Source organism: Ligilactobacillus sp. WC1T17 (genome assembly GCA_900110005.1).
Lineage (GTDB): Bacteria > Bacillota > Bacilli > Lactobacillales > Lactobacillaceae > Ligilactobacillus > Ligilactobacillus ruminis_A.
The window spans coordinates 1-56783 of the sequence record FOCC01000002.1 but is presented as its reverse complement, the minus strand read 5'-3'; the positions used below and the strand labels follow the sequence as shown (position 1 = coordinate 56783).

The following is a 56783-nucleotide window of genomic DNA, read 5'->3' as shown; positions in this document are numbered from 1 at the left end:
AGCGGTCGTCTGGAAGTTTGTCGAATGAATCAACTAAGGTGTGGCTGGGGCAGTAGTAAAACCTGCTTTTTAGGTAGTCTTTGTCTTCACTTTTCAGCATATAGGCGCTCTTGATGCCGTTTAGTGCCAGGTGACTGTCCTTGATGTTTTTTTGAAATTGGACGATTTTTTCGACCGTTTTTGGATTTAAAGTTTGGGCCAGCATTTCCTTGCCCTTGCCTAAAAGGTAGGCGCCGTTTTCTGCGACAAAATCGATTTCTTGAAAGCATTCTCTGAAATCATCCTGCAGGCGGGCATATTGGTTGCCGCTGGCTACGATAAGGTGGACGCCCTGGTCTTTCATCTTGGCTAAAAGTTTGCCAAACAAGGCGCGGTCATAGTTTTTGGGGTTATCTAGAAAGGTGCCGTCCATTGAAAGTATCGATGCACCTGTTGAAGGTGAAGTTATCCAATTATCAGAAGTTAAAGATGAAGTATTCTCATCCGGCACAATGGGAGAGGGCTTTGCTGTTAAGCCTGCAAACGGTAAGATTGTCGCACCATGCGATGCAGAAGTTATCGCAGTCTTTGAAACAGGCCACGCCATTGGTTTAACAACTATGGCAGGGGCAGAAGTCTTAATCCACGTCGGAATTGACACTGTTATGCTTAAGGTCCAAGGCTTTGACACTAAGGTTAAAGCCGGAGACCTGGTCAAGAAGGGCGACCTTTTAATGGATGTTGACATGGATGCGGTCCAAAAGGCCGGCTATGACACAACTGTTATGGTAATCGTAACGGATCCGCATAATGTTGACGTAAGCATGCCTGTTTTAGCTTAAAATCGAAGCATATCTCCGACATAAGAAGACGAGAACAATCAGCTAAACTTTAGCAGGCATTGTCAGTGTTATTGTTTTAGGCAGTTTTGCAGTATTCTGTTAAATTGAGATTGTTGCTGGTAAAAGCCTTTTCACATATGTGGGAAGGCTTTTTTAATAGACTTGCCTATAACCGCTTTGAAATCTTTGTTTTGGCAAGAAAGCTTTATTACCATTTCTAAGCGTCAACATCCGAAGAAGTAAATTAAAAGCCAACTAAAAAATTAAGAAATGTTTAAGTTTTGACCTTCTTTGACCAAATGAATACAAAAAAACTGAAATCAGCTGTTAAAGGGTATAAAATATACTTGTAAGTTACGAATGGAGGTTTTTTAAATGAATGAAGGGCCAAAAATGACTGAAGCAGTTCAAAGTGCGCTTGCTGAAGCACAAAAAATTGCTCAAACGAGACACCACCAAGAAATTGATATTTTTCATCTTTTTAAATTTCTGGTGCAACCCGGTGAAATATTAAGAGATTTATATCAAAAAGCCGGAATTAACGTTAATGAATTTGAAACCAAAATTGATCAAGCTTTAGATAAACTGCCGGTTGTTGAAGGCAGTCAGGCTTATGGTCAAAATATGTCACAAACGCTCTATCAATTGATGCAGGATGCTGATCAAGTCAGACAGCAATTAGGTGATGAATATATTGCCGTTGATACTTTGGCTTTGGCTTTGGCTAAACAAAAGTATAATCCTTTAAGCGAATATCTGGCTGCTAAGGGCGTTAATTATAAAAAATTAAAGCAAGTTATTTCAGAGATGCGAAAGGGTGAAAAGGTTACGTCTAAAAACCAGGAAGAACAATATAAAGTCCTTGAAAAATACGGGGTAGACCTTGTTAAGCAGGTTAGATCAGGCAAGCAAGACCCAATTATTGGACGTGATGAAGAAATTCGCGATGTAATCAGAATCCTGTCCCGCAAGACCAAAAACAACCCTGTTTTAATTGGCGAACCCGGTGTCGGCAAAACGGCTATTGTTGAAGGGTTAGCTCAGCGGATTGTTAATCAAGATGTTCCTGATAATCTAAAAGATAAGACTATCTTTTCTTTGGATATGGGAGCTTTAATTGCCGGGGCTAAATACCGTGGTGAATTTGAGGAACGTTTAAAGGCTGTTTTAAAAGAAATCACTAAGAGCCAAGGCCAAATTATTCTTTTTATCGATGAAATCCATACGATTGTCGGTGCTGGCAAAACAGAAGGCTCGATGGATGCCGGAAACCTCTTAAAGCCGATGCTGGCTCGCGGCGAACTGCATTTAATCGGGGCAACAACCTTGGATGAATATCGCGAATATATGGAAAAAGACAAGGCCCTAGAGCGCAGGTTCCAAAAAGTTTTGGTTAAAGAACCAACCGTTGCAGATACCATCACTATTTTGCGTGGCTTAAAGGAACGTTACGAAATCCACCATGGTGTCAAAATTCATGATAATGCCTTAGTTGCTGCAGCTACTTTGTCAAATCGCTATATTACAGATCGGTTCTTGCCGGATAAGGCTATTGATTTAATTGATGAAGCCTGTGCTGAAATCCGGGTAGAAATGAATTCAGTGCCAACGGAGTTAGATCAAGTTAAGCGGCAATTAATGCGCCAGGAAGTTGAAGAAGCAGCTTTGAAAAAAGAAACGGATTTAGCTTCGAAAAAGCGGTTGGAAGAATTACAAAAGGATTTAGCCGATTCGAGGGAAAAAGCTAATAAGTTAACTATGCGGTGGGAAAATGAAAAAGCTTCTATTAAACAGGTTTCTGATAAAAAAGAAGCTTTAGACAAAGCCAAGCATGAATTTGAAGACGCCAAGAACCGCTACGATTTAGAAGAAGCTTCCCGCCTGCAATACGAAGTTATTCCTAAGTTGGAAAAAGAAGTTAACGAACTGGAAAATCAAAAGAAGCCGGCTGATTTTCTGGTCGAAGAATCAGTTACTGAAAATGAAATCGCTGAAGTTGTCAGTCGTATGACCGGGATTCCAGTTGCCAAATTAGTCCAGGGAGAACGGCAAAAATTGCTCCATTTAGCTGATAATTTGCACGAAAGAGTTATTGGCCAAGACGAAGCAGTAACAGCTGTTTCTGATGCAGTGCTCCGGTCACGTGCCGGTTTGCAAGATCCATCCAAACCTTTAGGCTCATTTATGTTTTTAGGCCCAACCGGTGTTGGTAAGACTGAGTTGGCTAAAGCATTAGCAGAGGCTTTGTTTGATTCTGAAAAGCATATGGTCAGAATTGATATGTCTGAATATATGGAAAAAGCGTCAGTTTCAAGACTGGTCGGTGCAGCTCCGGGCTATATCGGTTACGAAGAAGGCGGCCAACTGACAGAGGCGGTTAGAAGAAATCCATATACCATTGTTTTGTTTGATGAAATTGAAAAAGCTCATCCTGATGTCTTTAATATTTTACTGCAGGTCTTAGATGATGGCCGTTTGACTGATGGCCAGGGTCGTACGGTTGATTTTAAGAATACCATTTTGATTATGACCTCAAACCTCGGCTCTGATATTTTACTTGATAAAGTCAAAGATACAGGTGTTGTTGATGAAGAAACGCGCAGGCAGGTCTTGGATTTGGCTAAGATGCATTTTAAACCGGAATTTTTGAACCGGATTGACGATATAATCATGTTTACACCGCTCAATCAGGCTGCTATTCAAAAAATTGTGGAAAAATTCATTAAACTCTTATCTAACCGGTTGGAAAATCAAGAAATTACACTCAAGATTACGCCGCAAGCTGAAAGCTGGTTAGCCGAAGAAGGTTATAATCCTGCCTTTGGTGCCCGTCCTTTACAACGGTTTATTACCAATAAAGTCGAAACACCTCTGGCCAAAGAAATTATTGCCGGGCATATTTTGCCTCATTCTGAAGTAACCATTGAGCTTGAAAACGATAAACTTGTTTTTCATGCCCGTCAATTGATTGAAGCCTAATTAATTGTACCGCTTGGAATTTCCAAGCGGTTTTTTGTATCCTTTTCTTAGAATTTGCCGGTAAACATGTTATAATATGCTTAATTTAAGATAAATGGGGTGGGTAAATGCTTTTTGTAACAGATGAAATGTCAAAAAGACGTGTCGCAAACCTGCGGCAAAAAATGCAAAAAATGAGTGTGGACGCTTATTTAGTCACTGATCCCTCTAATCGCTACTATCTAAGCGGTTTTACCGGTGATGACGGTGTTTTGCTCATCACGGAAAATCACCGCTATTTGATTACGGATTCACGCTTTGAAGAACAAATTGCACATGATCAACCGGCATGGGAAAGTTTTATTACGCGTGATTATTTAAAGACAGCTTGCGAATTGTGTACGAAAGAACATTTAGCGGCGATGGCTTTTGAAGCAAGTCTTTCCTATAGTGCATATGATATTATTGATGAATTGTCAACGGCTGATATTGTACCTTTAAGCGGAGTTATTGAAGCTTTGCGTTCCGTTAAAGAACCCGAAGAAATTGCAGCGATTAAAGAAGCCTGCCTCTTGTCAGGCAAAGGCTACCAATATATCTTAGATACGCTTGAGCCGGGGATGACTGAACTGGAAGTTTCAAATGAACTTGATTATTTCATGAAAAAGCAGGGGGCTTTTGGCTGGTCATTTGAAAGTATTGTGGCTTCAGGTGAAAGAACGACGTGGCCACATGGTACAGCTACCGCTAAAAAAATTGCCCCTAATGATTTGGTAACAGTTGATTTTGGCTACTTCAAAGACGGCTATACTTCTGATGTAACGCGGACCTTTGCTTTAGGAAAGCAAAGCGATGCGGTTAAAAAAATTTATGCGACCGTTTTAAAAGCTAATGAGCTGACCGTAGCAGCGGTCAAGGCCGGAGTTAACGGCCAAGAATTAGATAGAATTGGACGCGACTTCATTACGCAGCAGGGTTATGGCAAATATTTCAACCATGGCATGGGACATGGCATTGGCTTAGATATTCATGAATTGCCTAATGTAGGTCGGACCTATGAAGAATATATGCAGCCTGGGCAAATTATTACGATTGAACCAGGTATTTATGTACCCGGTGTTGGCGGGGTTCGGATTGAAGATGATATCTTAGTAACAGAAGATGGTTATGAAATTTTAACCGACTTTTCAAGAAATTACATTGAAGTCTAATTTTAAAATTATTCATTATCCTTGCATACAGATATGTTTTTTTGTTATTATGAAATGTATGAGTTATATTTGGATGAGTAGTTATTAATCCATTCAATAAGGTCAAGGAGGATCATTAAATGATTTCTGTAAACGAATTTAAAAATGGTTTAACCATTACAGTTGATGGCGAATTATGGCGCGTGGTTGAATTTCAACATGTTAAGCCTGGTAAGGGCTCTGCTTTCGTACGTTCTAAGCTTAAGAACTTGCGTACAGGTGCTGTTCAAGAAAAGACTTTCCGCGCTGGTGAAAAAGTTGAACAAGCACAAATCGACCGTCGTAAGATGCAATACTTGTATGCTGACGGCAACAACTATGTTTTCATGGATACTGAAACATATGAACAACTTGAACTTCCAGGTGAAGAATTAACTGAAGAATTGAAGTTTTTGAAGGAGAACATGGTTGTCAGTGTTATCATGTATGGTGCTGAAACATTAGGGATTGAATTGCCAAATACAGTTGATTTGGTTGTTAAGGAAACTGAACCTGGCATCAAAGGCGATACAGCTTCCGGCGGTTCTAAGCCTGCTACGATGGAAACTGGTTTGGTTGTTCAAGTACCATTCTTCGTTAATGAAGGCGATGTTTTGACCATCAACACAGTTGATGGTTCATACATTTCTCGTGCTAACTAATTGTCTTTAACAAGGACATAAGGAGGTCTTACAATGGCTGAGGATAATAATATTGTCTTAGCAACAAGAGAACAAGGCCTAGGCGACGTTTCAATTGCTCCTGAAGTGATTGAAGTTATCATTGGAATTGCTACTAGCCAAGTTGAAGGCGTATATTCTATGCGTGGTTCATTGAAAAACAGTTTATCTGAATTATTGGGCAAGAAGAATCGCGGCCGTGGCGTTAAGCTTGAAAATGGTGATAACGGTTTAAATGTCGACGTTTACGTCTTTTTAAATTATGGCGTGGCTGTTCCTCAAGTTGCTCGTGAAATTCAAGATAAGGTGCGTCAACAAGTCTTATTTATGACAGGCTTGGAGATCAGCGGGGTTGATGTGCATATTTGCGGTGTTATTCCAGAAAAAGAACAACCGGCAATTGATCCTAACAATCCCTTTGGCGTAGAAGATGGTGAACAAAATTGAGTATGTCTAGACACGAAGTACGTAAGGTAGCCTTTCAAACCCTTTTTGCTTTAAATAGCAATCCTGATGCTAATCCGACGGATGTTTATGAAGCATTATTGGGCGAAGAAACAGCAGCACCTGCTTATTTAATCCAATTAGTGGATGGTGTTAGATCTAAGCAAACTGAAATCGATGAATTGATTTCAGCTCATTTGAAAAAGGGTTGGCCTATTTCACGGCTTAACAAAACGGATTTAATTTTAATGCGGCTTGCAGTTTATGAAATGAAATTTGTTGATGATTTGCCAGCCAAGGTTGCTTTGAATGAAGCATTAGAATTATCCAAAGAATTTAGTGATGAAACTTCCCGCCGTTTTATTAATGGGGTTTTATCTAACTTGCTGTAAGCAAATTCAGACAGTCTTAGTTAATAGCTAAGACTGTTTTTTTTTGATTTCTAATGATAGAATGGTAATTAAGTATACTTAGATGAGGTGGGTTAAAGTGACGATTTTAATGAATGGACGCGACTTGGCGCAAAAAGTTAGAGAATCGCTGAAGGAACGGGTCAACAAGTTAAAAAAAAGAGGGGTTACGCCAACTTTAGCGGTAATTTTAGTTGGGGACGATGAAGCCAGCAAGGTGTATGTGCGCAATAAACACCGCGCAGCTGAAAAAATCGGTATTAAAACGATTGATAAGAAATTGCCGCAAAATGCCGGCCAAGAAGAGGTCATTAAAGTTGTTAAAAGCTATAATAATGATCCTAATGTGCACGGCGTTTTAGTGCAAATGCCTTTGCCAAAGCAGATTGATGAAAAAGCCGTCATTGATGCTATCAGTCCTAAAAAAGATGTTGATGGGTCACACCCGGAAAATATGGGGCGTTTATTCATGAATGAAGCTAGAGCTTTGCCATGTACTCCTAGGGGCATTATGGAACTTCTCGATGAATATGATATTGATGTTCGTGGACAAGAAGTGGTCATTGTCGGTCGAAGCAACTTAGTGGGCCGTCCTTTAGCTGCTTTGATGATTAATGCCAGTGCAACGGTTACCGTAGCACATAGTGTAACGCATAAGCTGCAGGAAGTTACCAAAAAAGCTGATATTTTAGTGGTAGCTGTAGGACAAGCAGGGATGATTGATGAAAGCTACATTAAACCAGGCGCAGTTGTGATTGATGTTGGCATTAACCGGACCGCCGAGGGCAAATTAAGCGGCGATGTTAACGAAGCCAGTGTGATGGGAAAAGCTTCCTTCCTTACGCCTGTACCTGGTGGTGTCGGACCGATGACTGTTTCAATGCTGATGAAGCAAACAGTAGAATTTGCTGAAAGAAGTGTTGTGGATGACTGAAAATAACTATTTAACAGTCACTGCTTTGACTAAATATTTAAAGCGCAAATTTACAGCTGATCCATATCTGAAAAAGGTTTGGCTTGTGGGCGAAATTTCCAATTTTCGTTTACGCCGTGGCCACCAGTATTTTTCTTTAAAAGATGAAAAAGCAGTGATTAACGCGGTGATGTTTGCCAGCAATTTCAATAAAATTAAATTTACGCCTGAATCAGGCATGAAGGTGATTGTTTCAGGGCGGATTGATATTTATGAGGCCAGCGGCAATTATCAATTTTATATTGAAACGATGGAACCAGAAGGCGTGGGAGCTTTATATCAAGCTTTGGAAGAATTGAAGGCGAAATTAGCCAAAGAAGGACTTTTTTCAGGACCCAAACGAAAAATCACGCCATTTCCTAGGCGCATTGCGGTTATTACGAGCCGGTCAGGGGCCGTTATTCGCGATATTATTACCACAGTAACCCGCCGGTATCCGATTGCTCAATTGGTGCTTTTTCCTGCTGAAGTGCAGGGTGAAAGAGCCGCTGATGCTTTGGTCGGCCGTTTAAAAGAAGTTAACGAACGGGGCGATTTTGACACAATTATTATTGGCCGCGGTGGCGGTTCAATTGAAGACTTATGGCCTTTTAACGAGGAAAAAGTGGTCAGAGCTATTTATGCCAGCCAAATTCCGATTATTTCTTCGGTTGGGCATGAAACAGATACCACTTTGGCTGATTTAGCTGCTGATGTCAGAGCAGCAACGCCAACAGCAGCGGCCGAATTAGCTACCTCGGTTTTAAGTGAAGATTTGGTTAAAATTGATCAATTAAAAAATCGGCTTTTGCAGGCCATGCAGGCTAGATTGGCTTACTTGAAGCAGCGTCTGCAAAAAAACAGGAATTCATATATTTTTGCGACACCGGAACGCTTATATGACAGTTATGTGCAAAAATTAGACCAGCTTAACTATCAGCTGCAGGTTAATTTTAACCGCAGACTTAAGGATCGGCAAAATAGACTGCAGCTTTTACAACAGCACTTATACAGCCGCACTTTAAGTGATCGCTTAAAGCTGTTGGAAAGCGACGTTAAACAACAAGATTATCGCTTGGAAAAGGCAGGCCGCTATTTATTGGAGCAAAAAAAAGAACAACTGGCTAAAGCAGCTAATGCCTTAGATATGCTCAGTCCGCTGAAGGTGATGGGACGCGGCTTTTCATATGTAACTAAAGAAGAGCAGGTTGTAAAACAGGTTAGCCAGTTAGAGGTTGGCACAGCAGTTGATCTGCATTTACGCGATGGCCAAGCCAAAGCAACCATTACCCAAATTATTGAGGAGGAAAAATGATGAATGAAGAAAACACATTTGAAGCTCAAATGGATGAATTAGAAAAAATTGTTACTCAGCTTGAACGAGGAGATGTACCTTTGGAACAGGCTTTAGAACAGTTTAAGCAAGGGGTTGCTTTAAGCAATCAGCTGCAAAAGAAATTGGCTGAGGCTGAACATACTTTGACCAAGGTGATTAATGACCAAGGCGATGAAGTTCCATATGAACGGGCTGAAAGCAATGACTAATGATTTAAAAGCATTTCAAGACCAATATCGGCCCTTGTTAGAACAAACAATGGACCAATATTTAAAAGATTTAAATACTCGTCCGCTTTTGCGTGATGCGATGGCTTATTCGGTTGATGCCGGTGGTAAAAGGATTAGGCCACTAATTATCATGCTGGTTTGTGATGCTTTTGGCCGTGAAATTGACGCTGATGTTTTAGCCTGTGGCAGTGCCTTGGAATTCATCCATACGTATTCTTTAATTCACGATGATCTTCCAGAAATGGATAATGATGACTTAAGGCGGGGCAAGCCAACCAATCATAAAGTTTTTGGGCCAGCCATGGCTGTTTTAGCCGGGGATGGCTTATTAACGACGGCTTTTGAAATTATGAGCCAAACCAAGCTAACTGCAGCCGTTAAAACCCAGCTGATAGCTGATTTGGCCTTGGCTTCTGGTCCGCAAGGCATGGTTAATGGACAAGTCGGCGATATTGAAGGCGAAACAAAAAAATTGACTTTAGACCAGCTAAAGGATGTCCATGCTCAAAAAACCGGAGCTTTACTGGTATATGCCTTTATGGCCGGCGGGCTTTTAGCAGGAAAGCAGTCAGCAGAGCTTGCGCTATTAAAACGCATTGGCGCAAACTTTGGTTTAGCTTTTCAAATCTATGATGACATTATGGATGTCGTATCGGATACGGCTACAATGGGTAAAAAGACGCAAAAAGATCAAGCCGAACATAAGAATACCTATCCAGGGTTATTAGGGCTTGAAGGCGCCTATCAAGAATTAGCTAAGGTCAAAAAGCTGGTTTCCAGTGATTTAGAAACGTTGGCGAAGACCACTGATTGCAAGATTGACTTATTAGCGGCATTGTTGAATTATTTTAAAGTAGGTAATAAGAATGAAAAAAGAACGAATTGATGTTTTACTGGTGCAGCAAGGCTTATTTGATACCAGAGAACAAGCTAAAAGAGCAGTGATGGCGGGGGAAATTTTAGGCGAAAATGAAGAACGTTTAGACAAGCCGGGCATGAAAATCGACCCTGAAACTAAATTGCATTTTAAGGGTACCAAAATGCCTTATGTCAGTCGTGGCGGCTTAAAGTTGGAAAAAGCCCTGAAGGTATTTGATTTGACCATCCGCAATAAGACGGTTTTAGATATAGGCTCTTCAACCGGCGGTTTTACCGATGTAGCCCTGCAAAAAGGGGCTAAAATGAGTTATGCCTTAGATGTCGGCACGAACCAGCTCGCTTGGAAATTAAGGCAAGATCCGCGGGTAGTGGTGATGGAAAATACCAATTTCCGCTATTCGAAGCTGGAAGATTTTACCAGCGGGCAACCCGATTTTGCGACCATTGATGTTTCATTTATTTCCCTGCACCTGATTTTGCCTAATTTGCATACCATCATTAAAAATCAAGGCGATGTTGTGGCACTTATCAAGCCGCAATTTGAAGCCGGACGCGAAAAAGTCGGTAAGCATGGTATTGTACGTGATCCCCAAACACATTTAGAAGTGGTTCAAGATATTATGGCTTTTGCAGCGGCGAGCGGCTATGATGTGTGCGAATTAGACTTTTCACCGATTACCGGTGGTCAGGGAAATATCGAATTTTTGATTCACTTAAAAGCCGTTGACAGCGAAGGGCAAATTTGGACTGAAGTTGATCCTGAGGCTGTAGTTAAACAAGCTCATGCTGTTTTAGAACAAAAATAGGGGTGATTGCATGAAAAAGAGTGATCGTCAACGTATTATCCGACATTTGATTAAGGAAAATGACATTTATCGGCAAGAAGATTTAGTAGCTAAATTGCTTGAAAAAGGCATTACAGTTACCCAAGCAACTATTTCGCGCGATGTTAAAGAGATGCAGCTGATGAAAGTACCAACGGAAAATGGCTCTTACCGCTACAGTATTCCTGTGTCTACTAAAATTGATGCGCAAAACAAATTAAACCAGCTCTTAAAAGAAGTTTACCTCTCTTCGGCCTGTCACCGTGATTTATGCATGCTCAAAGTTTTACCCGGTAACGGGCCTGTTGTCAGCAATTTGTTGTCACAACTAAACTATGATGGATTATTTGCTGTTTTAGGCGATGATGATACGGTAATGCTATTTACCGAATCTGAGGCTGATGCACAAAGATTCCAACATCAAATAATTGAAATTTCCAATCGCTAAGGGGGATTTTAATGTTACAGGAGTTAATGATTCATAATTTTGCGATTATTGATAATTTAGATTTGGCTTTTAAACCCAAAATGACGGTTTTGACTGGTGAAACAGGGGCCGGCAAGTCGATTATTATTGATGCTTTAGGTTTATTAGCTGGGGGACGCGGTTCCAGCGATTTTGTACGCAAAGGCGAAAACAAAGCCAGCATTCAAGGGTTATTTGAAGTACCGCAAAATGCCAAAACAGTTGACATTTTAACTGATTTGGGCATTGATTATGAAGCAGACGGATTAATTTTGCAGCGGGATTTGTATCGAAGCGGCAAAAATGTATGTCGGATTAATGGCAACTTGGTTAATTTGGCTTCTTTAAGACGGGTCGGGGAGACTTTGATTGATATTCACGGACAAAATGAACATCAATCCTTGATGCATCCTGAAAATCATTTGGATTTGCTGGACCATTTTGATAAAAGTCTGCAAGAGGACTTAGACCAATACCATAGTTATTACCATGATTACCAGACTAAAAAGCAGGCCTTGAATTTGCGTAAAGAAAATGAAAAACAATGGGCCCAACGGTTAGATATGCTGCAATTTCAAGTTAAAGAAATAGCGGCTGCCAAACTGGTTGATGGTGAAGAAGAAGCTTTGCGGACTGAAAAAGAGCAGCTTGATAATTATCAAGCGATTCATGCCGCACTTGAAAATGGCTATGAGGCTTTAAATGGCGGCAGCCCTGATTTGATGGGCGTTTTAGGCGGTATGATGGATGATTTAGGTAAAGTAGCTTCAATCAATGCGCATTTGCAAGATATATATACAAAAATTTCGGATGCCTTTTATGGTTTGCAAGATGCCGGCTATGATATTTCCAATGAACTGGATTCGATGGAGTGGGATGAAGGCCGGCTTGATAACATTGAAGCCCGGTTAGAAATGATTCATCAGTTGAAACGTAAATATGGTGATTCTATTGCCCAGATTTTAGCTTATTATCAAAAAATCACCCAAGAATTAGACAGTATGCAAGACACCGAGCTTGACGCCAAGCAGCAAGAAGAAGCTGTTGCTTTGGCTTATCAAAAAGCGCTTGAACAGGCAAAAATTTTAGCTACCAAGCGGCACAAAATTGCGCAAAAACTGGAGCAAGAAATTCACGTGCAATTAAGTGAACTTTACATGGATAAGGCTTTGTTTAAGGTTAAATTTACACCTTGTGATTTAAATGCACAGGGGATGGAACGGGTTGAATTTTATATTCAAACGAATTTAGGCGAAGAAATGGGACCTTTGGCTAAGATTGCTTCAGGGGGCGAATTATCCCGGATAATGCTGGCTTTGAAGACGATTTTTGCTCAAAATAAAGGCGTTACGAGCATTATTTTTGATGAAGTAGATACTGGTGTTTCCGGACGTGTAGCTCAAGCAATTGCAGAAAAAATCAGCTTGATTGCGCAGCATTCCCAAGTTTTATGCATCACCCACCTGCCGCAAGTCGCTGCGATTGCTGATAATCACTACTTCATTTATAAAAAAGTTGTCTCTCAGCGTACCGAAACACAAGTGGTAGTTTTGGATGAAAACAAGCGGATTAATGAAATTGCGCGGATGTTATCAGGTTCTACGATTACTGAATTGACCTTGGAGCATGCTAAAGAATTGTTAGCAATGGCACAAAAAGCATAATAAAAAAAGCAAACTTTAAGTTTGCTTTTTTTAATGCAGCATATTGCGGTATAAGCCGACAACTTTGCCTAAAATGGCTACGTTTTGCAAGATAATTGGAGCCATCGTATCGTTTTCCGGCTGCAGGCGGTAATGGTCTGATTCTTTGAAGAAACGTTTGCAAGTAGCTTCATTTTCATCCGTAAGCGCGATAATAATGTCGCCATTGTCGGCGTAAGTTTGCTTGCGGACAATTACTTGGTCGCCGTTTAAAATGCCGGCATTAATCATACTTTCACCACGAATGGTCAGCATAAACAAGTCGGCAGCATCTTCGAATTCAGGCGGCAATGGGAAATAATCGGAGGTGTCTTCCACGGCTAAAATAGGTGCGCCGGCGGTAACTGTACCGACAACCGGAATTTTAGTCGGCTTCGGAGCTTGACCAATTGCTTCCAAGCCGGCCAAGGTAACTTCCATCGCTCTAGGCTTGGTAGGGTCTTTTTCTAAAAAGCCGTTTTTGACTAAGCGCGCTAAATGCCCATGGACGGTTGAGGTTGATGATAAGTCAACCGCCTTGCAAATTTCACGTACAGTTGGAGGATAACCCTTTTCTTTTACAGTTTCATAGATATAACGCAAAATTCTTAATTGGCGCTTTTCTGATGAAGTCTTAGGCATAGTGTACACCTCTTTCAGTTATTTTATCTCATTATAGCATAAATTAAAGGCTAATCAAACTAAAGTTCGCTTTAATGAGCGTAAGGCTTGTTTTTTAACCTTTTTTTAGATATGATGGTATGTATTGAAGTGTAATGAGGAGGAATTTACGGATGGATAATGGTAATGGGCAAATCCCACAAAATCTGATTAATCGGATTAATGAACTTGCTAATAAGAAAAAAACAGTCGGCTTAACCAAAGAAGAATTAGCCGAACAAAAGAGTTTACGTGAAACATACCTGGCTATTTTTAGAGAAGGCTTCCGGAGTCGTATTGAGATGCTGCAGGTTTTTGATAAAGAGGGCAAGGAAGTTACTCCGGAAAAGATCAAAAATATTCAAAGAAAGCGGGGCTTGCGCGATAATTAACCATTGAGTGGTGCGCAGGCTGTTATTGATATTTTTATATGATATAATCAAAAGGTAACTGATTTTAAAGCACTTTTAAGTGATGAAGATACACTTTTTGAAGAGTAAAGCATTAAGTTTTACTTTATTTTTTCTTAAAAGTTGTGTAAAATTACTTATTGAAACTAGTGCTTAATACGGAAGGGAGAGTACATCATGTCAACACCAGTTGTTGTGCTGATTGTCGTAGTGGTAGGTTTAGCCTGCTTTGCCGGCGGTTTTTTTGCTGCTCGCAAGTACATGGAAGACTATTTAAAGAAAAATCCACCGATTAACGAACAAATGTTAAGAACGATGATGATCCAAATGGGTCAGAAGCCTTCTGAAAAGAAACTTCACCAAATGATGTCAGCAATGAAAGCAAATATGGGAAAACAAAAATAAGCCTGATTTTGTGCTGAAATCAACTAAGGACGCGATTTTAGCGTCCTTATTTTTTTATTTGAGAGAGGAGCGGGTTTTGTGGGTATTTTTATGCGCTTAGGCTGGTTTTTTAAAGAAGAGAAAAAACGTTATTTGCTCGGCCTTTTAGCCTTATTTGTGACGGCTATCATGACGATTATTCCGCCTAAAATTATTGGTGGAATTGTCGATGCTATTGCTAAGCATCAATTAACAATCAGCTATTTGAGTTTAATGCTGCTTATTTTTTTGGCAAGTGCTGTAATCCGTTACTTGATGCGCTATTTATGGCGTAAATATATTTTCGGCACATCTTTTATTTTGGAAAGAAAAATGCGCAGCCGCTTATTTAAGCATTTTATGCAAATGGACCAAACCTTCTATTCTGAACACCGTGTGGGTGATTTGATGGCACATGCGACTAATGACGTTGATGCAGTCCGTGATGTGGCTGGTGGAGGAATTTTGACTTTAGCAGATTCTTTGATGACCGGCTGTTCGACTTTAGTGGCGATGTGTCTTTTTGTTGACTGGCATTTGACCATTTTGGCGATTATTCCCCTGCCTTTTTTAGCTTTAACAGCTAGTTTTTTAGGCAATAAAATTCATGATGCTTTCGGCGATGCGCAGGCGGCTTTTTCTGAATTAAATAATAAAACGCAAGAAAGCATGACTGGCATTAAGGTAATTAAAACCTTAGGCCAGGAGCAAGAAGATATTGAAGATTTTAAAAAGCACATTGAAAAAACCATTGCGGCCGATAAAAAAACCTATCAAATTGATGCTTTGTTTGATCCGGCTACGACGATCATTTTAGGCTTTTCATACTTGATGACCATTGTTTATGGCGGGTCTAGTGTGTTAAATGGTACGATTTCGATTGGACAGTTGGTGTCATTTGTTTCTTATTTGGCGGAGCTGATTTGGCCGATGTTTGCTATTGGGCACTTATTTAACATTTTGGAAAAAGGTTCCGCCAGCTATGACCGTATCAGTGTTTTGTTGGCTAAAAAAAGCCAGCAAGCACCAGCAAGTCTTGCGTTGGGCAATAAACCCAGCGGAGATTTGCAGGTCAATATTGATGAATTCTTTTATCCTGATAACCAAACACAAAAAGCTGACCTGCATGATATTCATTTTACTGTTAAAGAAGGGACAAAAGTTGGGATTGTTGGTAAAACAGGTGCCGGCAAAACCAGTATTTTGCGTCTTTTAATGCGGGATTTTGACAATTATCAAGGCCAAATTGTTTGGGGAAAGCAAGACATTAGAGCTTATCATAGCGATGACTTGCTGGAGATGATGGGATATGTGCCCCAGACAAGTTTTTTATTTTCCAAAACCATTAAAGAAAATATTGCTTTTGCGCGGCCGCATGCTAGTGAGCAGGAAGTTAGAAAAGCTGCCTACTTAGCTGATTTGGAAGCTGACATTGATGCAATGCCGCAAAATTTTATGACTGAAGTCGGTGAAATGGGGGTTTCGCTTTCCGGTGGACAAAAACAGCGGTTGGCGATTGCTAGAGCTTTGATGGTTAATCCTAAATTGCTGCTGTTAGACGATTCCTTGTCAGCCGTCGATGCCAAGACTGAAAAACATATTTTAGACCGGATTGGCGACGTGCGCCAAGGACAAACCACGATTATGGTTGCCAGCCGTTTAAGTTCCGTGATGGACTGTGATGAAATTATTGTGGTCGACCATGGAACCATTATTGAAAGAGGGACCCATGCTTCACTAAGCACGAATGGTGGTTGGTATCAAAAGACATTTGAAATGCAAAAACTTGAAGAAGATTTAAAAGGCGGTGATTAAGATGCAAGACGAATCAATTTGGGAAAAATCTTTTACCAGAAAAGAACAGCGCACCATCATTAAGCGGCTGTTGCCTTATACCTATGAATTTAAAGGACAATTCATCACCGCGTTAATTTTTGCCATTCTTTTAAGTGTAGTTAATGTTGCTTTGCCACGATCTTTGCAGTATTACATGGATCATTTTTTGACAAGGTCGCATACTGAAATGAAGGTGATTTGGGCTTTTGCGGGTTTATACTTTATAGGTACAATCATCAAAGCACTGACACAATTTATCCAGCAATATGCTTTTAGTATGGGTGCTGAAAGAACCTTGGAAAAGATTCGGGTGGCTTTATATCAAAAATTGCAAACGTTAGGTTTAAAGTATTTTGATAATGTTCCGGCCGGCTCGATTGTCTCACGGGTAACCAATGATACGAAGACTTTGTTTGATTTTTGGACCTTATTTTTGACCATTTTGGTGGCTAGCTTTTCCATTATTTCCGCTTTTTTAGCGATGGTCAGTGTTAGTTTGAAATTAGCCTTGTTAATTTTGATTTTCTTGCCGCTGGTGATTTTGACCACCCTGTTGTATGAAAAATTAAGTTCCAAAATTTATCGGCAATTGCGGGAAAAATTGAGTGATATTAATACAAAGCTTAATGAATCGCTGATGGGAATCAGTATTATTAAACAATTTTTGCAAGAACAACGGATTATGGACGAATTTGAAGAGCAAAACGCTTCTTACATGCAGCTACGCTTCAAAATGATTAAGATTAATTCACTATTGTTATATCCGATTGTGACTTTGATGTATAATTTAGCCGAATTAGTGGCTTTGACTTATTTTGGCTTGAGCAGTTCGGAAAATTTTGTCAAAGCAGGTGTTATTTATGCTTTTTTGGCATATATTCAAAACTTTTTCAATCCTTTGACCAATGTGATGGATTACATGGCAACTTTTCAAGATGGAATCGTTGCGGGCAGTCGTATTTTAAAAATTATGGATGAGCAAACCCTCGCTCCTAAGCAAAATGAAAATTCAACTGCCAAAATTACGCAAGGACGGATTGAATTTAAAGATGTGACTTTTGGCTACAACGAAGCCGAGCCGGTGTTAAAGCATATTACCTTTACACTTGAACCGGGACAAACAGTCGCCTTAGTCGGACATACAGGCAGTGGTAAAAGTTCTATTATTAATGTTTTATTGCGTTTTTATGAATTTTCCAGCGGTCAAATTTTAATTGATGGTCACGATATCCGCGATTATTCAACTAAGGAATTGCGGCAAAAAATGGGGCTGGTCTTGCAGGAACCCTACTTATTTTACGGCGATGTAAAAGGAAATATCCGCATGTATGACCAAAATTTGACTGATGAGCAGGTTAAAGCAGCTGCGGCCTTTGTTGATGCTGACAAATTTATCGAGGCGTTGCCGCAAAAATATAATGCCAAAGTGTTTGAAAGAGGGGCTTCTTTTTCAGCAGGGCAAAGGCAACTGATTTCTTTTGCCCGAACCATTATCCGCAACCCCAAGATTTTGATTTTGGATGAGGCAACGGCCAATATTGATACGCAAACTGAAAATTTAATTCAAAAAGGAATGGCGCAGATGCGCAAAGGGCGGACCACTGTGGCAATTGCCCACCGTTTATCGACCATTAGGGATGCAGATTTGATTTTGGTGCTGGATAAGGGAGAAATTGTTGAACGTGGCAATCATCAAAGTTTATTAGCTAAAAACGGGCGCTATGCAGAACTTTACCGGTTGCAAAGTGCGCAAACAAATGGCTAAATATTATCAAAAAAGCAACATAGCGGGGCTTTGTATCACCCCAGCGATCCAAGTATTATGCAAGAGCAAGTCAAGTGGATGGAAAAATTGTATGATTTTAACCAAACTCGTCTAAGCGATCAAAAAAGAGCGGCCATGTTAAAAGAAATGTTTGCTCAAATTGGTGATCATGTCTACATCGAGCCACCTTTGCATGCTAATTGGGCAGGGAAATCTGACCATTTTGGCGATTATATCTATGCTAACTATAATCTAACTATGGTGGATGATACTAAAATATACTTGGGAGATTACACCATGTTTGGACCCAATGGCACCTTGGCTACCGCAGGACACCCCGTTGAACCTACACTAAGAAAACAAGGTTATCAGCATAATCAAGGCATTCATATTGGGGAAAATTGCTGGTTTGGGGCTGGTGCAATTGTTTTGCCAGGGGTCACAATTGGAGATAATACGGTTATTTGGTGCCGGCAGTGTCGTCACCAAAGATATTCCGGCTAATGTGGTCGCAGTCGTGAACCTTTGTCGCGTTTTACGGCCGATTAATGAGCATGATCAAAAATATTATTTTAAAGATTTAAAAATTAACCTATAAAAAAATAATGTCCCTAAGGAAAGGGACATTATTTTTTTTGCGGATGAGGATCAACATAGTGATAGTTTGGATCGATTTCCTTATCTAATTTGTCAAAAGCCGCGGTCATTTCAGCGATTATTTTTTGCTGATTTTCATCGCTTAATTTCATTTTGCGGTCAACATAGATGGAGTCGCCAAAGCGGACAGTTACTTTTTTGCGGGTGCATAACCGTTTAAAAGTAGATGGTCCTTGGTAAACGACCGGAACTAAGGGTTTACCGGAAAGTTTAGCAACTAAAACGGCTCCTCCCCGCATGGTTTGGCTATGCCTTGTGCCTGAAGGAAACATGATTAAAGACAGGTCGGAATCTTTAAGATATTTAACAGGCTTTTTGATGGCTGAAGCTCCCGGATTTTGCCGGTCAACGGGAAAAGCATTGCAGTGGGTTAGGATAAAGCGTAAAATAGGGTTTTCAAAAAGTTCTTTTTTAGCCATAAAACAAAACTTTTTAGGCGATGCTCCCAAGGCAAAATATAACATATCAAACCAGGCACGGTGGGGAGCAACTAAGATATAGTTTCCTTTGGGAAGTTTATCTTTATTCTCATAGCGGACATTGCCGTTGACCAAAGTCGTTACCAGCCATACGACCGCGCGGATAAATGAATAGAACAAATTCTATCTTCCTTTCAAATATATTTCACTTAATTATAGTATGCTGAAAAGAGAAAAAAAACAAGTATTTTTAGTAGGTGCAAAAATGGATGTCAAGATTTATGATAACGAACGGGTGGATGCTTTATTTGCTAACCAGGTAAAAATAATCCAAAGCGATGAAGTCTTTGCTTTTTCTTTGGATGCAGTGTTGCTGGCTAATTTTACCAACCCAGCTAAAAAAAAGCAGCAGAAAATTGTTGATTTATGCGCAGGTAATGGGGCTGTGGGGCTTTTTTTGACGGCTAAGACCAGTGCTAAAATCTACGAAGTTGAGATTCAAAAACGCTTAGCCAATATGGCCCAAAGAAGTGTGATTTTAAACGATTTAGACCAGCAAGTTGAAGTTATCAATGCCGATTTAAATGATATTTTAACCTACCTGCCCAAAGATTCCATCGATACAATTACCTGCAATCCGCCATATTTTACCAACCAACCTGACAGCAAAAAAAATCCCAATCATTATTTGGCTTTAGCACGGCATGAATTAACAGTTACCTTAGCGCAAACGATTGAGCAGTCGGCTAATTTATTGAAGATGAATGGTAAGGTGTGCTTTGTGCACCGGCCTGAACGCTTGCTTGAAATGGGTGCTTTGATGCAAAAAAATCGGCTAGCACCTAAAAGGATTCAACTCGTCTATCCCAAAGCCGGCCGCGAAGCCAATATGGTTTTGGTTGAAGCAATTAAGGATGGTAAGCCGGGTGGGGTGCGCTTTTTAGAGCCGCTGGTGGTTTATGGGCCCGACGGCAATTATACGCCGGCAATTAGGAAAATGATTTATGGCTGAGACAAAAGCATATTTTTTTTATGTCCTATTGTGTGCTGACCGCAGCTTTTATGGCGGCTTTACCAACGATTTAACCGCCCGCTTAGCAAAGCATAACGCTGGTAAAGGCGCTAAATATACCAAATATCGCCGTCCTTGCCGCTTGATTTACCATGAATGTTTTGCTGATAAATCAAGCGCGCTTAAAGCTGAATATGCCTTTAAACACCAATCGAGGAGTAAAAAGGAAGCTTATTTAAGGCAGCATGGAGTGGGTGAACAATATTTGCGCAAATAAAAAAAGGCCAAGCTTGGCCTTTTTCTTATTTTTCAGGACTCTTAACGAATAGTGATAAGATATTAATGGCAATTACACCAGCAATGGCAGGAATAATTGCACTCAGGGTAGGATCAAAAGTCGTACCGCCCAAAGCTGAAAGCACATAACCGATGACTTCACCGTAAATGGCGCCCCAAACTAAGGCTGTTAATTGTTTTGCCATAGAAAACACCTCTCATTCGTAAATCATTGTAGCACAATTTCGCGTTTTTTTCCTAAACAAATGCAAATGTTTATCGCAAAAAGTAAGAAGCAAATCTGATTTTTTTAGGATTGCGCGTTTTTTGTCTGATTTTTTTGAATAAGGTATAATAAGAATAATAGTTAATGCAGAAAAGAGGGGATAAAATGTTTGCTCCAATCCAAGTCAAAAGCTCTTATACTTTATTGAAAAGCCCGCTTAAAATTGACAACTATGTTAAGTTGGCCAGTCAGCAGGGGTATGATAGCCTCGTTTTGGCGGATGAAGACGTTTTGTATGGGGCCTATGAATTTTATGAGGCTTGTGCCAAATATGGAATTAAGCATCCGGTTTTAGGAATTGACTTGAACCTGCAGGGCGATGGCCAAAATGAGCCGCAAAAGCTGCTTTTATTAGCTCAAAACGAACAAGGATATCGTCATTTAGTCAAAATATCATCGCTTAAACTGTCTAAAAATCAAGCGGATATTCATGATAACCCACTTACCTGTCAAGTTTTAGCTCCTTATTTGTCTGGCTTAGCCGTAATTGTGACGCCTTTTGTAGCAGCTCAAAATAGTCAGCCTAAATTTTTAGCTACATTGCAACAGGTGGGAGCTAAAGTATTTTTGGGAATCGGTCCCCAATATGATAAAAACCTGCTTCTTAACAGCTATCGGCTGGCTAAAGAGTATCAGCTACCAACCTTAGGCTTAGCTGAAGTTGAGTATTTGACACCAGATGCGGTGTTTGAGCAAAGAGTGCTTAAAGCTTTAGCTGCGGATACAAAAGTTAGTTACTTAGATCAAAATAATGGCGACAAATATTTAAAAAAACCGGCTGTCTATCAAGCTGAATTTGAGCAAAACGGGATGCTTGAAGCTTATGAGCAGACCAAAAATTTGCTAGAAAACTGCCATTTTTGGTTAAAAAAAGAACAAACGAGACTGCCGCATTATCCTTTGGCTGAAGGCATGAATTTTTCCGCTCAAACTTATTTAAGCCGTTTGTGTCATGAAGGTTTAAAAAGATGCTTAAATAAACACCCGAAGCAGGCGGCCAAATATCAAGCCCGCCTTGAACGTGAATTAGCTGTGATTGCCAAGATGGGTTTTGATGATTATTTTTTAATCGTAGCAGGGATTACCAATTACGCGCGTGACCATCACATCACTTTGGGTCCTGGACGGGGCTCGGCTGCGGGATCATTAGCTGCTTACACGTTAAGGATTACAGACGTGGATCCTTTGGAATATGGCTTGCTATTTGAACGCTTTTTAAATGAAGAAAGAGCGCAAATGCCAGATATTGATTTAGATATTCCTGATGATAAAAGGGATCTCTTGCTAAAATATTTGCAAAAAACGTATGGCAAAAAGCATATGGGGCAAATCATCACCTTTGATACCTTTGGACCTAAGCAGGCTTTGCGCGACTGTGGCCGGGTATTTAACTTGCCGCCGCAAGTTATCGATACCTGGGTTAAAGCTTTGCCTAAAAATCAAAGTTTGATAGAAGCTCAAAAAACGACACTTAAAATTCAAAACATAATCAGTGATAGCCCAACAAATGCGTTGATGTATCAGACAGCTGCTAAAATAGAAGGCTTGCCGAGACACTATTCAACGCATGCAGCCGGGGTGGTTTTAAGCGACCGCCCTTTAGCAGATTTAGTGCCAGTGCAGTTAGGCAATGACGGTTTTTTGATGGCGCAATTTGCTAAAAAAGCCGTTGAAAAAGCGGGCCTTTTAAAAATTGATTTGCTGGGTTTAAAAAATTTACGGGTCTTAAATACAGCTAAAGACTTGGTTAATACACAGCAAAGCAGCAAAATTGAACTCACGCAAATACCTTTAGACGATGAGAAAACATTACAATTATTTCAAAGGGCTGATACAGAAGGTATTTTCCAGTTTGATTCTTATGGTATTCGCCAAAAGATGCGGCAATTGGCCCCGCAAAACTTTGCGGATATTGTCGCTTTAAATGCCCTCTATCGCCCCGGACCTATTAAAAATATCGATACTTTTATTGCACGCAGGCACCGGCAAAGTCAGCCGTCTGACCCAAACCAGGCATTAGCCAAAGTTTTAAAAAGCACCTATGGGATTATTGTTTATCAAGAACAGGTAATGCAGGTTTCAGCCCTGATGGCGGGCTTTTCTTTAGGACAAGCAGATATTTTAAGAGCAGCTATCAGTAAAAAAAATACTGCTTTAATCGGCAAATTAAAAGATGATTTTATTAAAGGTTCACTCAAACGGGGATACAGCGAAGAAGAAGCTTTACAGGTATATGACTATATTGCCCGTTTTGGTGATTACGGCTTTAACAAGTCACATGCGGTGGCCTATTCTAAAATGGCTTTTCAGATGGCTTATTTTAAAGCGCATTACCCTAAAGCATTTTATTGTGCGCTCCTGCAAGCGACAACCGGTAATGCTACTAAAACGATTAATTATTTAACAGCCGCTAAAAAAATGGGGGTAGCATTGCTTTTTCCTGATATTAACCGGGCGCAAAGGGATTTTTCACTGGTTAAAGAAGGGTTGATGTTTGGCTTTTCATCTGTCAAGGGATTAAGAATGGACTTTATTAAGCAACTTTTAATTGAAAGGCAAGCCGGCGGGTACCATCCTTATCAGAGCTTAAGTGATTTTACTAACCGCATGGTGGAAGCAGTTGCTAGAAGTCAACTGTTAAAGCAGCATCAAAAAGACCCTGACCGTAAAAAAATTGCTGCAAGCCTTAAGCCCATGGTAGAAGCTTTGATTTATGCCGGGGCTTTCGACAGTTTTAAGCAAAAGCGACAAGCAATGCTCAATGAACTGGATAGTGATTTAGAATATGAAGAATTAGCCGGGAAAAGTCAGCTATTGCTAGATCTATTAAAACCTAAAACAAATTCAGGACAAAAAGAACTAATGGATAGTGAGTTGCTCGATCAAGAAAAAGCCCACCTGGGACTCTACTTAAGCGCTCATCCGCTTGACCGCTATCAAAAGCAGGCTTTATTGCTGCATACCAGCTTGCTTGAACAGTTAAATGTCAACCAGTCTGCCAAAGTTTTGGCTGTGGTTAAAAATGTCAAAGAAATTACGACTAAACAAAATAAACCGATGGCGTTTATGACTTTAAGCGATCAGTCAGGCGAATTAGAGGCAACGATTTTTCCGCGGCAATTTGCCCGCTACCGTCCGTTGATTAAACCGGGGCAGGTATTGGTAGTGACCGGCAAGACGCAAGCCCGGAATGATTTGTCTTTATTAGTCGATACACTGATACCAATCCAAAGTGTTAGAATACAATACTTGTGGCTGCACTTTGAACCGCAAATTACGCAAGATCAAAAGAAGGCTTTACTTTATCAAATGAAAAAACATCCAGGAACAACCCCGGTGTTAGTAGTCGATGAACAAAAAAAGACTACTAAGCTATTGGATGCTAAATTTTGGGTTCAGCCTAATGAAGCAACTTTAAGTGATTTACAAAATATTATCGGATCTAAGGATGCTTTATTTAAAGTGACTTAGGCAGATTAAAAAGCAGCTCATTGAGCTGCTTTTTTATATAAAAAAAACCAGGCACAAGGCCTGGCACGAAGTTATGATTCGGGTGAGATTCGAACTCACGACCGTCCGCTTAGAAGGCGGATGCTCTATCCAGCTGAGCTACCGAACCATCACAACGTTATTTATTATATAACTAACCGCAAGGCATGTCAACCAAAAGCATAGAAAAATTTAAATCAAACTTTACTTGGTTAAATAGGAGATGAGTTGATTGTGGACGTCATGGGCATCTTTAAGGCCACTTTCGTATAACTCAGTTAATTTTTTAGTGTTTCGTTCTAAGCGGCCGACTTTAACGGGACCTTTAGGAGCGATACAGAAGATGTCGCCAGTTTGTTCTAAGCGGTTAATCATTTTAACCTGATTGTTATAATTTTCAGGCCGGTTAATGACTTGTTTACAAAAGGCAGGGTATTTTTTAAATTCCATTTCAATGGCTGTAGCAACTGCTTTATTAGTCGGTTTCTTGCGGTACTCGCGGTCTCTGGTCCGGATAACGACGACCTTGTCAAAACCTAATTCTTTAGCTAAATCGTAAGGAATAGAGTCAGCAATCCCGCCGTCTAAGCAGTATCCCTGTGACGTCTTTTTAGGCTTTGAAATGATCGGCATCGAAGAAGAAGCCTCTAAGGCATCAATCAGTTCGCGGCCGACTTTAGGTTTGTGAAATTCAACCCTTTTACCGGTATTAAGGCTGGTGGCAACGATAACAAAGTCGGTTTCAGCTAAATTGTACGCATTTTCATCCAGGTTATGCCAGTAAGTTCCGTGGTCATTGAAAAGGTAATCTAAGTTAATGATGCTTTCTTTGTGGAAAAGCCGGCCCAGAGAAATGTAGTCTTTATCATCACGATATTTAGTGTTGATTTCAAAAGTACGGCCATATTGTTTGGAAACGTAATTTGCCCCCGCCAAAGAACCGGCTGAAACGCCGATGACACAGCGGAATTGAATATCATCTTTAATAAATTGATCTAAAACACCAGCGGTATAACATCCCCGCATGGCGCCGCCTTCTAAAACAAGTGCAGCGTTATAATACATAGTCTCAACCCTCTCATCTAATTTATTTAATTATAGCATTTTTAGCAATTTTAATATTAAAAAGAAGCTTTAAAATTTCACTAAAAGCCAGCGCCTGTGTTAAAATTGAAAAGTTAGTATATTAAGAAAGGAAGATTACAGTGGGACTTGATAAAAAAGCTATGTTTCAAAAGCTGCTTGAACAAATTAAGTGGCAAGCCGAAGCTGATGAATCAGGGTTATTTGAAGACGCTGAGATTGAAAAGGTCGCTGTCCATACACAATCCAAGCGTTGGGACTTTTATCTGAAATTGAATGATATTTTGCCCTATGCTTCATTTAATAGACTCAATATGCAAGTGAAACACGCCTTTCAGCCTATTTGTCAAACGAAGCTGATTATTCAAACCACTAACCCCCGTATGACCGATGTCAAATTACGTGATTATTGGGATTACGTGGTAGAAAATGCTGATGATCCCGGCAAGGTCAATATGTTGCAGAAAATGCTGCAAGATACAGTGCCACAGCTGCAAAATGGGCAGGTTACGCTTTTATTAAATAGCGAAGTTGTCAAAAATTTTTTGGAAAATAAAATGTTGGACCTTTTAACAGCTGGTTATATACGGGCAGGCTTTCCTAAATTTACCTTTAAAACTTATGTTGACCAGCAAAAAGCGCAAGACAAGCTGGCTGAAATTCAAAAGTTAAAAGCCAAAAATGATGTAGAATTGGCCAAAAAAGCCCTGGAGGCAATCAAACAAAAAAATACCCAAAAAGAACAGCATGATACTTTTGGTACCGTCAGTGACGGACCGCTTATGATTGGCAAGAAAATTTCTCCGGATGCACCGGTGACCCAGATGAAAGATATCTTGGAAGAAGAACGATCGGTAGTGGTTCAAGGCTATGTTTTTGACCATGAAGTTCGTGAGTTGCGGTCAGGCCGCAAGTTACTGACACTCAAGGTGACTGATTATTCTTCATCTTTTGTTGTGAAAAAATTTTCCAAAAATGATGAAGAAGCTGCTGTTTTTGAAGCATTTAAGGATGGTACATGGGTTAAGGCAAGAGGAAGCGTGCAAGAAGATTCTTATATGCGCGATTTAACCATTAATGCTTATGATATCAATGAAATTAAGCATGAAGGCCGCCAAGATACCGCTGAAACGAAGCGGGTTGAACTGCACCTGCATTCTAATATGAGTATGATGGATGCAACCAATTCAATTTCTGATTATGTCAAACAAGCAGCCAAATGGGGGCAAAAAGCTCTGGCTATTACCGATCACAGTACACTGCAGGCCTTTCCGGAAGCTCATGCGGCAGGTCAAAAAAATGGTGTCAAAATTATTTATGGTGTAGAGGTCAACATGGTTGAAGATAGCCAGCCGATTGCCTACAATGAACAGCATTTGGAATTAAAACATGCTACATATGTTATTTTTGATACCGAAACGACGGGCCTTTCTGCTGAATATAATAAAGTCATCGAACTGGCAGCTGTTAAGATGCGGGATGGTGAAAAAATTGCTGAATTTGAAGAATTTATCGACCCAGGCCATCCCTTATCGCAAACGACCATTAATTTAACCCACATTACCGATGAAATGGTTAAAGGCTCCAAAAGTGAAGCTGAAGTGTTCCAAATGTTCCGTGATTTTTGCAAAGATTGCATTATCGTTGGACACAATGCTACTTTTGACGTGGACTTTATGAACACCGGCTATCGTAGGCATAATATGCCAGAAATTAGTGAACCATGGCTGGATACCCTGCCTTTAGGGCGGATTTTATATCCTGACATGAAACGTTTTACCTTGGATACGTTGGCTAAAAGACTCAAAGTTGAATTAGAACACCACCACCGGGCTATTTATGATGCGGAAGCCACGGGGTATATCTTTTTTAAGATGTTAAAGGATGCACGGGAGCAGTTTAATATTTTATACCATGATGATTTCAACTTGCATGCTGTGCAACTTGAAACCTATAAACAGCAGCACCCGTTTCATGCTGTCGTGCTGGCTAAAACGCAAGCTGGATTGAAAAATTTGTTTAAACTGGTTTCAGATTCAATGGTCAACCACTTTTATCGGGTAGCGCGGGTTCCACGGTCGGTACTGGATGAGTATCGCGAAGGTTTACTAGTGGGTTCGGCGTGTGCCAGTGGGGAAGTTTTCACGGCGATGATGCAAAAGGGTTACGAAGCTGCTAAAGCTAAAGCCAAATATTATGACTATTTGGAAATTCAGCCTAAAGCCTTATATGAACCATTATTTGAACGGGAATTAGTCAAGGATGATAGTGAATTAGAAGATATCATCCAAAAGATGATTAAATTAGGCCAAGAATTAGATATTCCTGTGGTTGCCAGTGGTGATGTGCACTTTATGAATCCTGAAGATGCAATTTATCGCAAAATTTTGATTAGCTCGCAAAGCGGGGCCAATCCATTAAATAAGTTAAAGAATTTACCTGATGCGCATTTTAGAACGACTGATGAAATGCTCAATGATTTTGCCTTCTTAGGGCCAAAATTAGCTCAAAAAGTGGTTGTTGATGATCCTAACCAAGTGGCGGATATGTGTGATGAAATTACGCCGGTTAAAGATAAGCTTTATACGCCTAAAATGCCTGGGGCTGAGGATGATATCCGCAATTTGACCATGAATAAAGCCCATGAATTGTATGGCAATCCTTTGCCTAAATTGGTGCAGGAACGGTTAGATAAAGAATTAAAGTCAATCATCGGTAACGGCTTTTCGGTTATTTACCTGATTTCACAAAAATTAGTGTACAAGTCAAACAAAGACGGTTACTTGGTTGGTTCCCGTGGATCGGTTGGGTCCAGCTTGGTGGCGACGATGACAGGAATTACCGAGGTCAACCCACTGCCTCCCCACTACCGGTGTCCTAAGTGCAAATGGTCGGAATTTTTCACTAAAGGCGAATACGGCAGCGGTTATGATTTGCCGGATAAGAATTGTCCTGAATGTCAAACACCTTTAGTTAAAGACGGCCAAGAAATTCCTTTCGAAACTTTCTTAGGTTTTAAGGGGAATAAAGTGCCTGATATCGATTTGAACTTTTCAGGCGATTACCAGCCGGTGGCGCATAATTACACTAAAGTTTTATTTGGGGAAAATAATGTGTTTAGGGCCGGAACCATCGGTACAGTAGCTGATAAGACGGCTTATGGCTATGTGAAAGCCTATGAGCGGGAGCATGATTTGACTTTGCGGTCGGCTGAAGTTGATCGTTTAGCCAAAGGTGCTACCGGGGTTAAACGGACCACAGGCCAGCACCCGGCCGGAATTTTGGTTGTGCCGGATTATATGGATATTTATGATTTTACACCAATTCAATATCCGGCTGATGATATGACCGCAGCTTGGCGGACCACGCACTTTGATTTCCACTCAATCCACGATAATATCTTAAAACTTGATTGCCTTGGTCATGATGATCCAACGATGATCAGAATGCTGCAAGACTTGTCAGGCATTGAACCTAAGAGTATTCCAACTGATGACCCAGGTGTGATGGCGCTTTTTTCCGGGACCGATATTTTAGGTGTTACTGAAGAGCAGATTCAATCTAAAACGGGGACTTTAGGGGTACCTGAATTTGGTACCAGATTTGTCCGCGGTATGCTGGAAGAAACGAAACCCAAGACTTTTGCGGAATTGCTGAAAATTTCCGGTCTGTCACACGGGACAGATGTTTGGTTAGGCAATGCTGAAGAATTAATTCAAAATGGGACAGTTACCATGCCGCAAGTTATCGGCTGTCGTGATGATATTATGATGGATTTAATTCATATGGGTGTCGAAAGTGATTTGGCCTTTAAGATTATGGAACATGTGCGTAAGGGCCGGGGAATTCCTGATGAATGGCAGGCTAAAATGCGGGAAGCTAATGTACCGGAATGGTATATTGGTGCTTGTTTGAAGATTAAATATATGTTCCCGAAGGCTCACGCCGCAGCTTATGTGCTGATGGCTTTACGGATTGCCTACTTCAAAGTGTATTATCCTTTGATTTATTATTCAGCCTATTTCTCTGTTAGAGCAGATGATTTTGATTTAGTAGCGATGGCCAATGGCAAAAAATCAGTCAAAGCTAGAATGCAAGAAATCAATAGTAAAGGCAATGATGCTTCCACTAAGGAAAAGAATCTCTTGACAGTGTTGGAATTGGCCAATGAAATGTTGGAACGCGGCTTTAAGTTTAAAATGGTTGATTTAGAGCGTTCCGATGCTTCAGATTGGCTGATTGACGGGGATGCTTTGTTGGCACCATTTTCCGCTATTCCAGGCCTAGGCGATAATGTTGCTAAGCAGATTGTGGCAGCTCGTGCCGAAAAGCCGTTTATTTCTAAACAGGATTTAAGTGAACGCGGCAAAGTGTCGGCAACATTGATTGATTTTATGACAGAAAACCATGTTTTGGACGGATTGTCGAATTCCAATCAGCTTAATTTGTTCGATGATTTCTGATATATCAACGTTTTTGAAGATTAGGTAAATTTAATAAATGGGATGTCTATTTTTCAAATGGGCAACAAATGGGCAAAAATTTTGAGCGATACTGTAACAGGTATCGCTTTTTTATCACAGAAAATTATCAATTTGAGCTATCTTAGCTTCAAAGTCTTGACGTGCCTTTTTAGTCACGTGCATATAGATTTTTTCTGTGATGTTTGTGTCAGCATGCCCAATGCGATCTTTGATCACACGTAAAGGAACATCCATATCAGCAAGTACCGAAACATGTGTATGTCTGAAATAGTGTGTAGTAACATCTTTATCTATTTTCTGACGTTCAATTATGCGCTTTAGCATAGTATTTGCGTTGTTGATGTTGAGTGGCTTTTGATCAGCAAAATGGGGCGCTGATGGATTATAAGCAAACAGTAATGCATCTAGATCTTTGTTACACATATGTCTTTCAACGATCTTTGTAGCTTCAGGGGATAAGATTATTTTACGCATCCCTGCAAAAGTCTTAGTAGAATCTGATAGATAGTAACGTGATGGAGAACTCAAGAAAACAAGTGAATGGTTAATATCAAGATAAGTTTTACCGTTTTCTTTGATCACGTCTTGAACACGTAAGCCAGACGCCTCGCCAAAGCGCATGCCAGTCAAGTATTGCAGCTTGAAGACATCAGCATAGTGATCTGCACCATTTATCAAACAATCGTCAATTATCTTTCTATACTCATCTTGCGTCAAATACTTATTTTCTATTTGATTTCTTTTACGAGCATTTTCATTTTTCCATTCGATCTTGACCTTTTTGATATTATTATCTTTTAAATATCCATATGTTACAGCAAAATCAAACAAGACAGACACTTTATTTTTTATAGCTCGAACAGTTCCATTTGTCAGATCTCGTTCGTTGTTATATAACATGTCGTTGAAGTAACGATTTAGACTTCGTTGTGAAATATTGCTTATGATAGTGTCATGACCAAAATCATCGACAAATTTTTTGATAAACAATGCACCATTTTTATAAGTGCTAGGTTGGACCCGCTTTTGATACTGCTCTAAAAAGGCAGTTGACACTTGCGAAAGTGTTGCGGTTTGAACAAATTCACTTTCTTCAGCTAATGCCTTATTGATCTTGCGCTCTAATTCTTGTGTAGCTGCTTTTACTACTTGCGGTGTTTTCTTTCCATACGTTACAGAAACCTTGCGATATTTCCCAGTCAAAGTTGATTTGTAACGCTCGACAAAGCAGTATCGCTTTTCAAGTTTTCCATTGACTAGAACCTCTCTGTTCTCGATCCACATAATTATATCTCCTATTGGTTAACGATGGAATCATAAGATTGTATCCAAGTTTGCTTTGCTTGATCAAAAGCATCTTTCTTTTCTTGCAACGACGCACGTAGCGTTTCTGCAGTGTCAGATGTAGTATTAGGGTTGTTTAGTGAAGGTACATCAGTTTGGTATTCAATAGCATAGTCATAAAGTGTTTCAAGATAATTATTGACGGACTTCGTGTAGTTTGATAACTGTGAGTAATGCTCACTATCTAAGTTAGCTTTCTCTTCTTTTAAAATTTTATTATTCTGCTTCTGTAAACGTTGGAGGTTCTTAGTGCGTGAGTCGAACCGTTTAAGCGCATATGGAGTTTCGCTGCTATTGTCGTTAACATCATCGACCTTAGCAGCTTCTAAGACTCCATCTTCAATATTTTGATAGGAGTCTTTAGTCATTGTAGAAGTGACCGCAGCTTTTAGTTCTGCAGTGTAATCAATAGAGGATGAAGACTCTGCTGACGATGATGAACTAGAACTTGAAGATGAGTTGTCTATAGCGTCACTATCTTCCTCCTCATCTTCCTCTTCATAATCCTCCTCATCGGAGACGGTAGAACTATCTTGGGATGTCGATGAAGTATTAGTATCGTTAAAAGGAATGAAAAATGTAGATATTGCACATACTGCACCGATAGTCATGAGTATAGCGGGTACTTTAAAATTCTTAGATTTTTTAATTAAAGAAAAAATTAGCCAACCTAGACCAACTATAAAAATTAGCATCCCTACAAAAAATAATATTGATAAAAAAGTAATCATAAAAAATCCTCCTAGTTAATAATAAATCCTTAGTTTTTATTTTGTTTATTGGAAGTTAAGATTGCTACCGGTTTTAATGTATGTGCAATTAACTTTCTAAATAACCTTTAATTATTCCACGTATAATTCTTTTGTCTTCTTCTTAGCTGCTTTTTGCATTTTCGCAACGTCAGCTTTAAAACTATCAAAAAATCCCATATTTTTACCTCCTTACGGTTTTATAAAGTTTACCATGCAATCTGACAGTTGATAAGATCTAACAAAATCCAGTGCGTTAAAGTCAGGACTGACATCAACTTTTTTCAGCAATAAAGCCAATGCGAACTCGTTAGCCTCAGCCTCAATTTTAGACACCTGCGTACTGGATTCCAATCGTCTGAAGAACGTCGTAGATTCTCCCGAGTGGAGTATAATATGTCCAAGCTCATGCGCCAAGACAAAATCTTTTTTGGGGTATTCCAGTTTAGGACTGATAAGCATGGTAGTTTGTCCATAGCTGCTAACAGTCATTCCTAAAGTGCTGTCTGGCAAATCTATAGTATCAACTATGCACGCACCTGTTTCTTTAATCAGATTAGCAGGGTCAGTAGTTCCACAACTGTCAACCAAGTAATTGACTTCTTTTTAATATCCAAGCAGCATCAATCCTTTTGCTTACTTCTCTTTTTATTCATCTCTAATGCCACTAACAAGGCAGTCTTTAAGCTAGCCTTGTCCTCATCGCTCATCGGCTCCCCATAAAAATTTACACTGTTTTCAGACTCGAGACCGTTTATCATCCTGTCGGCCATCTGACCAATATCTTCGATTTCTTTTGGAGACAGCGAAGCCTTATCGTCTGTTCTGCCTAAAAGATAGTCTGTAGATACCCCAAAATAGTCGGCAAGTTTTGAAAGTTTATCTGATGAAGGAGCTTGCTTTTTTAGAGAGTATAAATAATTTTTACTAAAACCAAGTTCTAAAGATACTTCTTTTAAGTTCTTATCTTTTTTCTGTGCAAGCTCTTGGATACGTTCAAGTATTGTCATAATAGCAACTAACGTCCTTTCCATAAGCGTTTGCAAGAAAAAGTATAAAATAATTGGATAATTTTGTTGACTATCACATTATTATGGGTTATACTCATTCTTGTAAGTGAGATTGATAGAAAAAAGCAACGATAAAAACACGATTATTCCGCCAAGAATATATTAAGTGATAGTTTTGTCGTGCTTATTAACTACGCTTTAATAGTACATTATTGTGGGTTATTAGTCAATATTTTTGTACAAAAATATTCTATGTAAATTTCTATCATTTTGACTTACGGGAGGGCGGGACGGATAAAGAAAGGATGTGAACAAAAATGCCCGAAACACTGAACGGACGAGAAAAAATTATCAAGTATCTATCTGACAACGATATATCAATCAGTAGTCTAGCTGTGATGTACGGTGTGGCTAAGCAAGATTTAGCTGACTATCTGTCAGGGCGAAAAAAGAACCCAAGAGGAAATCAGATTATTTTGAAAATTATTTCTGATTTCAAGATTAGCTAAGGAGGTATCAGAAAATGAACGAACTGAAAGTTTTAGGTAAGGAAAAGGTTGGTGCTTTTGAATTCACTGGAATCGAAGGTGGTTTCGGTGAAGATAAGAAAGCGATGTTGGTTAAGGATATTGCGGTAATCCACGGAAAAGAAGTTCGCCAAATCAATCAAGCAATCAATATGAATAGAAAAAGATTTAAAGATGGTATTGATGTATCGATTTAAAGGGAAATAATTTCGCTATCAATTTGATGGATAGCGGATTTACTCAAAACCAAATCAATGCTTCTAACAACATTTATCTATTATCTGAACGTGGATATGCTAAGCTGCTTAAAATCCTTGAAGATGACAAGGCTTGGGAAATTTACGATGAGTTGGTTGACAACTATTTCAACATGCGGCAGGCAATCAAGGCGGACAACAAAGCACTGGTTGCCAACAAACGATTAACGATTATGGAAGAAAATGCAAAAACGCGTAAAGCAAATTTACTTTTCAAGGTTGCAACTGGTACGGCTTCAAATAGCGCTCGTGAAAGAATTTTCGCTCATATTGCTACTGAGCTGACCGGTGAAAAATTTATCCCAGAAATTCAGAAGAAAGAATTTAGTGCAAAGGAAGTCGGCGATGAACTTGGTATTACTGCTAATAAAGTTGGTAGAATTGCAAACATTCTCGACTTGAAAGCTGAACAACCGGGTGAAAATCAATTCGGGCGCTGGGCGATGAGCAAATCACAGTATAGCAATAAAGAAGTAGCGCAGTGGTTATATTACCAAGCTGGTGTAAATGAAATTAACAAATATTTAAGCAAATGACAGCAATACTTTATCAATAAATTTCTGAAAGAGACCGCTTAATAATTTTAAGGAGGTGGGCGACATGATGGCGAATGGGTGGAAAACACCACAGGAAATCATGAAAGACTACGGATTAGAAAAATCAGCATTTGCAGAGCGTAAGCGAGATTGTATTGCTAATCCAGAGTATCGGGATGCGATAGTCCAAGACGGTCGCAAGATGACATACATCATTGAAGAGCGTTGGCAAGCATACTTGAGATATCGATCAGAGCAATACCGAATTAGGATGCTAGATCCACATATTAGGAAAAACACGGCTAATTGATATTGAAGGCTAAACAATGGATGGAAGAGAACCGTCAGCGGATTGACTGGCGGGCCAAGTTGCCAAGATAAGGAGATGAAAATAATGTTTGTAAAAACAAACACAAGCTCATAATAATATCCGTACTCGCAATAAAAACGATGCGGAAGATATGGAAAAGGCAATCAAGGATATTGAAGAAGGTGCAATAAATGAACATCATTAAAAAATTAAAATTGCGGAAGCTTAACAAGAAACGTGAATGCTTGCTCAATGAATTCACGGTCGAAGATATCACTGTACAGGACGTTTGGTCGCTTAGAAAAAGCATGAACAACGCCGCCAAAAGAGCATGTTTGATGGATGGTTTGGAAAAACTGGACGCAGAGATCAAAGTAATTGTGGAGGGATAAATTATGAGCGAAATTAAAACAACAGAAAACGGTTTGGAAATTCAAGCCAACAAAATCACATTGGAAGGCCCGGAAACAAAGTACATTACGTTGGCGGTAGTCGAGTACGATCCTTACGAGGGCATGGATTGCGAAGGAAACGATAAAGACAAGACGCTTGTTCGTTTGCCGACATTCTGCCATCAAGTCAACAGAGGCGACTTAATTACTTTTAAAACGGGTTCGTCTTCTAAGCCTTTCCAGGGAAAGGTGCTTGCTAAGCAAACATACAACGTTGAAGACGATTATTTGCCTATGCTGCTACTGGCGTTTAACCAAGACTTAGGGTGCCTACCTACCATTGAAGTGAAAATTGAGGAGGTGAGAGTAACTTGGTAAATAAAAAGCTGCTCAATTCGAGCAGCCACCAATAAAAACACCTTAATTATAACACATGGAGGAAAATAAGAATGAATCTTTTTAAACTGAACCAAAACTTTGATTCCATCGTGGCAATGATTGATGATGAAGAAACTGAAATTGACGAACAAACGCTTTTTGACACTCTTGAATCAATTAAGCTAAACCGTGAAGTAACACTCGATAACATTGCAACTTTGATTGAGAAAAACAAGGCGTATGCGACCGCATATGCTGAAAAAGTAAAGTCACTGCAGAACGAGAAGAAGCGGCTCGAAAAAGTCAATGACAGTCTGCAAAGCTACATGACACAAGCCATGGACCAAGCCGGCTTGAAAGAATTAAAGACAGAAAACCACGTACTCAAGCCACGCAACTACAAGGCAAGCGTGGTTGTCGATGACACGTCGGTAATCCCGGAAAAGTACATGGTCACGAAAACGACCGTCACACCGGACAAGACGACAATTTATAAGGCGCTCAAAGCCGGCGAAGAAGTTCCCGGAGCGCACGCTGAGCCGAATCGAAAGACCGTGATTAAGTGACATTCAAACTTCGCAGCTATCAGAAGGAGTGCTTAGACAGCGTCTATCGCTCTTTAAGAAAGGGCAACAAGTGCATTGTTGTTCAATCTCCGCCGCGGACCGGCAAAACGGTTATCATGGCAGAAATTGCAAGGCGGACCACGGCGAAGGGAAATAGGATTCTGTTCATCGTTCACCGCAAAGAGATCGTGGATCAGGTGAAAAAGACGTTTGCCGAGCAGAGCGTAAAACCAGAATTCTGTCAAATTGGAATGGTTCAGACGTTTACAAGAAACATCAATCGATTAGCCAAACCCGACGTAATCCTTGTTGACGAAGCACATCACGCCTTGGCAAAGACTTACGTTAAAGTGTTAGACGCATTCCCAAACGCGGTTAAGTTATTATTTACGGCAACTCCCGTCAGAATGGGGCGGCTGCAGCTCGATCAAATCGCAACTGATTTGGTCGAAGGCAAACAGATACAAGAGCTGATGGATACTGGCTTTCTTGCTCCATTTCGTTACTTTGCCCGTAAAAAAATTGACGATGACAAGCTCAAAAAATCGTCAACGGGTGATTTTACAGTTGGATCAATGACGGATGCTATCGAAAAAGGCATTTATCAAGCCGTTGTAAGTGAATACCGCAAACGGGTTGACGGCAAACAAGCGGTGGTTTACTGGTTCTCTGTAGAAACGGCCAAACTGTGTGCACAAGCGTTCAAGGATGCAGGAATATCGGCTGAAGAAATCGACGGCACCACACCACCCGACGTCAGAGACAAAATAGTCAATGATTTTCGAGATGGCAAGGTCAAGATTCTGACGAACGTCAACCTTTTTACCGAAGGCATCGATTTGCCAAATGTAGATTGCGTAATCATGGCAAGACCTACCCAGTCACTGGCATTGTATCTTCAGTTTGCGATGCGGTGCCTAAACCCAAGGAATGGAAAAACCGCAACAATTATCGATATGGTCGGTAATTGGGAACGTCACGGGTTGCCTTCGGAAGAACGGGACTGGGCAGAAATGATGCACACCAAAGCAAGACGGCAAAAAAACGTTGACGGCCCGACTGTTTGCCAGTGCCCTGAATGCATGGCGGTATGGAATACGAAAGCTGTTCGGGAAAACGGCAACACGTGCCTTGACCCGTTTTGCAGATATAATCCTGTCATTCCACCGCCTAAACGAAAAATACACGTTGCCGAAGGCGAGATTGAAGAAATCGATACTGCCGAGCAAAAAAGGAGGAGATTCGCCGAGAAGTATATGAAGCAGCAGATAAGAAAAAACCTGGGGGATAAAGACCTGTGGGATTTGCAAAACTATCAAGAGTGTCTGCAGTATGCAATGCTCAAAGGTTGGAAAAGAGGCTGGGCATACCACTATGCAAAGAATCATAATTTGCCAGGCTTGCCAGGACGACGATAAAGGAGGATTTTTTAAATGAGTATTTTACCGGAAGACAAACCATGTCAACCAAAAAAAGAGCCGCATAACTTCTTTGTTTACGGCGCAACAATGAGCGGGAAAAGCTATTTCACTAGTTTCTTCCCACATCCGCTTGTACTTAACACTGACGGAAATTCGGAACAGGGCACTGCCCCAAGCATTCAGATCAGAAATGTGCGTGACGAGCACGGGGCTTTAAAGTCAAATTGCATTCAGCAGTTAGATGAAATTGTAACAGCGCTTCAGCAACCAAACTGCACGTTTCAGACGGTAATTGTTGACGTAATCGACGATATTTGCGTCATGATTGAACAGGCAATCTGCCTCAAACACAACGTACAGTCACTTGACCAGATCGGTTACGGACGGGGGTATGCGGCATTCAACGCTGTTTTACAACAGTTCGTGATGGATTTGAAGGCGTTGAACCAAGATGTTATCTACATCAGCCGTGAGTTAGCACTTGTTGATGAAAAAACGGGTGCGACGTCAAAGGTGCCGAGCCTCAAGAACAAATACTATAACGTTGTGAATGGGAATTGCGATTTGGTCATTCACACGGAAAAGTTTGGGAAGAACGTCTACAGACGTTCAGTGACGGATTACCGCCAAGTTTACAAAGCAGAAGACATTAAAAACGAACGTGTTCGGAAACTGTTAGGTTCAGTTGAAGGCATGTTTCAGGATAAATAACTAGGAGGAAAAAATATTATGAGTTTACAAGACGTAGTTAATGGAATTATGAAGAGTGGCTGGAATGCCAAGACGGACAGTGCTAATGACGGGTTTGACAACCTCAAGCCGGGTACATATGAGGTCATGCTTGACAAGGTCAACCATGCGTCGTTTCCGAGTGGATACGAATGCATTAATTTCAGTTTCCAAGTGATTGCCGGTGAAAACGCAGGACGCAAGGAATTTGTGCACGTCAACCTTGCTGACAAGAAGAAAGACGGGGCACCGATGCCGGATTTCGTTGTATCGAAAAACATCAAGCTGCTTTTCAAGATTGCCGCACTGAGCGAATTACAACTGACGCCTGATGACTTGGCAGGAGATGAAACCGGCATTTATGAGCGGGTGGTTGCCAAATTCAACGCAGGGCATGAAGGACAGGTTATGCAAATGAAGATTACGGAATCACCAAACAAAAAGGACCCATCAAGCCCGTACCGTAACTATGATTTTGTCGAATCAGACATCAAAGTAGAACAAGCAAAAGCGCCACAAGATCCGTTTGCTAATGCTGCAAGCGATGTTGACGACAGCGATTTGCCATTCTAACAAAAAATGAAGGCCAGTAAGCATATAACTGCCGAATGGGTGGGATGCCCGTTGGAGGTGAAGTCAATGAATAATTTAGTCAATTATGCCGTGAGTTATGCAGAACGTGGTTTTTACGTGATACCGACGATTGGCAAAAAGCCGCTCAAGAAGTTCGCCGGGCTGCCGGCTATGACTACAGATGAAATCAAAAAGTTTTGGGACAAGCACCCTTATGCAAACATTGCGTTGAAAACCGATAGATTTTTCGTAGTCGATATCGACCGTCACGCTGACGGGGCAGACGGAGTTGAGGAAATCAGAAAAACAGGCCATCCGGAGTGGTTTAAGAACACGCTGGCACAACGCACGGCGCACAACGGTTTTCAGTATTTTTTCAAGAAGCCGGCCGGTACGAAAATTGCACAAAATATTGCTTTTCTACCGGGTGTGGATATCAAGGCTCATGTCAACAACTATGTTGTAGTTGCACCATCTGTCGTTGATGATAAGCCATACCAATGGATCAGCAAAACCGGCGTCATGAGAGAACCCGACCGGGGGCTGCTTGACCTAATCAAGGAAAAATCAAAACCGGCTACACCTCAGGTGAACTTTACGGGAAGTTTCGGAGGCAAAACTCAGACTACACAACTGTTTGAGCAAATCATAACGGGTTTGGGTGAAACCGGAGGACGCAACAATGCGTTAACCGTGTTCGTTGGTGGTTTGCTCAGACGCAATGTTGATCCTCAGATAGCTTACAATCTTGCTTTGCTTGCAAACGAAAACACTGAGCATTCTTTGAGTGAAGCAGAGGTTGAGCGAACCGTACAAAGCATCATTACGGCAGAATTAAGACGAAGAGAGGAGGGAGGTTCTTGAAACTGATTAAAAGCGATGATGCGGAAAAGCTGAAAGGGCTCCAGGTCAACAAATCGCCTTTTCTGGTCGACTTAAAAGGTCATATCAAGCGAAATTCGATTTTTAACATCAAAGTTATTTTGGAAAATGATCCGCTGCTTGAAGGGATGTTTAAATACAATGAGTACACTGAGTGCGTCGAAGTTGTCAAAGATTGCCCCGAGCTGCACATCGCCAAGGGTTTTGTGCGTGACGGGTACGTCGATTCAATTGCCTGTTATATCGAAAGCAGCGCAAAGTATCAGCACGTGCTTTTTGACCAGTTGCGCATCAGAACCGCAATTGAACAGGTGGCGTACAACAACGGATACAATCCATTAAAAATGTATATGGAAGAAGCTGCTGAAAAGTGGGATGGCAAAGACAGGCTGACCACCATCTTTTGCGATTTTTTAGGAGCTGAAAGACGCGAAGAAGTGATTCTTTCAACGAAAATGTTTTTTTACGGGGGAGTTGCTAAGATTTTTGATCCGTCCGTAAAATTTGATTTCGTACTTGACCTGGTCGGCGGACAAGGCGCAGGTAAAACGTCATTTTGGCAGAACATCGCTCCGTTGGGATATTACACCGACCAGTTCTACACGTTTACCGACAAAGATGATTTTTCAGTTATGAGAAAAGCGCTGATCGTCAATGACGACGAAATGACCGCCACGAGAAAAGCCAGCTTTGAAGAACTGAAACGGTTCGTCACGATGCAGACGTTTGAGTACCGTGAACCGTACGGACACTCTGCTTCCAGATATGAAAAGAAATTCCTGTTGGTCAGGACAACTAATGATTTGTATTATCTGAAGGATAAAACCGGTGAACGGCGTTTCCTGCCAATTCTGGTAAACAAGGACAAGCAGAAAAAGAACCCAATCGAAGATTTAACGGAAGACTATGTCATGCAGCTGTGGGGGCAGGCGGTGGTCGAATATCGTCAGAAACCCGACTTCAAATTCACGTTCAATGCAGAACAAGATGAAATGGTTGCTGAATACCGCAAAAACTTTATGCATACCGATGATCTTGAAGATGAGATTGAAGATTTGGTTGAGAACAATTGGAAAGACAAGAATTTTATCAGCTCGGCTGACATTGAATTCGGCTTGTCGATTACAAGCTTGGCATCTGACAGAAAATTGTCTAACCGCATTTCGAACATCATGGTTAATCGTTTCGGCTTCAGGAAGGGGTACAAGAAAATCAATGGCAGGTCCAAGCGAGGATATCTGAGGTAGCACATGGTCACGCATAGTCACGCTTCCTCGTTTTAAAACCGTGACCGTCTGAATCCCTTGTGGCAGTAAGGCTAGAGCGCTTATTTGGCCTTAGCCGGTCACGGTATTTTTTGGGGACTGTGACCGCCCAAAAACCTTGAGGCTGTAGGGCTAGAGGGCTTAAGGTCACACTACTACCCTATATAATAATAATATATATATATAGGGGGGTAGTAGTAAGGGAGCTACTATAGGAAAGTTAAAAATAAGCGTGACCGTGTGACCAATTGCCGAAAGCGTTGTGAGAGTAAGAATACAGAGTTTTTTTTCATTTTATCGGGTCACGCTTCTAAGCGTGACCTTTATACAAAAAAAGCGTGTATAACCGCATAAATGAATGATAAGGAGTATATTTTTTCAATGAGTCCAGAACATAAAATTCAGAATGAAATTCAAATAGCACTGTCGGAAAATGGGTGCAGGGTGTTCCGAGCGAACGTCGGCAAAGTCCGGCTTGAAGATGGAAGATGGTTTGATACGGGGTTGCCAAAAGGCCATCCTGACCTGTACGGATTCCGGATTGATGACGGCAAAGTTTTTTACATTGAGGTCAAGACGGCAAGCGGTAGACCAAGGCCGGAACAAATCACCTTTCATAAAATGTTGAACCGATACGGAATTATTCATGGTATCGCACGGTCAGCAGATGATGCGGTCAAAATTGTTAAGGAGGAGTTGGTTGGATATGGATTCCAAGGATAAAGCAGGTTGTCTGGTAACAATGTTGTTACTGCTATGGTTTGCAGCAATGTGGGTATTATGTAAGGCATTACTGGGATAACGGAAGGAGATCGAAGATGGAGGTAAATAAGAAATGAAAATATTAGATGTTTGCTGTGGCTCGAGGATGTTCTGGTTTAATAAGCAAGAGAAACACACAACTTACATGGATATCAGAAATGAAATTCTTTACTACAAAGATAGACATCTAAAACGAAAAGTTGAAATTAGACCTGACTTAATAGGAGATTTTAGAAAGATACCATTTTCTGATAGTAGTTTTGACTTAGTGGTGTTTGATCCACCACATTTGATTCACGGCGGAGCAAACTCTTGGCTAGTCAAAAAATACGGTAAACTTAACAAAGACACTTGGAAACAAGATTTAAAACAGGGTTTTGAAGAATGTATACGAGTTCTTAAAGGTAATGGTGTGCTGCTGTTTAAATGGAACGAAGAGCAGATTAAAACTAAAGAAGTATTTGAAGTGTTTGGACAACAACCGATTTTAGGAGATAAACGCAGCAAGACAAGATGGAGTGTGTTCATAAAATGAAATTTAAACAACTAGTAGCAAAATTCTTACTGTTGCTAACTTACTTGGCTTGGGTTGCTGGGTTTATTACAAGTTTTGGAGAGGAAAGAGAAAGTGAAGGATTATTTAGTTTACGTTGAACTTAACGGCATCTGGACTAATATGCTAGTCAAAGCTACGAATTGGGAAGAGGCTGAGCAGTTAGCAGAGTTAGAAGTTAGAAAAGTAAGTGTAGAAGCCTAACAAAAAAGCCAAGGAGGAAAAAAATGGAATACAGAATCAAATATAGGATATGGGACAATCGTGGTCTTATAGAGGATGTTTCGGAGGTCGAAGCATGTGACTTTGAGATTAAAAAAGGGTTTGTCGGCATCTGGACTGTGTTCAACGATACTACAAGGCCTGACCTTTATATCAACGCTAACGACGTGCTTACGATTGAATCGCTCTAAAATGGCTTTCTAAGCGATTTTAAGGGTAACTGGTATAATCAGGCTCAAAACTATTTAGAATGGAGTGATATTGCTTGGAAGATATCTTCAAGGCAAATAAAGCATATCTTTTTCAGTATCGAAAGAAGATGGAAAAAATTCAGCGGCTGGAAGATAAACTGGCACAGATTGACAGTGATCTTATCGTGCTCAAGTCTCCGACCATGAGCAGTGAACCTAAATCATCGGTCAAAATAACGCTGACAGACAAGCTTATTCAAAGGGAAGAGTTGGAAGATAAAATCAATACGCTTCTCAAGTATGCACGTCAGGACAGGACAGACATTACACGATGCATCGATGCATTGGATAATCAGAAGCAGGCACTGGTATTGGACCGTTATTTCATCAGCGCTCAATCCTTGGAATACATCGCAGATGACATCGGATACAGTCGCAGCTATGTTACTAAACTGTATGTACAGGGGGTACAGTCAGTCATCGTGGTGTAGTAACCAACAGTATACAAACAGTGTACAAAGAGTATACAAACAGTGTACTGATAGTAACCATTGAACCATGCTATTATAGTATCGTTGAAAAGAAGGCAAGGAACAGTCCCCCTGTTACCTTGCTTTTTTTATGTCTTGGGGTCGATACGGTTTTCAGCATCCCCCCTATGTTTTTTTAATCCCCATGGGAGGTGGTCAGTATGGTCAGAGCGGACAGGCAAGGGCAACATAGGACAGCATTTGAGAAGAACAAGAAGCGCTTGTTGATGACGCAGAATACGTGCGGGATTTGTGGTATGCCGATTGACAAATCATTAAAGCCGCCTGATCCGATGTCACCAGTTGTTGATCACATCGTACCAATCAGCAAGGGTGGGCATCCGTCAAGCATAGACAATCTGCAACTGGCACATTGGACGTGCAACCGGCGGAAGTCTGACAAGCTTTACGCTGACGGGTTCAAACACAAGGCTCAAGTGATTGGCAATCGCAATCTTCCTCAGTCAATCAACTGGGCGGAATACAGAGAGGGGGGATAACCCCCTACCCGCGCATCACGCGGAGTTTCCCGCCGTCACTGTACATTTTTTCTCGCGCGACATGAAAGGAGTAGATAAATTGAGTGAATTAAAGGGCATTGCTTACCTCAAGCGCAAGCTGGCAACGGTCCGGTCACGTGTTTTGATGAGGTACAAGCAGTATGCGATGAAACACTATGACCCGCCAGTCGGTTTGACCATTCCGCCACAAATTCGTGACAGATACCGTGCTGTCTTGGGTTGGAATGCAAAGGGAGTTGACAGCCTGGCTGATAGATTGGTTTTTCGTGAATTTTGTAACGACGATTTTAACGTCAATGATATTTTCAAACAGAATAATCCCGATGTCTTTTTTGACAGCGCGGTTCTGTCCGCACTAATTGGTTCCTGCTGCTTCGTTTATATTTCGAGCGCAGACGATTCGGTCCGCCTGCAAGTTATTGAAGCAAGCAACGCAACGGGTGTTATTGATCCAATTACAGGCTTGCTGACTGAAGGCTATGCGGTTTTGCAACGTGACAATGATACCGATTCGCCTGTTTTGGAAGCGTATTTTACTTCTGACGAAACATGGTACTATCCTAAGGGCGGCAAACCGTATAGCATCGCTAATCCGGTTGGCGTGCCATTGCTCGTTCCGGTTATCCACAGGCCTGATGCAGTTCGCCCGTTTGGTCGCAGTCGAATCACACGGTCGGGTATGTACTATCAGTTGTACGCTAAACGCACGCTTGAACGGGCTGACATCACCGCCGAGTTCTATAGTTATCCACAAAAATACATTCTAGGTATGGACCCGGATGCCGAGCAGATGGATACTTGGAAAGCAACCGTTTCGTCTTTGCTCAGAATCGATAAAGATGATGAGGGTGGTCATCCGGTAGTTGGTCAGTTTACTACCGCTAGTATGTCGCCTTTTACCGAACAACTTAAAACCGCAGCTGCCGGATTTGCGGGCGAAATGGGATTGACCTTGGACGATTTGGGCTTTGCGTCCGACAATCCGGCTTCGGTTGAAGCAATCAAAGCAAGCCACGAAAACTTAAGGTTGGCTGGCAGAAAAGCGCAACGATCATTTGGCAGTGGATTGCTTAACGTAGCTTACGTATCAGCTTGCTTGAGAGACGGGTTCCATTATCTGCGCAAGCAATTTGTCAATACTACGGTTAAATGGGAGCCATTGTTTGAAGCTGATGCAAACACGCTGACGTTGATTGGTGATGGCGCAATCAAACTCAATCAAGCGTTGCCGGGCTATGTGACCGGCGAAACAATCCGCGATTTGACCGGTGTAGCCGGCAATCCTTCTGCTGTGCCTGCTGAAAGCGAGGCGGTGAGTGATGAATAATGATGTTTTGCCAGGCCTGCTTAAAGAAATTCAGGAGAAATTTGAAGCTGAATTTGGAAAAAGCAAGGTCGTTGAAGATGCTTTTAAAAAATTGAAAGCCAAAAAGGCAACCTATTCTACCGCAAACAATTTTGCAATTGAAGTTGGTGAAATGCTCGTGCGAGTGCTGAAATCGGTAGTGACGGCGGATCGATTACCTGATGGCAAAATGTATTACAACATCGCAAAGCGTTTGTTGGAGCCAGTTTTAGTCAACAGTTACAAAGTGGTTGCTGATTATGCGGTCAAAGTGCAGTCTGATTTAAACAAAAAAGCAAAAATCGGTTTGAACGCAAAAAAGCCTGTCTTGATTCAAGACAGGATTGATGGTTTTATCGATCGATTATCTTCTGAAGATGACTTTAATAAAGTGAAATGGATCCTTGATGAGCCGGTGGTCAATTTTACGCAGGCAGTTATTGATGATACTATCAAAATCAATGCTGAATTCCAGTATAGTGCCGGGCTCAATCCGACTATTGAGCGACGCACTTTTGGCCGTTGCTGCGAGTGGTGCGAAAACTTATCGGGGACATACAACTATCCGCATGTTCCCGAGGATTTCTATCACCGCCATCAACGATGCCGATGCACTATTGAATATGATCCAAAGACTGGCAGAAGACAAAATTCATGGTCAAAGAAGTGGTACAGGTCAGATCGGTCTGAACTTGAACGGCGACGTAAAATGAATATTGATATTCGTGATAACAACAGGAAAAGCGATATTCTGGAATACAGGAAAATCGTTGATGTTTTAGGGGTAGAAAAATCACCCATTTCGTTGGCTGAATTTCAAGATTTGAAGTATAATGACGTTGAAAGATACAAGGAGTTAAAAGACCGTGTCGTTTGGAGTGAAGCTAAGTTTCCAAGCGAAAAATCTTTAAATGGGCATTTTGAGAAACATGCTAAAGAATTTGTACAAAATATGACCAAGGAAGATTACCAGAAAGCTGCTGCAAGTCTGTTGTCACAACCAGTTGATGATGCTACTGTCGGTTACGAAACCGAGGAAGGTCGGAGAGTAAGATATGATAAAAAGAACAATATCATGGCTATCGGGAATGTCACCGCTGGTGGTAAAATCAGAATCAATACAATGCTGAGACCAGAAAAAGGAGAAGAATACTACAATGAAAACTACGACAGAGATCATAATGGTTGATGGAGAAGAATGTATCCATTGCCCTGTTTGTGGAAGACTAGTTCAATTGTTCGACGTCTGTGAATGCAATTGGGAAAATACAGGCGAAACGAATATCGATGGCGGTCCCAATAAAATGACGTTAGCAGAAGCTAAAGAGGCTTATGCTAAGGGTGAGCCGATTAAATAGAAGCACTTAACCAATTTGAGGTTAGGTGCTTTTCTTATGCTCAAAAAAAGGAGGGAGAACTTGCTGAAGTTAGACGAGAAGAAAGTCAGAAAAGGAAAGCCTATCGGATTGCCTTACATCGGAAGTAAGAAAAAGGTGTCTAAAAAGATTGTTGAAATAATAAAGCAGAACTTTGGGTGTGACAAGCCTGTTTATGACATCTTCGGTGGCGGTGGCGCCACAGATGGAATGACGGGCGATGAGGTGTTTGAACTCGTTGCAGAAGGGCTTAAATCATTAAAGCAACGGTATGAGGTTGATTCCAAAACAATGCTTGTATATCTTGAAAGTGTGATTGACGATGGGTAGATACAGACGTTGTCGTTATACTGGTTGTCATGCGATGGTAGCATACCCTGATCATTACTGTAACGAGCATAGTCAGTATGAAGCAGAATATCTAGCCAGGCGGAACCAGTGGGGCGTCAGAAATGAGATGCATGCCAAAAGACATAACCGGGAGTACAACCGGACAACGCGTGTGAGGGATGATGTCAAGGCAGAGCAGAATAAATTCTATCATACAAGACAATGGCGTTCATTGAGACACTATGTACTTGAACGAGATCATTATGTATGTGGATACTGTGGAGCATTCAACGCAGGAATCGTTGACCATATCGTGCCGATTGAGTATGACAAGAGCATGATGACTGATACAGACAACCTTACAGCATGCTGTAGAAACTGTCATATGACCAAAAGCAGATGGGAACGGGACTATTACGGGACTGGTTCGCAGAATGAATTGAAGCAGGTCGGCAAGGTGACGGATTTGAAGTTATTACGGGAGTTGCTGAAAAGCCGTGATAGGCTTTCTAAGCATTCCTAATCATTGCGAGTATGATTACACTCAATCTGTTTTATTTGTTAATCCCCCCGCCCTCATGCGCCGTGAGAAGAGCTACACACAGTGCCCACGTCTTACGTCGCGCGAATTTTTTTAAATTTTTAAAAAGGGGGGCTATCCCGAAGAAAGAGAGGTGAAAGTTGTGGCAACTAAGCCATATTATCTGCAGAATGACGGCAAAGTTTCCAGAACTCCGCCTAGTTATCTGGGGGTTCTGGCCAAGGAATGCTGGCGTAAGATTGTGCCGTTTCTCGAAGCAACCGGACGTGTTGAAAGAGTAGATACCAGTTTGGTTGAGCAGTATTGCACACAGTATGAGATTTACAGGGTTGCCTATGAGGATATCAAGGAAAATGGCATCCAAACGCCTATGTACAAGACTCTTCAAGATCAGATGGGGGAAATCATTGGCAAGGAGTTTGCGGGATTTAGGAAGAATCCTGCTGTCATGACTATGAAGGATGCAAGCAACCAGCTTAACACAATTGGTGCTCAGCTTGGATTGTCACCTAAATCCAGACAAGAATTAATGACGATTGCTGCTAAAACCGATAAATCGGCTACAGATGAGCTGAAGAATTTCTTTAAATAAGTTAAGGAGGTGATAAAATGCAGAAAATAGACCTTGTGCAATCGCACGATGTGATTGGTATGTATGAGAAACTCGATTTTAATCAAGAGCGAAGAAAATACACGGACCCTGGTACAGTGTATGCATTTGATGTGCTTGACGGAAAAATAACAACAGGATACCTCATTAAACTTGCTGCATTTCGTCACTTGAGAGACTTACAGAGACAAGGTCAAGCTGATTTTCCATATACTTATGATATTCACGAATCGGAAAAGCTGTTGAAGTTTGCTTCTATTTGTCCAAATGTTGACACAGGAGAGCCTACTAAACTTATGGACTGGCAGAAGTTTATTTTTTCAATGCTTTTTGGCTGGCGGAATCGGGAAGGAGGCAAGAGATTTACGCGAGCGATCGTTTCTGTTGCTCGTGGACAAGGAAAAACGTATTTGATGGCTATTTTAATGTGCTATTCGTATCTGATAGAAAGCCTTGGATTGTCCAACCAGGATTATCTGGTTGCTTCGATTAATTTTAAGCAAACTAACAAGTTGTATGGCTACATTAAGTCTATGCTGCGTCAGATAGCAGTTACCGAACCTTTTAAATCTTTAGCTGACGAGACGGAGCTGTCAACGCAGTCTGATCAAACAATCGAAAAAAGGACGAATAACGTTCTGAGAGCCATCTCGTTTGAGTCTGGACAGTTCGATTCTTTTCACTTTACTACAGCTATCGTTGACGAAATTGGTGAAGTAAAATCGCGTGACAAAGTTTCAAAAATTATCTCGGGACAAGTTAAAATCAAGAATAAACAGTTTATTCAGATATCGACATCATATCCTGATCCAAGTGTTCCTTTCCATGAAGATCAGAAGATGTTGCAACAGGCGATGGAGCAAGATTGGAATCGTGATGCGGACAGCTATTTAGGCTTAATATGGGCTCAAGATGACTTAGACGAGACTTTCAAAGATGAGACTTGGGTTAAGTCAAATCCTTTGCTGCAATTGCCAGACCAACATGATGTACTGTTAGCAGGTCTCAGAGACAAGCGCGACAGTGACATGCTGTCCGGCACCATCTCGGATTTTCAGAATAAAAATCTTAATTTGTGGCTTCAAGAAGCAGCAAACAGTTTCTTAAAACTCAGCGACATCGAAAGTGCAGTCATTGACAAATTCGACTATGACGGAATGGACGCGTACTTGGGGTTTGACTACTCCATGTCGTCCGACAACACCGCTCTGGCCTTCGTCATTCCTTACGCTGACAAGACGGGGCGCAAGTGGCATGTCATGCAACACTCGTTCATACCATGGCAAAGGGCCGGCTCTATCGAGGCCAAGGAGAAACAGGACGGTATCGCCTACAGGGAACTGGCTAAGAAGGGCTACTGTACAATCACGGCTCATGAACAGGGGCTTATCAGCACTGAGCAGGTCTTTAACTGGCTCGTTGATTTTGTTTCCGAGCACCGGCTGAAGGTCGTGTTCTTCGGATATGATGCGATGGGTGTCAATGAATTTATCAAACGTCTGGAGTATAACACCAGTTATCCACTACAGGCAGTACGTCAGAGAACAGGCGAACTGAAGGACCCGACGAAGTTTCTGCAGAAACTGTTTGTTGAAGGATCACTGACCCGTTTTGATGACAAAATCATGGAGAAAGCACTGATAAATGCACAACTGTACAAAGACAAGGTCGGAATACAGGTTGACAAGGCGAAGGCAACGCTCAAGATTGACGTTGTTGACGCAATAATAGACGCAATGTACCAGGCGATGTATCATTTCGAGGATTTCGGTATAGCAAACGACAAGAGCAATCAAGTTGACTTGATGACGGAACAGGACGTTCTCGACTGGTTCAACAGTGAGGACAGTGACACTATCTAAGGGGGTGGTAATCATCATTCTTAAGCTTATCTGGAAGGCGATTGACGTTATTTTCTACGTGGCGGCAATCGTCTTTTTCGTATGGGGTTTTTTTCGGCTGAACGCAACTGCGGGAATCTTTGCCACAGGTTTTGCATGCATTATTCTAGGACTTTTGAGTGAGGCTGTTGCCGGCAAAGGGGGTGATTAACAATGCCTATTTTTAATCTGATGTCCGTTCCTGACTCTGATAATTATACGGTTTCCAATTTTTTAACCGGAGAAACTGAAAATAATTATGTTTCAGCACGTGAAGCACTGCATAATTCCGATGTCTTCGCAATCGTCAACCTCATTTCAGGTGACCTCGCAACATCTAGAATACGTGCGTCAGCATCTAGAATGCAGGGTATGATTGACAATCCGTCAACCATGACAAACGGCCATCTGTTCTGGAAGTCTGTTTTCCTGCAGCTACTACTAGGCGGAGAAGCCTACATATACCGATGGCGTAACAGAAACGGGGTTGACTTGAGCTGGGAGTATCTCAGACCGTCACAGGTTGACGTTTTCGAACTGGATGACGGCTCTTCACTTGTCTATAACGTCACGTTTGACGAGCCGGGAATCGGAATTGTCAACTCGATTCCCCAATCTGACATGCTGCACTTCCGGCTTATCAGCAGAAACGGCGGCAAGACTGGCATTTCTCCGCTTGCGTCACTGTCTTCGGAGATGGCAATCAAGAAGGCCAACACGAATCTGACATTGACTGCGCTTAAACAGGCAGTAGTATCGCCGGGCATTCTGATTATCAAGAAGGGCGGCCTGCTTAATGAGCAACAGAAAGCCGCTCGGTCAAGGCGTTTTATGGCACAGCAGAAGTCATCTAATTATGGTCCCGTGGTGCTTGATGACCTGGAAGAATACAAGCCGCTTGAAATCAAGTCCGATGTGTCGGCACTGCTCAATCAGACTGACTGGACGGCTAATCAGATTGCCAAGGTATACGGGATACCGGACAGTTATCTGAACGGACAGGGCGATCAGCAGTCATCACTTGACCAAATTAAGGGAATGTACACGAACGCTCTTAACCGCTACATGGGGACGATTCTCGGAGAGTTGAACAACAAGCTGAACTGTCGGTTCACTGCTGATTTGCGCCCTGCTGTTGATCCGTTGGGTGATGGCTATGCAACAAAGATTTCCGATATGGTCAAGACCAACGCCATTGACGGCAACCAGGCACGATACATTCTGCAGAAATCCGGCTACTTCCCGGAAGACATGCCTGAATACTCGGGAATCTTGAAGGGGGGTGAAGACAATGACAGTAATTGAAGTCAAGGCGGATATTGTTGATAACGATACAGGTAAGTTCTATGACTGGATAGGATGGGATGCGGTATATCCGGGCAAGGTCTCTACTCTGCTTGATGGTGCCGATGAAGTTGAGGTCAACATCAATTCGAACGGAGGTGACGTGTTTGCCGCGTCAGAGATTTACACGCTGCTGTCACAGCATTCGGGCAGGGTTACGGTTAACATTCAGGGCCTTGCGGCGTCAGCTGCGTCAGTCATCGCAATGGCCGGCGATGTAGTGCATATCAGTCCTACGGCGCAGATCATGATCCACAAAGCGTGGACGACTGCTGACGGCAACGCTGATGATATGGCTCATACGTCAGAATTTCTTGAAGGAATTGATGATTCAATCATGAATGCATATGTTGCCAAAACAGGGCTCAACAAGTCGGAATTGTCAAACATGATGGCCAATGAGACGTGGCTTACTGCAAATCAGGCGGTCGACTACGGTTTTGCTGATGACGTTATGGACTTTGGCAGATCAAGAGAGCCCGTACTTAACTCTATCGGTTATCCACAGGTCAGCCGAGCTGTTGTGGACAGATGGAAGAAGGCCATGGCAAGCGCAGAAGCCTATGAAAAGATTCAGAAAAAAACTGTTGAAAATAGAGATGCGGATAGTTTGAATAAGGAAAGATTGCAGGCCAAGATTGACCTGCTTTTTTAGTAGAAAGGAAGTAAAGCAATGCACGTAATGAACGTTAACGAATTGAAGCTGGCCTTCGATGAAGCCGGCGCAAAGGTACAGGAGCTCGAAGATAAGCGCGCCGACCTCATTCTCGACCTGAAGAAGGATGCAGATTCGCATTCTGCAGACGAGCTCAAGGCCGTCAAGGATGAGTTGTCAAAGGCTGTTGTAGTCCGGGACGCGGCAGAAGAGGCATATGCCGATGCCCGAGCGGAACAGGTCGCAAACATTAAGGCAGAGGACAGGGAGCCGCTAACTGCCGATGAGAAAACACTCAAGAACAAGTTCGTATCAGATTTCAAGGATATGGTTACAGGCGCAAAGGTGTTCAATAAGGTTGATTCCACTGTTGATACGTCCGGTTCAGCTGCAGGATTGACGATTCCGGAGGACGTGCAGACGACTATCCACACTCTGGTCCGCCAGTATGATGCACTCCAGAACTACGTCAATGTTGAGAATGTCGGTACGGCCACAGGTTCCCGTGTCTACGAAAAGTGGTCTGACGTTACACCGCTTGCCTCTATTGATACGGAAGATGCGAAGATTGGCGACAATGACGATCCAAAGCTCACAACGGTTAAGTATGTCATTAAGCGCTATGCCGGCATTACTACGGCCACAAATACGTTGCTTGCAGACACGGCAGAGAACATTCTCGCCTGGCTGACCGGCTGGATTGCCAAGAAGGTTGTCGTAACACGTAATCAGGCTATTCTCACTAAGATTGCTGCTTTCGAGAAGAAGCCGACACTGGCCAAGTGGGATGACATCATTGACCTTGAGAACTCTGTTGACCCTGCCATCAAGGCAACATCGGTCTTCATGACTAACTCTTCCGGCATGAACGCTCTGCGCAAGGTCAAGAATGCAATGGGCGACTATCTTATGCAGCGTGACGTCACTGAACCGGGCAAATACACAATTGACGGCTACCGTGTGATTGAAATTTCAGACCGTTGGCTTGCCGATAATACTGGATCACACCCGCTCTACTTCGGCGACCTCAAGCAGGCGGTCACACTGTTTGACCGTCAGGCTATGTCTCTTATGACAACTAATATCGGTGGTGGAGCGTTCGAAACGGATACGACCAAGATTCGTGTCATTGACCGCTTTGATGTCGCCTCAACTGATGCCGAAGCGTTTGTTCCCGGCTCGTTTAAGAGCATTGCCAATCAGTCTGCTAATTTTGCAGCAACTTCCACAGCTTCTAAATAAGGAGTGATTTAGATGGCGGTTAGCTTAGAGACATTGAAGGATTCACTGCGAGTTGATGATACTGTTGATGATGAATTGCTGACCGGCTATCTTGATGCCGCTTCGTCATTCATCATGAATGCTGTTGGGGCCGATGACGCAAGTTATTACGATAACAACGGGCGGTTTGATACGGCCGTTCTTGCGCTTGCGTCAACGTACTATATGTATCGCATGACAGCATTTACAGGCTCGGTTACTACAATCAACGCAACTATGAATTCGCTTATAGGACAGATGCGCGGGGAGGTGGCGGCACTTGAAGAATCTCAATCCAAGCCGGATGAGGGGTAAGGCCGCATTTGGGCATATGGGAGCAACCGACAGGAAAAATCCCAACACAGGACGTCCGATTCAGGGGTTTGTTTCCGACTTCTCCGTGTGGTATGGAGAGTATTCCCTGTCAATGGCCGACAGTATAGCATACCACGGCATTGACCAAAGCATAGCGATGGTCATCTTCGTTCGCCACAACCATATCTTGAGTGACAAGTTTAAGGTACAGATTAGCGGCGAAGTTTATGACATTGTGAACATCAAGGAAGATGACGGTATTCCGCCGGTCGGATTTGACTTGATTACGCTGAAGAAGGTGGATAAGAATGGGTAACTCAAACGGTGTTAACTCAATCGGTCACGAAGAGTCATTTGAAGGAGTACTTACCAGATTGGCCGAAGGGCTGACACTGGAGGACAGAAAACGTGCCAATAAGGCCGGTGCTGACATCTTTGCCGCAGAACTTAAGGCGAAGACACCTCGCTCTGACAGGATATACCATGACGGGACACCCCATATTCAAGATGCGGTGCTCGTCATTACAGAGCCGAGTGGACGTGTTGACGTCGGCTATTCGGATGAGTCAAAGCGTGGCTATATTGCACGTTTCCAGAATGACGGCTGGATAGCGACTGATCGCAATGGATACAGTCACAAACACGTTCCGGGCAAGCATTTCTGGGAGGCGGCCGAGGTTGCCTCAAAGGACAGAATACAGGAAGCTATCAGGCAATCTCTGGAAGATGCCTTTGCAAGGAAGGTGAGTGGCAAATGACACCTGCCGCATATGTTTATGGAATTCTTGCTGATAACATTGATTCAATTCCAGGTCTTAAGTCAGATGATATTTGCACATTCGACGTGGACGATTCTGCAGGTTCCAATGTGATTGTGCTGATTACAGAAGAACCGGGGATGGGTGATGATTATGGCAACGACAATATTCTATATGCTAATAAACGGATACAGATTGATTTCTACTATCCTAAAAATTATGAAGAAGACATGAACGCACTGGAACAGAGCTTGAAGAAGGTACTTAGAGACAACGGAGTGTACTGTTACTCCGATGCGGGACATGTCTTGAGCCTGGATAGCAGGAACATTACTAATACACTTAAATTCAACATTAAAATGGAGGTCTGAAAATGGCTGTAGTAGGTTTATATACAACTTATGTAGGAATCAAGGGCGAAGACGGGAACGTCATCGTCGGCGTGGACAAGGGCGGAGTTTCTGAAACAGGTGTCTACGAAATTGATACATCGAAGAAGAACGGTAACCTTGGTGCAACAACCGCCAACATCACGGGTCTTTCGGGCACGCTTGCAAAGATTTACGGCAATGACGCTCTTGTGGATGTAAGTAATCCACCGTCTGCACCGTCCGTAGCACTGACATATAACCAGATTAACGTTGGGGTCAAGCAGGCACTGCTTGGTCGCAAGCTTTCGAATGGCGGTTATGTCGATACTGATGATACCGTAGAGAGCGCTCTTATCGTTGCGTCTCACGACGAAATCGAAAACAAGGCAATCTATTTCGCCTTTCCTCGTGGTGTTTTCAACGAAACTCAGCAGAATGTTCAGTCCAACACTGACACGGCTCAGACTAGAGAAACTGAGCAGATGACATTTACTGCACTTGCTGCTCCCGTGCTTGGCAACAAGACATACAAGATTTACTATGAAGGCGCAAAGGATTTCAGCATGAAGAAGATGTTTGACGAGGTTTTCGGCTCTGCACAGACATTCATCAAAGCTGATACTCAGAATTCGGCACCGCAAGTTTCAGAATCACACTAGTTGATCAGACAGAGACGAGAGATGTGAGACGAATTACAGAAAGGATGTTTAATAAATGGCAAAGGTAGTAAAGATTGATGGTACCGTTCTCGGCTTCCCTGAAAAGAATTGGAAACTGATTGACTCAAACGCAAACGTGAAGAAGTTTATCAGGAATTTTACCGAATGGAATGACAATTTACTTGAGTTGGATGAAAATCCAATCTCCTTGATGAACTTCATTGTCGATAAGGTTCCGGACATTCTGGAAGACATGCTGGAGCTCAGCAAGACGGAGCGTAAGAAGCTTGATGAGGCTTCGTTTTCCGACCAGTATGATGTGTTTCGTGAGATGGCACGTCAGTTTCTGGGCATTGACATGGGGTCGCTCAATGATGACGGTGATGAGGTGACTGAAGACCCAAAAAAGCAAGAAGAAGAATGAATCTTCAGTTAAGGCAGCTAAGCGATGATATTGACTACATGGCTAAGCAGCTGCTTACTGAAAACGGTGTTTTACCGGAAGATTACTATAATTCTTCTTATTCTGACATGCAGACGGCACTGGTTTCACGACCACGTGAAGAGCGTGTGGTTGATGCCGGCGAGTTTGCAAGATCTTTGATGAAAGGGGGAAGCTAAATGCCTAAAATCGAAGGTTATACATTTTCAATCGATCTTGATGATCGCGGTGTTGGTCGTAAGTTACAAACAATCAAGCAGGAAGCTTATGCACTGAAGAATGCAATGCGCACCAACTTTGAAGAGATTCGAGCAGGCGAGGGTGTAATGGCAGCATACGCCAATAAGGTTACGGATGCCGAGAATGCAATTAAGGCACAGAATGTGCTTATTGAACGTTTAAGAAAAGAACAGTCGGGGCTTAATACTGACACCGATAAAGGTCAGAAGTCGTGGCTTAGATACGAAAACCAGATTAATGCTGCCAAAAGGGCAATTAACAGTTTGACTGCCCAGCAGGAAAAGGCACGCCAGATTAGTTCTCAGGAGAATCAGCTTCACCTTCAGGCAATACGAAATCTTGAAACGCTGACTAAGAGGACTGACGAAGTCCGCAACGCAACGTCGAGAGTGACGGACATTACCACCTCATATGCTCATGCTCTTGAAACCGAGGGACGGACAAATGAAGCCGCCAGAGCAAAGCTGAAGGGGTTGGAAAGCGTTCGGAAATCACTTGAAATTCAGTTGAAACAGGAAAAATTGCTTCTTCAGGAAACGGCAAGGGTTTCCGGTGAAACCTCAAGTGCATACCAGTCACAGAAGGCAAAGGTCGAGGACCTCACTCTCAGCTACAGACAGAATGAAGCTGAGATTAGGAATCAGATAAAGGTCACGAAAATGTGGCCGGAGCATGCCAGCTTTTCACTTGAAAAAGTAAAGAACAAATTCACCAAAATCACTCCGATAGCATTGGCTGCAGTAAGCTCTGTCACTGCAGCAACATCGAGTGTTATCAGCAAGCTTGAAGAAGGTTCGGAGAAGGCGTCTGAACTCAGCAGTCAGTACAATGTCATCAAGAATAACCTGGTGACGGGTGGTGAAAGCGTCGTTGAAGCAACCAGGGCGGTTGCAATCATGCAGTCTGACGGGGAGAAATACTCACTGAAATATGGGAAGTCTCAAAAAGATATTGCTGACGCTTATCTGGAACTTGTCAAGCGTGGCTATACAAGCAAATAGGCAATTGGTGCAATGAACACCGAACTTCAAGGTTCCATTGCTTCGGGGGATGATTTCTCCGATGTCGTCGAAGTTGCGTCGCAGACTCTTGAAGGATTTGGAATGACCGTTGACAAGAACGGTAAACAACTAAGTTCTACAAAGGAGATGACGGTGCAGACCAAGAAGGCCGTCAACACCTTGGCCTATTCTGCTGACGTTACGTCAACATCGTTCCAGTCTCTGGG

64 protein-coding genes, 1 tRNA gene and 5 pseudogenes (1 of these 70 running past the window's edge) are annotated in these 56783 nt (G+C 41.8%); 60 read left to right on the top strand and 10 right to left on the bottom strand.

The genetic code is table 11. From position 1 onward, the window contains the following. Positions 1 to 412, bottom strand: the 5' portion of a protein-coding gene (locus BMX26_RS01430; RefSeq protein ID WP_075529695.1) for a Cof-type HAD-IIB family hydrolase. 362 nt of this gene lie to the left of the window's left edge; only the first 412 of its 774 coding nucleotides appear in the window; it begins with the start codon at positions 410 to 412; its stop codon lies beyond the left edge, outside the window. Here BMX26_RS01430 and BMX26_RS09570 point away from each other — a divergent pair. The 13 genes from BMX26_RS09570 to recN all read left to right on the top strand — a co-directional run bounded on the left by BMX26_RS09570 (position 402) and on the right by recN (position 12893). Beyond that, positions 402 to 821 carry a PTS glucose transporter subunit IIA gene (locus BMX26_RS09570; RefSeq protein WP_075529694.1) on the top strand — a complete coding sequence of 140 codons (420 nt, stop codon included), beginning with the start codon at positions 402 to 404 and terminating at the stop codon, positions 819 to 821. The genes BMX26_RS01430 and BMX26_RS09570 overlap by 11 nt on opposite strands. A 375-nt stretch (positions 822 to 1196) precedes the next feature. Then, complete coding sequence (gene clpB, locus BMX26_RS01420) at positions 1197 to 3800, top strand: ATP-dependent chaperone ClpB (RefSeq protein WP_075529693.1); 2604 nt, start codon at positions 1197 to 1199, stop codon at positions 3798 to 3800. A 107-nt stretch (positions 3801 to 3907) separates the two neighbouring features. Then, entirely contained in the window at positions 3908 to 4990 is a 1083-nt protein-coding gene (locus tag BMX26_RS01415; RefSeq protein WP_082272435.1) for a M24 family metallopeptidase, read from the top strand. A 119-nt stretch (positions 4991 to 5109) separates the two neighbouring features. Further along, positions 5110 to 5670 (top strand): elongation factor P, encoded by a 561-nt coding sequence (gene efp, locus BMX26_RS01410; protein ID WP_075529692.1) that lies wholly within the window; start codon positions 5110 to 5112, stop codon positions 5668 to 5670. A 33-nt stretch (positions 5671 to 5703) separates the two neighbouring features. Then, positions 5704 to 6135, top strand: coding sequence for an Asp23/Gls24 family envelope stress response protein (locus BMX26_RS01405; RefSeq protein WP_075529691.1), 432 nt, complete (start codon positions 5704 to 5706; stop codon positions 6133 to 6135). Continuing rightward, positions 6132 to 6524 (top strand): transcription antitermination factor NusB, encoded by a 393-nt coding sequence (gene nusB, locus BMX26_RS01400; protein WP_173647970.1) that lies wholly within the window; start codon positions 6132 to 6134, stop codon positions 6522 to 6524. The genes BMX26_RS01405 and nusB overlap by 4 nt, the downstream gene beginning before the upstream one ends. 97 nt (positions 6525 to 6621) lie before the next feature. Beyond that, a complete protein-coding gene (folD, locus tag BMX26_RS01395) occupies positions 6622 to 7476 on the top strand; it encodes a bifunctional methylenetetrahydrofolate dehydrogenase/methenyltetrahydrofolate cyclohydrolase FolD (RefSeq protein WP_075529690.1) in 855 nt (284 codons plus the stop codon). Further along, positions 7469 to 8809, top strand: a complete 1341-nt coding sequence (gene xseA / locus BMX26_RS01390) for an exodeoxyribonuclease VII large subunit (protein WP_075529689.1) — start codon at positions 7469 to 7471, stop codon at positions 8807 to 8809. The genes folD and xseA overlap by 8 nt, the downstream gene beginning before the upstream one ends. Further along, positions 8809 to 9039 (top strand): exodeoxyribonuclease VII small subunit, encoded by a 231-nt coding sequence (locus tag BMX26_RS01385; RefSeq protein WP_075529688.1) that lies wholly within the window; start codon positions 8809 to 8811, stop codon positions 9037 to 9039. Before xseA ends, BMX26_RS01385 begins: the two co-directional genes overlap by 1 nt. Further along, positions 9014 to 9946, top strand: a complete 933-nt coding sequence (locus tag BMX26_RS01380) for a polyprenyl synthetase family protein (protein ID WP_412771385.1) — start codon at positions 9014 to 9016, stop codon at positions 9944 to 9946. The genes BMX26_RS01385 and BMX26_RS01380 overlap by 26 nt, the downstream gene beginning before the upstream one ends. After that, a complete protein-coding gene (locus BMX26_RS01375; protein ID WP_075529686.1) occupies positions 9927 to 10745 on the top strand; it encodes a TlyA family RNA methyltransferase in 819 nt (272 codons plus the stop codon). The genes BMX26_RS01380 and BMX26_RS01375 overlap by 20 nt, the downstream gene beginning before the upstream one ends. 10 nt (positions 10746 to 10755) lie before the next feature. Further along, positions 10756 to 11211: an arginine repressor gene (locus BMX26_RS01370; protein ID WP_075529685.1), complete on the top strand. Its 456-nt coding sequence runs from the start codon at positions 10756 to 10758 to the stop codon at positions 11209 to 11211. Between the two features lie 11 nt (positions 11212 to 11222). Then, positions 11223 to 12893, top strand: a complete 1671-nt coding sequence (gene recN / locus BMX26_RS01365; protein ID WP_075529684.1) for a DNA repair protein RecN — start codon at positions 11223 to 11225, stop codon at positions 12891 to 12893. A gap of 30 nt (positions 12894 to 12923) precedes the next feature. Here recN and lexA read toward each other — a convergent pair whose 3' ends face one another. After that, entirely contained in the window at positions 12924 to 13553 is a 630-nt protein-coding gene (gene lexA, locus BMX26_RS01360; RefSeq protein WP_075529683.1) for a transcriptional repressor LexA, read from the bottom strand. A 152-nt stretch (positions 13554 to 13705) separates the two neighbouring features. On the opposite strand from lexA, the gene BMX26_RS01355 reads away from it, so the two are divergent. From BMX26_RS01355 to BMX26_RS01335, 5 genes and pseudogenes are all read left to right on the top strand, one after another. Further along, positions 13706 to 13963 carry a DUF896 domain-containing protein gene (locus tag BMX26_RS01355; protein ID WP_075529682.1) on the top strand — a complete coding sequence of 86 codons (258 nt, stop codon included), beginning with the start codon at positions 13706 to 13708 and terminating at the stop codon, positions 13961 to 13963. 195 nt (positions 13964 to 14158) lie between these two features. Then, positions 14159 to 14386: a YneF family protein gene (locus BMX26_RS01350; protein WP_075529681.1), complete on the top strand. Its 228-nt coding sequence runs from the start codon at positions 14159 to 14161 to the stop codon at positions 14384 to 14386. A 78-nt stretch (positions 14387 to 14464) separates the two neighbouring features. Then, positions 14465 to 16219 carry an ABC transporter ATP-binding protein gene (locus tag BMX26_RS01345; RefSeq protein ID WP_075529680.1) on the top strand — a complete coding sequence of 585 codons (1755 nt, stop codon included), beginning with the start codon at positions 14465 to 14467 and terminating at the stop codon, positions 16217 to 16219. A 1-nt stretch (position 16220) separates the two neighbouring features. Next, positions 16221 to 18005, top strand: coding sequence for an ABC transporter ATP-binding protein (locus tag BMX26_RS01340; protein ID WP_075529679.1), 1785 nt, complete (start codon positions 16221 to 16223; stop codon positions 18003 to 18005). 57 nt (positions 18006 to 18062) lie between these two features. Beyond that, positions 18063 to 18603 (top strand): annotated as a pseudogene (locus BMX26_RS01335) (sugar O-acetyltransferase). A 28-nt stretch (positions 18604 to 18631) separates the two neighbouring features. Here the strand turns inward: BMX26_RS01335 and BMX26_RS01330 are convergent. Continuing rightward, complete coding sequence (locus BMX26_RS01330) at positions 18632 to 19261, bottom strand: lysophospholipid acyltransferase family protein (protein ID WP_075529678.1); 630 nt, start codon at positions 19259 to 19261, stop codon at positions 18632 to 18634. An 85-nt stretch (positions 19262 to 19346) separates the two neighbouring features. On the opposite strand from BMX26_RS01330, the gene BMX26_RS01325 reads away from it, so the two are divergent. Next, positions 19347 to 20093 carry a tRNA1(Val) (adenine(37)-N6)-methyltransferase gene (locus BMX26_RS01325; protein ID WP_075529677.1) on the top strand — a complete coding sequence of 249 codons (747 nt, stop codon included), beginning with the start codon at positions 19347 to 19349 and terminating at the stop codon, positions 20091 to 20093. Then, complete coding sequence (locus tag BMX26_RS01320; RefSeq protein ID WP_075529676.1) at positions 20086 to 20370, top strand: GIY-YIG nuclease family protein; 285 nt, start codon at positions 20086 to 20088, stop codon at positions 20368 to 20370. The genes BMX26_RS01325 and BMX26_RS01320 overlap by 8 nt, the downstream gene beginning before the upstream one ends. Positions 20371 to 20395: 25 nt before the next feature. On the opposite strand, the gene BMX26_RS01315 is transcribed toward BMX26_RS01320, so the two are convergent. After that, positions 20396 to 20575 carry a YjzD family protein gene (locus BMX26_RS01315; protein ID WP_075529675.1) on the bottom strand — a complete coding sequence of 60 codons (180 nt, stop codon included), beginning with the start codon at positions 20573 to 20575 and terminating at the stop codon, positions 20396 to 20398. 185 nt (positions 20576 to 20760) lie between these two features. On the opposite strand from BMX26_RS01315, the gene BMX26_RS01310 reads away from it, so the two are divergent. Beyond that, positions 20761 to 24126 carry a DNA polymerase III subunit alpha gene (locus BMX26_RS01310; RefSeq protein ID WP_075529674.1) on the top strand — a complete coding sequence of 1122 codons (3366 nt, stop codon included), beginning with the start codon at positions 20761 to 20763 and terminating at the stop codon, positions 24124 to 24126. A gap of 74 nt (positions 24127 to 24200) precedes the next feature. On the opposite strand, the gene BMX26_RS01305 is transcribed toward BMX26_RS01310, so the two are convergent. Further along, positions 24201 to 24274: transfer RNA gene (locus BMX26_RS01305), tRNA-Arg, on the bottom strand. Positions 24275 to 24348: 74 nt separating this feature from the next. Continuing rightward, entirely contained in the window at positions 24349 to 25209 is an 861-nt protein-coding gene (locus tag BMX26_RS01300; RefSeq protein WP_075529673.1) for a patatin-like phospholipase family protein, read from the bottom strand. 140 nt (positions 25210 to 25349) lie between these two features. Between BMX26_RS01300 and BMX26_RS01295 the strand changes: the two genes are divergently transcribed. Further along, entirely contained in the window at positions 25350 to 29690 is a 4341-nt protein-coding gene (locus tag BMX26_RS01295) for a PolC-type DNA polymerase III (protein ID WP_075529672.1), read from the top strand. Between the two features lie 114 nt (positions 29691 to 29804). Here BMX26_RS01295 and BMX26_RS01290 read toward each other — a convergent pair whose 3' ends face one another. The 4 genes from BMX26_RS01290 to BMX26_RS01275 all read right to left on the bottom strand — a co-directional run bounded on the left by BMX26_RS01290 (position 29805) and on the right by BMX26_RS01275 (position 32814). After that, complete coding sequence (locus BMX26_RS01290; protein ID WP_075529671.1) at positions 29805 to 30995, bottom strand: tyrosine-type recombinase/integrase; 1191 nt, start codon at positions 30993 to 30995, stop codon at positions 29805 to 29807. Positions 30996 to 31006: 11 nt separating this feature from the next. Further along, a complete protein-coding gene (locus BMX26_RS01285; RefSeq protein WP_075529670.1) occupies positions 31007 to 31786 on the bottom strand; it encodes a hypothetical protein in 780 nt (259 codons plus the stop codon). A gap of 210 nt (positions 31787 to 31996) precedes the next feature. Beyond that, positions 31997 to 32395 (bottom strand): ImmA/IrrE family metallo-endopeptidase, encoded by a 399-nt coding sequence (locus tag BMX26_RS01280; RefSeq protein WP_075529669.1) that lies wholly within the window; start codon positions 32393 to 32395, stop codon positions 31997 to 31999. Positions 32396 to 32427: 32 nt separating this feature from the next. Then, complete coding sequence (locus BMX26_RS01275; RefSeq protein ID WP_075529668.1) at positions 32428 to 32814, bottom strand: helix-turn-helix domain-containing protein; 387 nt, start codon at positions 32812 to 32814, stop codon at positions 32428 to 32430. Positions 32815 to 33131: 317 nt separating this feature from the next. Here BMX26_RS01275 and BMX26_RS01270 point away from each other — a divergent pair, with 317 nt between their 5' ends. The 38 genes and pseudogenes from BMX26_RS01270 to BMX26_RS09685 form a co-directional block, all read left to right on the top strand. Continuing rightward, positions 33132 to 33323 (top strand): transcriptional regulator, encoded by a 192-nt coding sequence (locus BMX26_RS01270; protein WP_075529667.1) that lies wholly within the window; start codon positions 33132 to 33134, stop codon positions 33321 to 33323. Between the two features lie 14 nt (positions 33324 to 33337). Further along, a pseudogene (locus BMX26_RS01265) lies at positions 33338 to 34134 on the top strand (ORF6N domain-containing protein). Between the two features lie 64 nt (positions 34135 to 34198). Then, positions 34199 to 34444, top strand: a complete 246-nt coding sequence (locus BMX26_RS01260) for a hypothetical protein (RefSeq protein WP_075529666.1) — start codon at positions 34199 to 34201, stop codon at positions 34442 to 34444. Between the two features lie 191 nt (positions 34445 to 34635). Further along, positions 34636 to 34836, top strand: a complete 201-nt coding sequence (locus tag BMX26_RS01255) for a hypothetical protein (protein ID WP_075529665.1) — start codon at positions 34636 to 34638, stop codon at positions 34834 to 34836. 3 nt (positions 34837 to 34839) lie between these two features. After that, positions 34840 to 35214: a hypothetical protein gene (locus BMX26_RS01250; RefSeq protein ID WP_075529664.1), complete on the top strand. Its 375-nt coding sequence runs from the start codon at positions 34840 to 34842 to the stop codon at positions 35212 to 35214. Positions 35215 to 35285: 71 nt separating this feature from the next. Then, positions 35286 to 35780, top strand: a complete 495-nt coding sequence (locus BMX26_RS01245) for a siphovirus Gp157 family protein (protein WP_075529663.1) — start codon at positions 35286 to 35288, stop codon at positions 35778 to 35780. After that, complete coding sequence (locus tag BMX26_RS01240; protein ID WP_075529662.1) at positions 35777 to 37198, top strand: DEAD/DEAH box helicase; 1422 nt, start codon at positions 35777 to 35779, stop codon at positions 37196 to 37198. The genes BMX26_RS01245 and BMX26_RS01240 overlap by 4 nt, the downstream gene beginning before the upstream one ends. Positions 37199 to 37213: 15 nt before the next feature. Beyond that, complete coding sequence (locus BMX26_RS01235) at positions 37214 to 37912, top strand: AAA family ATPase (RefSeq protein ID WP_075529661.1); 699 nt, start codon at positions 37214 to 37216, stop codon at positions 37910 to 37912. A gap of 18 nt (positions 37913 to 37930) precedes the next feature. Then, the gene (locus BMX26_RS01230) at positions 37931 to 38503 is read left to right on the top strand and encodes a hypothetical protein (protein ID WP_075529660.1); all 573 of its coding nucleotides are present in this window, start codon (positions 37931 to 37933) and stop codon (positions 38501 to 38503) included. Between the two features lie 66 nt (positions 38504 to 38569). Continuing rightward, complete coding sequence (locus BMX26_RS01225; protein WP_075529659.1) at positions 38570 to 39367, top strand: bifunctional DNA primase/polymerase; 798 nt, start codon at positions 38570 to 38572, stop codon at positions 39365 to 39367. Next, positions 39364 to 40632 carry a virulence-associated E family protein gene (locus BMX26_RS01220; RefSeq protein ID WP_082272431.1) on the top strand — a complete coding sequence of 423 codons (1269 nt, stop codon included), beginning with the start codon at positions 39364 to 39366 and terminating at the stop codon, positions 40630 to 40632. Before BMX26_RS01225 ends, BMX26_RS01220 begins: the two co-directional genes overlap by 4 nt. A 399-nt stretch (positions 40633 to 41031) precedes the next feature. Beyond that, positions 41032 to 41373, top strand: a complete 342-nt coding sequence (locus BMX26_RS01215; RefSeq protein WP_075529658.1) for a VRR-NUC domain-containing protein — start codon at positions 41032 to 41034, stop codon at positions 41371 to 41373. Between the two features lie 112 nt (positions 41374 to 41485). Then, the gene (locus tag BMX26_RS01210) at positions 41486 to 41947 is read left to right on the top strand and encodes a class I SAM-dependent methyltransferase (protein WP_075529657.1); all 462 of its coding nucleotides are present in this window, start codon (positions 41486 to 41488) and stop codon (positions 41945 to 41947) included. 93 nt (positions 41948 to 42040) lie between these two features. Next, positions 42041 to 42169: a hypothetical protein gene (locus BMX26_RS09860; RefSeq protein ID WP_412771384.1), complete on the top strand. Its 129-nt coding sequence runs from the start codon at positions 42041 to 42043 to the stop codon at positions 42167 to 42169. Between the two features lie 23 nt (positions 42170 to 42192). Then, positions 42193 to 42378, top strand: coding sequence for a hypothetical protein (locus tag BMX26_RS01205; RefSeq protein ID WP_075529656.1), 186 nt, complete (start codon positions 42193 to 42195; stop codon positions 42376 to 42378). A gap of 74 nt (positions 42379 to 42452) precedes the next feature. Continuing rightward, a complete protein-coding gene (locus BMX26_RS01200) occupies positions 42453 to 42869 on the top strand; it encodes a hypothetical protein (RefSeq protein ID WP_075529655.1) in 417 nt (138 codons plus the stop codon). 200 nt (positions 42870 to 43069) lie between these two features. Next, positions 43070 to 43408, top strand: a complete 339-nt coding sequence (locus tag BMX26_RS01195; RefSeq protein ID WP_075529654.1) for an HNH endonuclease — start codon at positions 43070 to 43072, stop codon at positions 43406 to 43408. 79 nt (positions 43409 to 43487) lie between these two features. After that, positions 43488 to 44756: a hypothetical protein gene (locus tag BMX26_RS01190; RefSeq protein ID WP_412771383.1), complete on the top strand. Its 1269-nt coding sequence runs from the start codon at positions 43488 to 43490 to the stop codon at positions 44754 to 44756. Further along, entirely contained in the window at positions 44749 to 45963 is a 1215-nt protein-coding gene (locus BMX26_RS09690) for a hypothetical protein (RefSeq protein ID WP_075529652.1), read from the top strand. Before BMX26_RS01190 ends, BMX26_RS09690 begins: the two co-directional genes overlap by 8 nt. After that, positions 45932 to 46132 carry a CPCC family cysteine-rich protein gene (locus BMX26_RS01180; RefSeq protein ID WP_075529651.1) on the top strand — a complete coding sequence of 67 codons (201 nt, stop codon included), beginning with the start codon at positions 45932 to 45934 and terminating at the stop codon, positions 46130 to 46132. The genes BMX26_RS09690 and BMX26_RS01180 overlap by 32 nt, the downstream gene beginning before the upstream one ends. A gap of 36 nt (positions 46133 to 46168) precedes the next feature. Next, a pseudogene (locus tag BMX26_RS09465) lies at positions 46169 to 46351 on the top strand (hypothetical protein); the annotation flags it as partial. 121 nt (positions 46352 to 46472) lie between these two features. Beyond that, positions 46473 to 46865: pseudogene (locus BMX26_RS01170) on the top strand (HNH endonuclease); the annotation flags it as partial. After that, positions 46866 to 47003, top strand: a complete 138-nt coding sequence (locus tag BMX26_RS09855; protein WP_412771390.1) for an endonuclease — start codon at positions 46866 to 46868, stop codon at positions 47001 to 47003. Between the two features lie 160 nt (positions 47004 to 47163). Further along, positions 47164 to 47613, top strand: coding sequence for a phage terminase small subunit P27 family (locus tag BMX26_RS01165; RefSeq protein WP_075529649.1), 450 nt, complete (start codon positions 47164 to 47166; stop codon positions 47611 to 47613). Between the two features lie 17 nt (positions 47614 to 47630). After that, positions 47631 to 49493: a terminase large subunit gene (locus BMX26_RS01160; protein WP_075529648.1), complete on the top strand. Its 1863-nt coding sequence runs from the start codon at positions 47631 to 47633 to the stop codon at positions 49491 to 49493. Beyond that, positions 49471 to 49683, top strand: coding sequence for a DUF1056 family protein (locus BMX26_RS01155; RefSeq protein WP_080927205.1), 213 nt, complete (start codon positions 49471 to 49473; stop codon positions 49681 to 49683). Before BMX26_RS01160 ends, BMX26_RS01155 begins: the two co-directional genes overlap by 23 nt. Positions 49684 to 49685: 2 nt before the next feature. Next, on the top strand, positions 49686 to 50816 hold the full coding sequence (locus BMX26_RS01150) for a phage portal protein (protein ID WP_075529646.1): 1131 nt from the start codon (positions 49686 to 49688) through the stop codon (positions 50814 to 50816). Continuing rightward, positions 50803 to 51510: a head maturation protease, ClpP-related gene (locus tag BMX26_RS01145; RefSeq protein WP_075529645.1), complete on the top strand. Its 708-nt coding sequence runs from the start codon at positions 50803 to 50805 to the stop codon at positions 51508 to 51510. The genes BMX26_RS01150 and BMX26_RS01145 overlap by 14 nt, the downstream gene beginning before the upstream one ends. Before the next feature lie 27 nt (positions 51511 to 51537). After that, positions 51538 to 52752 carry a phage major capsid protein gene (locus BMX26_RS01140; protein WP_075529835.1) on the top strand — a complete coding sequence of 405 codons (1215 nt, stop codon included), beginning with the start codon at positions 51538 to 51540 and terminating at the stop codon, positions 52750 to 52752. Positions 52753 to 52764: 12 nt separating this feature from the next. Further along, the gene (locus tag BMX26_RS01135) at positions 52765 to 53085 is read left to right on the top strand and encodes a head-tail connector protein (protein ID WP_075529644.1); all 321 of its coding nucleotides are present in this window, start codon (positions 52765 to 52767) and stop codon (positions 53083 to 53085) included. Beyond that, positions 53075 to 53401 carry a phage head closure protein gene (locus tag BMX26_RS01130; RefSeq protein ID WP_075529643.1) on the top strand — a complete coding sequence of 109 codons (327 nt, stop codon included), beginning with the start codon at positions 53075 to 53077 and terminating at the stop codon, positions 53399 to 53401. The genes BMX26_RS01135 and BMX26_RS01130 overlap by 11 nt, the downstream gene beginning before the upstream one ends. Positions 53402 to 53459: 58 nt before the next feature. Beyond that, on the top strand, positions 53460 to 53843 hold the full coding sequence (locus BMX26_RS01125; RefSeq protein WP_143454836.1) for an HK97 gp10 family phage protein: 384 nt from the start codon (positions 53460 to 53462) through the stop codon (positions 53841 to 53843). After that, on the top strand, positions 53840 to 54214 hold the full coding sequence (locus BMX26_RS01120; protein ID WP_075529641.1) for a DUF806 family protein: 375 nt from the start codon (positions 53840 to 53842) through the stop codon (positions 54212 to 54214). Before BMX26_RS01125 ends, BMX26_RS01120 begins: the two co-directional genes overlap by 4 nt. A gap of 2 nt (positions 54215 to 54216) precedes the next feature. Further along, positions 54217 to 54873, top strand: coding sequence for a major tail protein (locus tag BMX26_RS01115; RefSeq protein ID WP_075529640.1), 657 nt, complete (start codon positions 54217 to 54219; stop codon positions 54871 to 54873). A gap of 55 nt (positions 54874 to 54928) precedes the next feature. Continuing rightward, positions 54929 to 55297: a hypothetical protein gene (locus BMX26_RS01110; protein ID WP_052750350.1), complete on the top strand. Its 369-nt coding sequence runs from the start codon at positions 54929 to 54931 to the stop codon at positions 55295 to 55297. Next, positions 55294 to 55494: a hypothetical protein gene (locus BMX26_RS01105; protein WP_046922200.1), complete on the top strand. Its 201-nt coding sequence runs from the start codon at positions 55294 to 55296 to the stop codon at positions 55492 to 55494. The genes BMX26_RS01110 and BMX26_RS01105 overlap by 4 nt, the downstream gene beginning before the upstream one ends. Further along, on the top strand, positions 55495 to 56556 hold the full coding sequence (locus BMX26_RS01100) for a hypothetical protein (RefSeq protein ID WP_075529639.1): 1062 nt from the start codon (positions 55495 to 55497) through the stop codon (positions 56554 to 56556). A 12-nt stretch (positions 56557 to 56568) separates the two neighbouring features. Beyond that, positions 56569 to 56783 (top strand): annotated as a pseudogene (locus BMX26_RS09685) (phage tail tape measure protein); the annotation flags it as partial.

What these genes read in the sequence shown, in the direction of transcription:
- clpB (WP_075529693.1), top strand. Translation starts at nt 1,197, where the DNA reads ATGAATGAAGGGCCAAAAATGACTGAAGCAGTTCAAAGTGCGCTTGCT.
- BMX26_RS01415 (WP_082272435.1), top strand. Translation starts at nt 3,908, where the DNA reads ATGCTTTTTGTAACAGATGAAATGTCAAAAAGACGTGTCGCAAACCTG.
- efp (WP_075529692.1), top strand. Translation starts at nt 5,110, where the DNA reads ATGATTTCTGTAAACGAATTTAAAAATGGTTTAACCATTACAGTTGAT.
- BMX26_RS01405 (WP_075529691.1), top strand. Translation starts at nt 5,704, where the DNA reads ATGGCTGAGGATAATAATATTGTCTTAGCAACAAGAGAACAAGGCCTA.
- xseA (WP_075529689.1), top strand. Translation starts at nt 7,469, where the DNA reads ATGACTGAAAATAACTATTTAACAGTCACTGCTTTGACTAAATATTTA.
- BMX26_RS01385 (WP_075529688.1), top strand. Translation starts at nt 8,809, where the DNA reads ATGAATGAAGAAAACACATTTGAAGCTCAAATGGATGAATTAGAAAAA.
- BMX26_RS01380 (WP_412771385.1), top strand. Translation starts at nt 9,014, where the DNA reads ATGAACGGGCTGAAAGCAATGACTAATGATTTAAAAGCATTTCAAGAC.
- BMX26_RS01375 (WP_075529686.1), top strand. Translation starts at nt 9,927, where the DNA reads ATGAAAAAAGAACGAATTGATGTTTTACTGGTGCAGCAAGGCTTATTT.
- BMX26_RS01370 (WP_075529685.1), top strand. Translation starts at nt 10,756, where the DNA reads ATGAAAAAGAGTGATCGTCAACGTATTATCCGACATTTGATTAAGGAA.
- recN (WP_075529684.1), top strand. Translation starts at nt 11,223, where the DNA reads ATGTTACAGGAGTTAATGATTCATAATTTTGCGATTATTGATAATTTA.
- lexA (WP_075529683.1), bottom strand. Translation starts at nt 13,553, where the DNA reads ATGCCTAAGACTTCATCAGAAAAGCGCCAATTAAGAATTTTGCGTTAT.
- BMX26_RS01355 (WP_075529682.1), top strand. Translation starts at nt 13,706, where the DNA reads ATGGATAATGGTAATGGGCAAATCCCACAAAATCTGATTAATCGGATT.
- BMX26_RS01350 (WP_075529681.1), top strand. Translation starts at nt 14,159, where the DNA reads ATGTCAACACCAGTTGTTGTGCTGATTGTCGTAGTGGTAGGTTTAGCC.
- BMX26_RS01340 (WP_075529679.1), top strand. Translation starts at nt 16,221, where the DNA reads ATGCAAGACGAATCAATTTGGGAAAAATCTTTTACCAGAAAAGAACAG.
- BMX26_RS01325 (WP_075529677.1), top strand. Translation starts at nt 19,347, where the DNA reads ATGGATGTCAAGATTTATGATAACGAACGGGTGGATGCTTTATTTGCT.
- BMX26_RS01320 (WP_075529676.1), top strand. Translation starts at nt 20,086, where the DNA reads ATGGCTGAGACAAAAGCATATTTTTTTTATGTCCTATTGTGTGCTGAC.
- BMX26_RS01315 (WP_075529675.1), bottom strand. Translation starts at nt 20,575, where the DNA reads ATGGCAAAACAATTAACAGCCTTAGTTTGGGGCGCCATTTACGGTGAA.
- BMX26_RS01310 (WP_075529674.1), top strand. Translation starts at nt 20,761, where the DNA reads ATGTTTGCTCCAATCCAAGTCAAAAGCTCTTATACTTTATTGAAAAGC.
- BMX26_RS01300 (WP_075529673.1), bottom strand. Translation starts at nt 25,209, where the DNA reads ATGTATTATAACGCTGCACTTGTTTTAGAAGGCGGCGCCATGCGGGGA.
- BMX26_RS01290 (WP_075529671.1), bottom strand. Translation starts at nt 30,995, where the DNA reads ATGTGGATCGAGAACAGAGAGGTTCTAGTCAATGGAAAACTTGAAAAG.
- BMX26_RS01285 (WP_075529670.1), bottom strand. Translation starts at nt 31,786, where the DNA reads ATGATTACTTTTTTATCAATATTATTTTTTGTAGGGATGCTAATTTTT.
- BMX26_RS01275 (WP_075529668.1), bottom strand. Translation starts at nt 32,814, where the DNA reads ATGACAATACTTGAACGTATCCAAGAGCTTGCACAGAAAAAAGATAAG.
- BMX26_RS01270 (WP_075529667.1), top strand. Translation starts at nt 33,132, where the DNA reads ATGCCCGAAACACTGAACGGACGAGAAAAAATTATCAAGTATCTATCT.
- BMX26_RS01260 (WP_075529666.1), top strand. Translation starts at nt 34,199, where the DNA reads ATGATGGCGAATGGGTGGAAAACACCACAGGAAATCATGAAAGACTAC.
- BMX26_RS01255 (WP_075529665.1), top strand. Translation starts at nt 34,636, where the DNA reads ATGAACATCATTAAAAAATTAAAATTGCGGAAGCTTAACAAGAAACGT.
- BMX26_RS01250 (WP_075529664.1), top strand. Translation starts at nt 34,840, where the DNA reads ATGAGCGAAATTAAAACAACAGAAAACGGTTTGGAAATTCAAGCCAAC.
- BMX26_RS01245 (WP_075529663.1), top strand. Translation starts at nt 35,286, where the DNA reads ATGAATCTTTTTAAACTGAACCAAAACTTTGATTCCATCGTGGCAATG.
- BMX26_RS01235 (WP_075529661.1), top strand. Translation starts at nt 37,214, where the DNA reads ATGAGTATTTTACCGGAAGACAAACCATGTCAACCAAAAAAAGAGCCG.
- BMX26_RS01230 (WP_075529660.1), top strand. Translation starts at nt 37,931, where the DNA reads ATGAGTTTACAAGACGTAGTTAATGGAATTATGAAGAGTGGCTGGAAT.
- BMX26_RS01225 (WP_075529659.1), top strand. Translation starts at nt 38,570, where the DNA reads ATGAATAATTTAGTCAATTATGCCGTGAGTTATGCAGAACGTGGTTTT.
- BMX26_RS01215 (WP_075529658.1), top strand. Translation starts at nt 41,032, where the DNA reads ATGAGTCCAGAACATAAAATTCAGAATGAAATTCAAATAGCACTGTCG.
- BMX26_RS01210 (WP_075529657.1), top strand. Translation starts at nt 41,486, where the DNA reads ATGAAAATATTAGATGTTTGCTGTGGCTCGAGGATGTTCTGGTTTAAT.
- BMX26_RS01205 (WP_075529656.1), top strand. Translation starts at nt 42,193, where the DNA reads ATGGAATACAGAATCAAATATAGGATATGGGACAATCGTGGTCTTATA.
- BMX26_RS01195 (WP_075529654.1), top strand. Translation starts at nt 43,070, where the DNA reads ATGGTCAGAGCGGACAGGCAAGGGCAACATAGGACAGCATTTGAGAAG.
- BMX26_RS09690 (WP_075529652.1), top strand. Translation starts at nt 44,749, where the DNA reads ATGAATAATGATGTTTTGCCAGGCCTGCTTAAAGAAATTCAGGAGAAA.
- BMX26_RS01180 (WP_075529651.1), top strand. Translation starts at nt 45,932, where the DNA reads ATGAAAACTACGACAGAGATCATAATGGTTGATGGAGAAGAATGTATC.
- BMX26_RS09855 (WP_412771390.1), top strand. Translation starts at nt 46,866, where the DNA reads ATGACCAAAAGCAGATGGGAACGGGACTATTACGGGACTGGTTCGCAG.
- BMX26_RS01160 (WP_075529648.1), top strand. Translation starts at nt 47,631, where the DNA reads ATGCAGAAAATAGACCTTGTGCAATCGCACGATGTGATTGGTATGTAT.
- BMX26_RS01150 (WP_075529646.1), top strand. Translation starts at nt 49,686, where the DNA reads ATGCCTATTTTTAATCTGATGTCCGTTCCTGACTCTGATAATTATACG.
- BMX26_RS01145 (WP_075529645.1), top strand. Translation starts at nt 50,803, where the DNA reads ATGACAGTAATTGAAGTCAAGGCGGATATTGTTGATAACGATACAGGT.
- BMX26_RS01140 (WP_075529835.1), top strand. Translation starts at nt 51,538, where the DNA reads ATGAACGTTAACGAATTGAAGCTGGCCTTCGATGAAGCCGGCGCAAAG.
- BMX26_RS01135 (WP_075529644.1), top strand. Translation starts at nt 52,765, where the DNA reads ATGGCGGTTAGCTTAGAGACATTGAAGGATTCACTGCGAGTTGATGAT.
- BMX26_RS01130 (WP_075529643.1), top strand. Translation starts at nt 53,075, where the DNA reads ATGAGGGGTAAGGCCGCATTTGGGCATATGGGAGCAACCGACAGGAAA.
- BMX26_RS01120 (WP_075529641.1), top strand. Translation starts at nt 53,840, where the DNA reads ATGACACCTGCCGCATATGTTTATGGAATTCTTGCTGATAACATTGAT.
- BMX26_RS01115 (WP_075529640.1), top strand. Translation starts at nt 54,217, where the DNA reads ATGGCTGTAGTAGGTTTATATACAACTTATGTAGGAATCAAGGGCGAA.
- BMX26_RS01110 (WP_052750350.1), top strand. Translation starts at nt 54,929, where the DNA reads ATGGCAAAGGTAGTAAAGATTGATGGTACCGTTCTCGGCTTCCCTGAA.
- BMX26_RS01105 (WP_046922200.1), top strand. Translation starts at nt 55,294, where the DNA reads ATGAATCTTCAGTTAAGGCAGCTAAGCGATGATATTGACTACATGGCT.
- BMX26_RS01100 (WP_075529639.1), top strand. Translation starts at nt 55,495, where the DNA reads ATGCCTAAAATCGAAGGTTATACATTTTCAATCGATCTTGATGATCGC.